49 protein-coding genes, 2 pseudogenes and 2 riboswitches are annotated in these 56,517 nt (G+C 74.4%); of the genes and pseudogenes, 28 read left to right on the top strand and 23 right to left on the bottom strand.

The window, feature by feature from the left end; all coding sequences use genetic code 11:
• Positions 1-344: 344 nt before the first annotated feature.
• The 11 genes and pseudogenes from allB to IEV65_RS15980 form a co-directional block, all read left to right on the top strand.
• Positions 345-1,745, top strand: a complete 1,401-nt coding sequence (gene allB / locus IEV65_RS10070) for an allantoinase AllB (RefSeq protein ID WP_188430411.1) — start codon at positions 345-347, stop codon at positions 1,743-1,745.
• Positions 1,742-2,562, top strand: a pseudogene (locus IEV65_RS10065) (bifunctional allantoicase/(S)-ureidoglycine aminohydrolase). The gene allB and the pseudogene IEV65_RS10065 overlap by 4 nt, the downstream one beginning before the upstream one ends.
• 31 nt (positions 2,563-2,593) lie before the next feature.
• Positions 2,594-2,815 carry a hypothetical protein gene (locus IEV65_RS10060; protein ID WP_188430409.1) on the top strand — a complete coding sequence of 74 codons (222 nt, stop codon included), beginning with the start codon at positions 2,594-2,596 and terminating at the stop codon, positions 2,813-2,815.
• A 177-nt stretch (positions 2,816-2,992) separates the two neighbouring features.
• Entirely contained in the window at positions 2,993-4,441 is a 1,449-nt protein-coding gene (locus IEV65_RS10055; protein WP_188430407.1) for a xanthine dehydrogenase small subunit, read from the top strand.
• Positions 4,438-6,759, top strand: a complete 2,322-nt coding sequence (gene xdhB, locus IEV65_RS10050; protein ID WP_188430405.1) for a xanthine dehydrogenase molybdopterin binding subunit — start codon at positions 4,438-4,440, stop codon at positions 6,757-6,759. Before IEV65_RS10055 ends, xdhB begins: the two co-directional genes overlap by 4 nt.
• A complete protein-coding gene (gene xdhC / locus IEV65_RS10045) occupies positions 6,759-7,589 on the top strand; it encodes a xanthine dehydrogenase accessory protein XdhC (RefSeq protein ID WP_188430403.1) in 831 nt (276 codons plus the stop codon). The genes xdhB and xdhC overlap by 1 nt, the downstream gene beginning before the upstream one ends.
• A complete protein-coding gene (locus tag IEV65_RS10040; RefSeq protein WP_188430401.1) occupies positions 7,586-8,893 on the top strand; it encodes a guanine deaminase in 1,308 nt (435 codons plus the stop codon). Before xdhC ends, IEV65_RS10040 begins: the two co-directional genes overlap by 4 nt.
• 38 nt (positions 8,894-8,931) lie before the next feature.
• The gene (locus IEV65_RS10035) at positions 8,932-9,753 is read left to right on the top strand and encodes an IclR family transcriptional regulator (RefSeq protein WP_308642570.1); all 822 of its coding nucleotides are present in this window, start codon (positions 8,932-8,934) and stop codon (positions 9,751-9,753) included.
• Between the two features lie 56 nt (positions 9,754-9,809).
• Complete coding sequence (locus IEV65_RS10030; protein WP_188430399.1) at positions 9,810-10,814, top strand: DNA topoisomerase IB; 1,005 nt, start codon at positions 9,810-9,812, stop codon at positions 10,812-10,814.
• Between the two features lie 57 nt (positions 10,815-10,871).
• Positions 10,872-11,369, top strand: coding sequence for a DUF6328 family protein (locus IEV65_RS10025; RefSeq protein ID WP_229735162.1), 498 nt, complete (start codon positions 10,872-10,874; stop codon positions 11,367-11,369).
• 28 nt (positions 11,370-11,397) lie between these two features.
• Positions 11,398-11,964, top strand: a pseudogene (locus IEV65_RS15980) (FMN-dependent NADH-azoreductase); the annotation flags it as partial.
• 168 nt (positions 11,965-12,132) lie between these two features.
• On the opposite strand, the gene rimK reads toward IEV65_RS15980, so the two are convergent.
• Positions 12,133-13,353: a 30S ribosomal protein S6--L-glutamate ligase gene (rimK, locus tag IEV65_RS10015; protein WP_188430397.1), complete on the bottom strand. Its 1,221-nt coding sequence runs from the start codon at positions 13,351-13,353 to the stop codon at positions 12,133-12,135.
• Between the two features lie 25 nt (positions 13,354-13,378).
• Here rimK and IEV65_RS10010 point away from each other — a divergent pair, with 25 nt between their 5' ends.
• Positions 13,379-13,867, top strand: a complete 489-nt coding sequence (locus tag IEV65_RS10010; RefSeq protein ID WP_188430395.1) for an ATP-dependent zinc protease family protein — start codon at positions 13,379-13,381, stop codon at positions 13,865-13,867.
• Positions 13,864-15,270, top strand: coding sequence for an NUDIX domain-containing protein (locus tag IEV65_RS15680; RefSeq protein ID WP_188430393.1), 1,407 nt, complete (start codon positions 13,864-13,866; stop codon positions 15,268-15,270). Before IEV65_RS10010 ends, IEV65_RS15680 begins: the two co-directional genes overlap by 4 nt.
• On the opposite strand, the gene IEV65_RS10000 is transcribed toward IEV65_RS15680, so the two are convergent.
• A complete protein-coding gene (locus IEV65_RS10000) occupies positions 15,236-15,880 on the bottom strand; it encodes a rhomboid family intramembrane serine protease (RefSeq protein ID WP_188430391.1) in 645 nt (214 codons plus the stop codon). The two genes, IEV65_RS15680 and IEV65_RS10000, sit on opposite strands and share 35 nt — an antisense overlap.
• Positions 15,881-15,918: 38 nt before the next feature.
• Complete coding sequence (locus tag IEV65_RS09995; protein WP_229735160.1) at positions 15,919-17,052, bottom strand: cation diffusion facilitator family transporter; 1,134 nt, start codon at positions 17,050-17,052, stop codon at positions 15,919-15,921.
• A gap of 68 nt (positions 17,053-17,120) precedes the next feature.
• Here IEV65_RS09995 and IEV65_RS09990 point away from each other — a divergent pair, with 68 nt between their 5' ends.
• A complete protein-coding gene (locus tag IEV65_RS09990) occupies positions 17,121-17,489 on the top strand; it encodes an ArsR/SmtB family transcription factor (RefSeq protein ID WP_229735159.1) in 369 nt (122 codons plus the stop codon).
• 134 nt (positions 17,490-17,623) lie between these two features.
• Here the strand turns inward: IEV65_RS09990 and IEV65_RS09985 are convergent, their stop codons facing one another.
• The 3 genes from IEV65_RS09985 to cobU are packed head-to-tail and all read right to left on the bottom strand — an operon-like array spanning position 17,624 to position 20,040.
• Positions 17,624-18,415, bottom strand: coding sequence for an adenosylcobinamide-GDP ribazoletransferase (locus IEV65_RS09985; RefSeq protein ID WP_188430385.1), 792 nt, complete (start codon positions 18,413-18,415; stop codon positions 17,624-17,626).
• Between the two features lies 1 nt (position 18,416).
• Entirely contained in the window at positions 18,417-19,511 is a 1,095-nt protein-coding gene (gene cobT, locus IEV65_RS09980) for a nicotinate-nucleotide--dimethylbenzimidazole phosphoribosyltransferase (protein WP_188430383.1), read from the bottom strand.
• A 4-nt stretch (positions 19,512-19,515) separates the two neighbouring features.
• Positions 19,516-20,040: a bifunctional adenosylcobinamide kinase/adenosylcobinamide-phosphate guanylyltransferase gene (cobU, locus tag IEV65_RS09975; RefSeq protein WP_188430381.1), complete on the bottom strand. Its 525-nt coding sequence runs from the start codon at positions 20,038-20,040 to the stop codon at positions 19,516-19,518.
• A 118-nt stretch (positions 20,041-20,158) separates the two neighbouring features.
• On the opposite strand from cobU, the gene IEV65_RS09970 reads away from it, so the two are divergent.
• Complete coding sequence (locus IEV65_RS09970; RefSeq protein WP_188430380.1) at positions 20,159-20,695, top strand: hypothetical protein; 537 nt, start codon at positions 20,159-20,161, stop codon at positions 20,693-20,695.
• 40 nt (positions 20,696-20,735) lie between these two features.
• Complete coding sequence (locus tag IEV65_RS09965) at positions 20,736-25,730, top strand: nSTAND1 domain-containing NTPase (protein ID WP_188430378.1); 4,995 nt, start codon at positions 20,736-20,738, stop codon at positions 25,728-25,730.
• Positions 25,731-25,760: 30 nt separating this feature from the next.
• On the opposite strand, the gene IEV65_RS09960 is transcribed toward IEV65_RS09965, so the two are convergent.
• The 8 genes from IEV65_RS09960 to IEV65_RS09925 all read right to left on the bottom strand — a co-directional run bounded on the left by IEV65_RS09960 (position 25,761) and on the right by IEV65_RS09925 (position 34,271).
• On the bottom strand, positions 25,761-26,780 hold the full coding sequence (locus tag IEV65_RS09960; protein ID WP_188430376.1) for an LLM class flavin-dependent oxidoreductase: 1,020 nt from the start codon (positions 26,778-26,780) through the stop codon (positions 25,761-25,763).
• A 7-nt stretch (positions 26,781-26,787) separates the two neighbouring features.
• Entirely contained in the window at positions 26,788-27,834 is a 1,047-nt protein-coding gene (locus IEV65_RS09955) for a CobD/CbiB family cobalamin biosynthesis protein (RefSeq protein WP_188430374.1), read from the bottom strand.
• Positions 27,831-28,490 carry an adenosylcobinamide amidohydrolase gene (locus tag IEV65_RS09950; protein ID WP_188430372.1) on the bottom strand — a complete coding sequence of 220 codons (660 nt, stop codon included), beginning with the start codon at positions 28,488-28,490 and terminating at the stop codon, positions 27,831-27,833. The genes IEV65_RS09955 and IEV65_RS09950 overlap by 4 nt, the downstream gene beginning before the upstream one ends.
• A gap of 38 nt (positions 28,491-28,528) precedes the next feature.
• Positions 28,529-30,061: a cobyric acid synthase gene (locus IEV65_RS09945; RefSeq protein WP_229735158.1), complete on the bottom strand. Its 1,533-nt coding sequence runs from the start codon at positions 30,059-30,061 to the stop codon at positions 28,529-28,531.
• Positions 30,058-30,930, bottom strand: a complete 873-nt coding sequence (locus IEV65_RS09940; RefSeq protein ID WP_229735157.1) for an ABC transporter ATP-binding protein — start codon at positions 30,928-30,930, stop codon at positions 30,058-30,060. The genes IEV65_RS09945 and IEV65_RS09940 overlap by 4 nt, the downstream gene beginning before the upstream one ends.
• Positions 30,927-32,024 carry a FecCD family ABC transporter permease gene (locus IEV65_RS09935; RefSeq protein WP_229735156.1) on the bottom strand — a complete coding sequence of 366 codons (1,098 nt, stop codon included), beginning with the start codon at positions 32,022-32,024 and terminating at the stop codon, positions 30,927-30,929. Before IEV65_RS09935 ends, IEV65_RS09940 begins: the two co-directional genes overlap by 4 nt.
• A gap of 8 nt (positions 32,025-32,032) precedes the next feature.
• Positions 32,033-33,028, bottom strand: coding sequence for an ABC transporter substrate-binding protein (locus IEV65_RS09930; RefSeq protein ID WP_188430371.1), 996 nt, complete (start codon positions 33,026-33,028; stop codon positions 32,033-32,035).
• 241 nt (positions 33,029-33,269) lie between these two features.
• On the bottom strand, positions 33,270-34,271 hold the full coding sequence (locus tag IEV65_RS09925; protein ID WP_229735155.1) for a GTP pyrophosphokinase: 1,002 nt from the start codon (positions 34,269-34,271) through the stop codon (positions 33,270-33,272).
• Positions 34,272-34,425: 154 nt separating this feature from the next.
• Between IEV65_RS09925 and IEV65_RS09920 the strand changes: the two genes are divergently transcribed.
• From IEV65_RS09920 to IEV65_RS15665, 3 genes are all read left to right on the top strand, one after another.
• Entirely contained in the window at positions 34,426-34,701 is a 276-nt protein-coding gene (locus IEV65_RS09920; RefSeq protein ID WP_188430368.1) for an HU family DNA-binding protein, read from the top strand.
• 228 nt (positions 34,702-34,929) lie between these two features.
• Positions 34,930-35,298, top strand: a complete 369-nt coding sequence (locus IEV65_RS15670; protein WP_229735154.1) for a GDSL-type esterase/lipase family protein — start codon at positions 34,930-34,932, stop codon at positions 35,296-35,298.
• 51 nt (positions 35,299-35,349) lie between these two features.
• A complete protein-coding gene (locus IEV65_RS15665; RefSeq protein ID WP_229735153.1) occupies positions 35,350-35,640 on the top strand; it encodes a hypothetical protein in 291 nt (96 codons plus the stop codon).
• Here IEV65_RS15665 and IEV65_RS09910 read toward each other — a convergent pair.
• Positions 35,630-36,160, bottom strand: a complete 531-nt coding sequence (locus IEV65_RS09910) for a DinB family protein (protein WP_188430367.1) — start codon at positions 36,158-36,160, stop codon at positions 35,630-35,632. The two genes, IEV65_RS15665 and IEV65_RS09910, sit on opposite strands and share 11 nt — an antisense overlap.
• A 38-nt stretch (positions 36,161-36,198) precedes the next feature.
• On the opposite strand from IEV65_RS09910, the gene IEV65_RS09905 reads away from it, so the two are divergent.
• Both IEV65_RS09905 and IEV65_RS09900 read left to right on the top strand, forming a co-directional pair.
• Positions 36,199-37,035 carry an SGNH/GDSL hydrolase family protein gene (locus IEV65_RS09905; protein ID WP_188430366.1) on the top strand — a complete coding sequence of 279 codons (837 nt, stop codon included), beginning with the start codon at positions 36,199-36,201 and terminating at the stop codon, positions 37,033-37,035.
• A 285-nt stretch (positions 37,036-37,320) separates the two neighbouring features.
• Entirely contained in the window at positions 37,321-39,033 is a 1,713-nt protein-coding gene (locus IEV65_RS09900) for a bifunctional 3'-5' exonuclease/DNA polymerase (RefSeq protein ID WP_188430365.1), read from the top strand.
• Between the two features lie 179 nt (positions 39,034-39,212).
• Here the strand turns inward: IEV65_RS09900 and IEV65_RS09895 are convergent, their stop codons facing one another.
• Complete coding sequence (locus tag IEV65_RS09895) at positions 39,213-40,436, bottom strand: AAA family ATPase (RefSeq protein ID WP_188430364.1); 1,224 nt, start codon at positions 40,434-40,436, stop codon at positions 39,213-39,215.
• 310 nt (positions 40,437-40,746) lie between these two features.
• On the opposite strand from IEV65_RS09895, the gene IEV65_RS09890 reads away from it, so the two are divergent.
• A complete protein-coding gene (locus IEV65_RS09890) occupies positions 40,747-41,508 on the top strand; it encodes a cobalt-precorrin-6A reductase (protein ID WP_188430363.1) in 762 nt (253 codons plus the stop codon).
• Positions 41,509-41,659: 151 nt separating this feature from the next.
• On the opposite strand, the gene cobA is transcribed toward IEV65_RS09890, so the two are convergent.
• The 4 genes from cobA to IEV65_RS09870 are packed head-to-tail and all read right to left on the bottom strand — an operon-like array spanning position 41,660 to position 48,078.
• Complete coding sequence (gene cobA, locus IEV65_RS09885) at positions 41,660-42,733, bottom strand: uroporphyrinogen-III C-methyltransferase (protein ID WP_188430362.1); 1,074 nt, start codon at positions 42,731-42,733, stop codon at positions 41,660-41,662.
• Positions 42,730-45,303, bottom strand: coding sequence for a bifunctional hydrogenobyrinic acid a,c-diamide synthase/histidinol phosphate aminotransferase CobBC (cobBC, locus tag IEV65_RS09880; RefSeq protein ID WP_229735151.1), 2,574 nt, complete (start codon positions 45,301-45,303; stop codon positions 42,730-42,732). The genes cobA and cobBC overlap by 4 nt, the downstream gene beginning before the upstream one ends.
• Complete coding sequence (gene cobO, locus IEV65_RS09875; RefSeq protein WP_188430360.1) at positions 45,297-45,911, bottom strand: cob(I)yrinic acid a,c-diamide adenosyltransferase; 615 nt, start codon at positions 45,909-45,911, stop codon at positions 45,297-45,299. The genes cobBC and cobO overlap by 7 nt, the downstream gene beginning before the upstream one ends.
• A gap of 1 nt (position 45,912) precedes the next feature.
• The gene (locus IEV65_RS09870) at positions 45,913-48,078 is read right to left on the bottom strand and encodes a magnesium chelatase subunit D family protein (protein WP_188430358.1); all 2,166 of its coding nucleotides are present in this window, start codon (positions 48,076-48,078) and stop codon (positions 45,913-45,915) included.
• Between the two features lie 63 nt (positions 48,079-48,141).
• Positions 48,142-48,238, bottom strand: a riboswitch (adenosylcobalamin (AdoCbl) riboswitch).
• Positions 48,239-48,561: 323 nt separating this feature from the next.
• Between IEV65_RS09870 and IEV65_RS09865 the strand changes: the two genes are divergently transcribed.
• Positions 48,562-49,605 (top strand): type IV toxin-antitoxin system AbiEi family antitoxin domain-containing protein, encoded by a 1,044-nt coding sequence (locus IEV65_RS09865; RefSeq protein ID WP_188430356.1) that lies wholly within the window; start codon positions 48,562-48,564, stop codon positions 49,603-49,605.
• A gap of 120 nt (positions 49,606-49,725) precedes the next feature.
• Here the strand turns inward: IEV65_RS09865 and IEV65_RS09860 are convergent, their stop codons facing one another.
• From IEV65_RS09860 to IEV65_RS09850, 3 genes are read right to left on the bottom strand one after another with little or no spacing between them, the layout of a single operon-like run.
• Positions 49,726-50,784 (bottom strand): ABC transporter ATP-binding protein, encoded by a 1,059-nt coding sequence (locus IEV65_RS09860; RefSeq protein ID WP_188430354.1) that lies wholly within the window; start codon positions 50,782-50,784, stop codon positions 49,726-49,728.
• Positions 50,781-51,866 carry a FecCD family ABC transporter permease gene (locus IEV65_RS09855; protein ID WP_229735149.1) on the bottom strand — a complete coding sequence of 362 codons (1,086 nt, stop codon included), beginning with the start codon at positions 51,864-51,866 and terminating at the stop codon, positions 50,781-50,783. Before IEV65_RS09855 ends, IEV65_RS09860 begins: the two co-directional genes overlap by 4 nt.
• On the bottom strand, positions 51,866-52,927 hold the full coding sequence (locus IEV65_RS09850; protein WP_188430352.1) for an ABC transporter substrate-binding protein: 1,062 nt from the start codon (positions 52,925-52,927) through the stop codon (positions 51,866-51,868). The genes IEV65_RS09855 and IEV65_RS09850 overlap by 1 nt, the downstream gene beginning before the upstream one ends.
• Before the next feature lie 35 nt (positions 52,928-52,962).
• Positions 52,963-53,142: riboswitch (cobalamin riboswitch) on the bottom strand.
• Between the two features lie 82 nt (positions 53,143-53,224).
• Between IEV65_RS09850 and cbiE the strand changes: the two genes are divergently transcribed.
• The 5 genes from cbiE to IEV65_RS09825 all read left to right on the top strand — a co-directional run bounded on the left by cbiE (position 53,225) and on the right by IEV65_RS09825 (position 56,475).
• Positions 53,225-54,457, top strand: a complete 1,233-nt coding sequence (gene cbiE, locus IEV65_RS09845) for a precorrin-6y C5,15-methyltransferase (decarboxylating) subunit CbiE (RefSeq protein ID WP_188430350.1) — start codon at positions 53,225-53,227, stop codon at positions 54,455-54,457.
• Positions 54,454-55,197: a precorrin-4 C(11)-methyltransferase gene (cobM, locus tag IEV65_RS09840; protein ID WP_188430348.1), complete on the top strand. Its 744-nt coding sequence runs from the start codon at positions 54,454-54,456 to the stop codon at positions 55,195-55,197. The genes cbiE and cobM overlap by 4 nt, the downstream gene beginning before the upstream one ends.
• Before the next feature lie 220 nt (positions 55,198-55,417).
• The gene (locus IEV65_RS09835) at positions 55,418-55,648 is read left to right on the top strand and encodes a ribbon-helix-helix domain-containing protein (protein ID WP_188430346.1); all 231 of its coding nucleotides are present in this window, start codon (positions 55,418-55,420) and stop codon (positions 55,646-55,648) included.
• Positions 55,635-55,982, top strand: a complete 348-nt coding sequence (locus IEV65_RS09830; protein ID WP_114928882.1) for a type II toxin-antitoxin system PemK/MazF family toxin — start codon at positions 55,635-55,637, stop codon at positions 55,980-55,982. The genes IEV65_RS09835 and IEV65_RS09830 overlap by 14 nt, the downstream gene beginning before the upstream one ends.
• A gap of 286 nt (positions 55,983-56,268) precedes the next feature.
• Positions 56,269-56,475 carry a CopG family transcriptional regulator gene (locus IEV65_RS09825; protein ID WP_188430344.1) on the top strand — a complete coding sequence of 69 codons (207 nt, stop codon included), beginning with the start codon at positions 56,269-56,271 and terminating at the stop codon, positions 56,473-56,475.
• The last annotated feature ends 42 nt before the right edge of the window (positions 56,476-56,517 follow it).

The following is a 56,517-nucleotide window of genomic DNA, read 5'->3' as shown; positions in this document are numbered from 1 at the left end:
ACCGGACAGGCGTTAGTGCCACACCTGGCCCAACCGGACAGCCGTTCGTGCCAGACCTGACTCGGGCACGCGGCTGTGCAGGACGAGGCGCTTGACGTCAACGTCAGCGGGGGGATCATTGCCGCTCATGGCAGCAGCAGCTTCCCTCTCACGCGCGTGAAGCATTCGGTCCCCCAACCCATCTTCCGGGTGAGCCAAGGCCAGGTGCTGCGGACCGTCTGTCACTACTGCCTGTCCGGTGTTGCACTAGCGCCTGTCTGGTGTGGCAGGAACGCCTGTCCGGTCTGGCACTAACGCCTGTCCGGTCGGGGTGGGTGGGTGGGTGGGTGGGTGAAGATGGCTCCATGAGCATCGCTGGTGAGCCCGCCCCCCTGGACCCCGCCCCCCTGGACCTCGTGGTCCGGGCCCGCCGTGCGGTCGTCGAGGGCACCGAGCGGCCGGCGGTGCTCGGCGTGCACGAGGGCCGCATCGTCTGGGTCGAGGAGTGGGACCCGCAGGGCCCCGCCAGCGGCAGGGGCTCCGACGCGCTTGCCGCCGACGTCGTCGAGCTCGCCGACGACGAGGTGCTCCTGCCCGGCCTCGTCGACACCCACGTCCACGTCAACGAGCCCGGCCGCACCGAGTGGGAGGGCTTCGCCAGCGCGACCCGCGCCGCGGCGGCAGGCGGCGTCACGACCATCGTCGACATGCCGCTCAACAGCATCCCGTCCACGGTCACCGTCGAGGCCCTCCGTCTCAAGCAGGACGTCGCCCGCGACCAGGTCGTCGTCGACGTGGGCTTCTGGGGCGGCGCGGTGCCCGACCACCTCGGCGACCTCGAGGCGCTGCACGAGGCCGGCGTCTTCGGCTTCAAGTGCTTCCTCGCCGACTCCGGCGTGGAGGAGTTCCCGCACCTGGAGCCGGGGGTCTTCGCCGCGGCGATGGACGAGACGGCCCGCATCGGCGCCCTCATGATCGTCCACGCCGAGGACGCCGCCGACCTCGCGCGGCACGCCCCCGCCTCCCCCCTCTCGTATGACGCTTTCCTCGCCTCCCGCCCGACCTCGGCCGAGACCACGGCCGTCGAGCGCGTCATCTCCGAGGCCCGCCGCACCGGCGGTCGCGCGCACGTCCTCCACCTCTCGGCCGCCGACGCCGTCCCGGCCCTGCACGACGCCCGCGCCGACGGCGTCCCCGTCACCGTCGAGACCTGCCCGCACTACCTGACGATCGCCGCCGAGGACGTCCCGACCGGCGGCACGCAGTACAAGTGCTGCCCGCCCATCCGCGACCACGCCAACCAGGACCGCCTCTGGGAGGCCCTGACCGCCGGCGACGTCGACCTCGTCGTCTCCGACCACTCGCCGTCGACCGCCGACCTCAAGCACCTCGACACCGGCGACTTCGGCACCGCCTGGGGTGGCATCGCCTCCCTGCAGCTCGGCCTGCCGCTGGTCTGGACCGAGGCGCGCCGACGCGGCATACCCCTCGCCGACGTCGTCCGCTGGATGGCGACCGCCCCCGCCGACCTCGTCGGCCTGACCACCAAGGGACGGATCGAGGTCGGCGCCGACGCGGACCTCGTCGCGTTCGCCCCCGAGGCGGAGTGGGACGTCGACGTGGCGCGGCTGAGGCACAAGAACCCTGTCTCCGCCTACGCCGACCGCCACCTGACCGGTGCGGTCCGGCGGACCTGGCTGCGCGGCATACCCGTCACCGACGACGCCCCGCCCCGCGGGCGCCTGCTCGAGAGAGGACTCGCATGAGCTACGCCACCCCGCCCGGGGGACTGCCCCCGCAGACCCGGCTCACGACCAACCATGGTTCTGCACGCTTCACCACGGCCTACGCGGTCCTCCCGCACGGCACGATGACCGACATCGTCACCAGCGCGCTCCCGCACTGGGACGGCACGAGGCTGTGGGTGATCGCGCGGCCCCTGTCCGGTTTCGCGGAGACGTTCTCGCAGTATGTCGTGGAGGTCGCCCCGGGCGGTGGCTCGGACCGGCCGGAGACCGACGAGCGTGCCGAGGCGGTGATCTTCGTCGTGGACGGCGTGGTGACGCTCACCCTCGACGGGCAGGCGCACGAGCTCGACGCCGGCGGTTACGCCTACCTGCCCCCGGGTGCGGACTGGGTCCTGCGCAACCACGGCACCGAGGTCGCGACCTTCCACTGGATCCGCAAGGCCTACCAGCGCGTCGACGGGATCGAGGTGCCCGAGGCGTTCGTGACCCACGAGCGCGCCGTCGAGGCCGTGGCGATGCCGGACACCGACGGCGCGTGGCGCACCCAGCGGTTCGCGGACCCCGCCGACGTGCGCCACGACATGCACGTCACATCGTCACCTTCGAGCCGGGCGGGGCGATCCCCTTCCCCGAGACCCACGTCATGGAGCACGGGCTCTACGTGCTCGAGGGCAAGGCGGTCTACCTGCTCAACGAGGACTGGGTCGAGGTGGGGGCCGGCGACTTCATGTGGCTGCGGGCGTTCTGCCCCCAGGCCTGCTACGCCGGCGGACCCGGGCGGTTCCGCTACCTGCTCTACAAGGACGTCAACCGGCACGCCACGCTGGCGTTCTGACGACGGCCGCGGTGGGCGCATACTGAAGGTGATGACTACCCGCCCAGGACCCCAGCGGCGACACTTCGCCTCCAGCCCCTTCGCCCCGCGGGTCGAGCCGACGATCGAGACCTTCGAGGTCGACGACCGCGTCTCGCACCAGTCCTACGGCCTGGGCCGCGTCGTGAACAAGGAGCCCGCGGCCGTGACCGTCAACTTCGGCACCCGCACGCTGCGCATCCCCAGCCCGTTCCCCAAGCTCGAGCGTCTCTGACCGGTCGCGCCCCGGCCTCTTCCCGCCCGCACCCGCCAGAGGTACTGTGACCTGAGGCACAGAGGGCAAGGGCGTCGTTCGGCATGGACAACCGGCGTCCCTGCGGCACCCCAACCATGCGCCCGTCCGGCCCGCCGGACGGGGTGGTCCCGCCGGGGACCCGGCAGGAGGCCAGGCATGACGACGACGTCCCACGACGCGCGGCAGGGGCAGACGGAGGCCGCGCCCGGCCTGACCGTCAACGGCAGCCCCGTCGACCTGGAGGCCGACGGCCTCACCCCGCACACCACGCTCCTCGACCTGCTGCGCTCGCGCGGCCTGACCGGCGCGAAGGAGGGCTGCGCCGAGGGCGAGTGCGGCGCGTGCGCGGTGCTCGTCGCCCGACCCTCCGATCCCGGCCACAGCGAGTGGGTCGCGCTCAACGCCTGCCTCGTCCCCGCCGCGGCGCTCGACGGCCAGGAGGTCGTCACCGCCGAGGGCCTCGGCACCCCGGACCAGCTCCACCCCGTCCAGCAGGCGCTGGCCGACCGGGGCGGCTCGCAGTGCGGCTACTGCACGCCCGGCTTCGTGTGCGCGATGGCCGCCGAGTACTACCGCCCCCGCCCGGACCCCGCCGACGGCTTCGACCTGCACGCCCTCTCCGGCAACCTGTGCCGCTGCACCGGCTACCGCCCGATCCGCGACGCCGCCGAGGCGCTGGGCCGCCCCGCACCCGCCGACCCGCTCGCCGAGCGGCGCGCCACCCCGGCACCCGGCCCGCGGCATACCGACCTCCGCGCGGCCGGTGCGCGCCTGGTGCGGCCCACGGACCTGGCCGAGGCGACCGGCCTGCTCGGCGAGCACCCGGACGCGGTCGTCCTCGCGGGCTCGACCGACCTCGGCGTCGAGGTCACCCTGCGCGGCGCCCGCCCACCTCTCGTCGTGGCGGTCGACCGGCTGCCCGAGCTGCGCGCGCTGGAGATCGGCGACGACCAGATCACCGTCGGCGCCGCGCTCACGCTCACCGAGGTCGAGCGGGGGCTGGCCGGTCGGGTGCCGCTGCTGGCCGAGCTGTTCCCGCAGTTCGCGTCCCGGCTCATCCGCAACGCCGCCACCCTGGGCGGCAACCTCGGCACCGCCTCGCCGATCGGGGACGCCGCTCCCGTCCTGCTGGCCCTCGACGCCTCGCTCGTGCTGGCCGGCCCGGCGGGGGAGCGGGTGGTGCCGCTGGCCGACTACTTCACCGGCTACCGCACGACCGTCCGCGCCGCCGGGGAGCTCATCCGCGAGGTCCGCGTCCCCCGACCGCTGGCCACCACGACCGCCTTCCACAAGATCGCCAAGCGGCGCTTCGACGACATCTCCAGCGTGGCCGTCGCCTTCGCGCTCGACGTGGTCGACGGGTCGGTCGCGCGCGCCCGCATCGGCCTGGGCGGCGTCGCCGCCACCCCGGTCCGCGCGCTCGCCACCGAGCGGGCCCTGGAGGGTATGCCGTGGACGCGCGAGTCGGTCTCGGCCGCCGCCCGCGTCCTCGCCGGCGAGGGGACGCCGATGTCCGACCACCGCGCCAGCGAGCGCTACCGACGGGCGATGCTGGAGCAGTCGCTGCTCAAGCTGCACGCCACCACCAGCGGGGAGGCGCGATGAGCCAGCTGTCCCGGCGCCCCGAGCACGCGGTGGTCGGCCAGGCCCTGCGTCACGAGTCGGCCGCGCTCCACGTCACCGGCCGGGCGCTCTACACCGACGACCTGACGCCCCGCACCAAGGACGTGCTCCACGCCTGGCCCGTCCAGGCCCCGCACGCGCACGCCAGCGTCCTCGCGCTGCGCACCGGCCCGGCGCACGACGTGCCCGGGGTCGTCCGGGTGCTCACCGCGGACGACGTCCCGGGCGTCAACGATGCGGGCACCAAGGGCGACGAGCCGCTCTTCCCCTCGGAGGTCTGCTTCTACGGCCACGCGGTGGCCTGGGTCCTGGGCGAGACCCTCGAGGCCACCCGCCTCGGCGCCGCGGCGGTCGAGGTCGACTACGAGCCGCTCCCCGCCCTCGTCTCCGTCGCCGACGCGATCGCCGCGGACAGCTTCCAGGGGGCGCGGCCGACCGTCGCGCGCGGCGACGTCGAGGCGGGCCTGGCGCGCGCGGCGCACACCTTCTCGGGGACCACCGAGATGGCCGGCCAGGAGCACTTCTACCTCGAGACCCACGCCTCGCTCGCCACCGTCGAGGACGACGGCCGGATCTTCGTGCAGTGCAGCACCCAGCACCCCTCCGAGACCCAGGAGATCGTTGCCCACGTGCTCGGCCTGCACAGCCACGAGGTCACCGTCCAGTGCCTGCGCATGGGTGGCGGGTTCGGCGGCAAGGAGATGCAGCCCCACGGGTATGCCGCGATCGCCGCCCTGGGCGCGCGCCTCACCGGCCGGCCGGTGAGGCTCCGGCTCAACCGCACGCAGGACCTGACGATGTCCGGCAAGCGGCACGGCTTCCACGCCACCTGGCGGGTCGGCTTCGCCGAGGACGGCCGGCTCGAGGCCCTGGAGGCGACGCTGACCTCGGACGGCGGCTGGGGCCTCGACCTGTCCGAGCCGGTGCTGGCTCGGGCCCTGTGCCACGTGGACAACGCCTACTGGATCCCTGACGTGCGCCTCACGGGTCGGGTCTCGCGCACCCACAAGACCTCGCAGACGGCGTTCCGCGGCTTCGGCGGGCCGCAGGGGATGCTCGTCCTCGAGGACATCCTCGGCCGGTGCGCCCCGCTGCTCGGGATCGAGCCGCACGAGCTGCGCCGACGCAACCTCTACGAGAACGGCCAGCACACGCCATACGGCCAGGTCATCACCCAGGCCGACCGGCTCGTCCGCGCCTGGGACCAGGTGACGGAGAGTGCCGAGCTGGAGCGGCGGCGCGCGGAGGTGGCGCGGTTCAACTCCACCCACGAGCACGTGCGGCGCGGGCTGGCGATCACGCCGGTGAAGTTCGGGATCTCGTTCAACTTCACGGCGTTCAACCAGGCCGGTGCGCTCGTGCACGTCTACAAGGACGGCTCGGTCCTGGTCAACCACGGCGGGACCGAGATGGGTCAGGGCCTGCACACCAAGATGCTGCAGGTCGCGGCCACCAGCCTCGGCGTCCCGCTCGAGAGGGTCCGGCTGGCGCCGACCCGCACCGACAAGGTGCCCAACACCTCCGCCACCGCGGCGTCCTCCGGGGCGGACCTCAACGGCGGTGCCGTCAAGCACGCCTGCGAGCAGATCAGGCAACGGCTCGACGCCGTCGACGCCGGCCGCGGTCTGCCGTGGGAGGAGCTGGTGCGCACCGCCTACCTCGAGCGGGTCCAGCTGTTCGCGGCCGGCTACTACCGGACCGAGGGCCTGGACTGGGACCCGTCGGTCATGCGGGGCAGCCCGTTCAAGTACTTCGCCCACGGCGTCGCCGCCACCGAGGTCGAGGTCGACGGCTTCACCGGCGCCTACCGGACACGCCGCGTCGACATCGTCCACGACGTGGGGGACAGCCTCTCGCCGCTCGTCGACCTCGGCCAGATCGAGGGCGGCTTCGTCCAGGGGTGCGGCTGGCTCACGCTGGAGGACCTGCGCTGGGACGAGTCGGACGGCGAGCACCGAGGTCGCCTGCTCACCCGGAGCGCCAGCACCTACAAGCTGCCGAGCCTCTCGGAGCTGCCCGAGGAGCTGCACGTCGCGCTGCTGGAGCGGGCGCACGAGGAGGGTGCGGTCTACGGCTCCAAGGCCGTGGGCGAGCCGCCGCTGATGCTGGCCTTCTCGATGCGCGAGGCGCTGCGCCAGGCGTGCGCGGCCTTCGGTCCCGCGGGCACGAGCGTCGACCTGGCCAGCCCGGCCACCCCGGAGGCGGTCTACTGGGCCCTCGACGCGGCGCGGAGCGCGGCGCCGGAGAGGTCGGGCAGCCCGGAGCCCGGGGCCGCCCTCGTCGAGCTCTCGGAGGCGTGATGCGCTGGCTCGCCGCCGTGGAGCACCTCCGCGACCGCCGTGAGTATGGCGTGCTCGTCACCGTCGTCTCCGTCCGCGGACACGCCCCCCGCGACGCCGGCGCCAAGATGGTCGTCTCCCGGGACGAGGTCTGGGACACCATCGGCGGCGGCAACCTCGAGGCGACCGCCGTGGAGCGCGCCCGCGCGATGCTGGCCGACCCCACGGTCCCGCCGCCCGAGACGCTGACCTCCTCGCTGTCCGAGCACGCGCCGGCCGCCCACGGGGTGCAGTGCTGCGGCGGCGAGGTCACCCTGCTGCTGGAGCCGCTGCCGGTCGTGCCGGCGGTCGCGATCTTCGGGATGGGCCACGTCGGCCACGAGCTCGCGCGGATCCTGGCCCGCCACGACCTCGACCTGCACCTCGTCGACACCCGCGAAGGCACTCTCACCGAGGAGGCGCTCGCCCCGCTGGCCGACGCGGGCGCCCGGGTGCACGCCCACGCCATACCGGTCCTGCCGGAGCTCGTCCTCGCGACCCTGCCACGCGGCACCCACGTGCTCGTCATGACCCACGACCACGCCGAGGACGCGGCGATCGTGGACGCAGCCCTGCGCACGCCCGGGCTGGCGACCGTCGGCCTCATCGGCTCCAGCGCCAAGTGGGCCCGCCTGCGCCGCCGCCTGCTCGCCGCCGGCCTGGCCGAGGACGACCTGGCGCGCGTGGTCACGCCGATCGGCCTGCCCGGCCTCACGGGCGAGGGCACCAAGGACCCCGCCACCATCGCGGTGAGCGTGGCGGCCGACCTGCTCCTGCGGTTCGCCGCCTCGACCGCCCGGGTGGCGCGGTGAGCCGGCTCTTCCGCGGCACGTTCCTCGACACCCCGACCGACCCGTTCACCGGTGGCGGTCTGCGCGTGGAGAGCGACGGCGCGCTGCTGGCCGCCGACGACGGCACGGTCGCGGACCGGGGCGACTGGGCGAGGCTGCGCGCGGCCCACCCGGACGCCGAGGTGGTGGACCTGCGCGGCGGGGTCGTGCTGCCCGGCCTGGTCGACACCCACGTCCACTTCCCGCAGGTCCGGGTGATCGGCGCCCTCGGGATGCCGCTGCTCGACTGGCTCGAGCACTGCGCGCTGCCCGAGGAGGCGCGGCTCGTCGACACGACCTACGCCGAGGGCGTCGCGCGGGACGTCGTGTCGGGGCTGGTGGCCGCCGGCACGACGACCGCGCTGGTCTTCGGCTCGCACTTCGCCGGCGCCGTCGACGCGTTCTTCGCCGAGGCCGACCGGGTGGGCCTGCGCGTCACGAGCGGGCTCGTCGTCAGCGACCGGACCGTGCGTGAGGACCTGCGCACCACCCCGGGTCGGGCGCTGGAGGAGGGGCTCGCGCTCGCGGGCCGCTGGCACGGGCTGCGCCGCTCCCGGTATGCCGTGATCCCGCGCTTCTCCCTCTCCTGCTCCGACGCCCTCCTCGCCGCGTGCGCCGACCTGATGGCGCAGGTGCCGGGGGCGTGGTTCACCTCGCACCTCAACGAGAACGTCGTCGAGATCGACACCGTCCGGACCCTGTTCGTGGACGCGGAGCACTACCTCGACACCTACGCCGCCCACGGGCTGGTCGGGCCGCGCAGCGTCTTCGCCCACAACGTGCACGCCACCGGTCCCGAGCTGTGGGCGCTCGCCGCCGCCGGCGCGAGCGTGGCGCACTGCCCGACGAGCAACGCCGCCCTGGGCAGCGGGCTCTTCCCGCTGCGCGCGCACCTCGACCACGGGGTGCGGGTGGCCCTGGGGTCGGACGTCGGGGCCGGGACCGGCTTCTCGCTGCTCAAGGAGGGGCTGCAGGCCTACTTCGTGCAGCAGCTCCTCGGCACCGGTCCCGGCGGTGCGGGTATGCCGCTCGCCGCGCCCCACCTGCTCCACCTCGCCACGACGGCCGGGGCGGCCGCGCTCGGTCTGGAGGACGAGGTCGGTCAGCTCTCCGTCGGTCACCAGCTGGACGCCGTGTGGGTGCGACCCCCCGACGGCTCGACGCTGGACGTGGCGCTGCGGCACGCCGCCTCGCCGGAGGACGCGCTGGCGAAGGTGTTCGCGCTCGCCGGCCCGGCGGACGTGGCGGGGGTGTGGGTCGGGGGCGACCGGCTGACGCCGGCGTGAGGCGCCTCCCGGGCGACACCGGGCCTACACTCGTTTCCGTGCAGCGGAAAGACTCTCCCGACGACGTGGCGCGCCCAGAGACGCCGGCCCGCGGAAGCGGCGGCGTGCAGTCGCTGGGACGCGCCTTCTCGATCCTGGAGGCGATCGCCGACGCCGGGGGCATCATGGGACTGAGCCGGCTGGCCGAGGAGGTGGGGCTGCCGCTCGCGACGATCCACCGGCTGCTGCGCAGCCTCGTCGATCTCGGCTACGTGCGCCAGGAGCCCAACCGCCAGTACTCCCTGGGACCGCGCCTCATGCGGCTCGCCGGCGAGGCGACCAGCCGGCTCGGCGTGTGGGCGCGGCCGCTGCTGTCGGAGGCCGTCCAGGAGCTGGGCGAGTCGGTCAACCTGGCGATCCTCGACGGCGACGAGGTCGTCTACGTCGCGCAGGTGCAGCCCTCGACGACGCTGATGCGGATGTTCACCGAGGTGGGCCGGCGCACCCTCCCGCACACGACCGCCGTCGGCAAGGCGATCCTCGCGGCCGCGACCGACGAAGAGGTGCGGGCCCTGCTGCGCCGGACCGGTATGCCGCGGCGCACCCCGAGCACGATCACCGAGCCCGAGGAGTTCCTCCGGCGGCTGGCCCAGGCGCGCGAGCGCGGCTACGCCACCGACGACGGCGAGCAGGAGATCGGCGTGCGGTGCGTGGCGGTCGCCGTGCCGGACGCCCCGCGCCCCATGGCGATGTCGCTGTCGGGACCCACGGGCCGGATGGACGACGCCACCGTCGAGCGCGCGGCGGCGGTCCTGGGCGAGGTGGCCGGACGCCTGGGGGCCGCGCTCTCCGGCGCGCCGGCCGAGGTCGGCCTGCGCTGAGCCCCGCCCCGGCGGTTGGGGTGGACGGGCGGACGGCGGGGGTCTGTGATGTCCCCATGACCCGCCTGCGCACGTCCCGGCCCGGCTCCGCGGGCTGGACCCGTCGCCGCCAGGGGCGCGGCTTCACCTACCTGGACCAGCAGGGCAGACGGCTGGGCGGCGAGGACGTGGAGCGCATCCGGAGCCTCGCGATCCCGCCCGCCTGGGAGGAGGTGTGGATCTGCCCCTGGCCCAACGGCCACATCCAGGCGGTCGGGACCGACGACGCCGGTCGCCGTCAGTACCTCTACCACCCGGCGTGGCGGGAGAAGCAGGACGAGCTGAAGTTCGAGCGGATCGTGGAGGCCGCCGCCCAGCTCCCCGCCGCCCGTCGACGGGTGTCCCGCGACCTGCGCCTGGAGGGTATGCCGCTCGAGCGGGCGTGCGCCGCGGCCGTGCGCATGCTCGACCTGGGCTACTTCCGCATCGGCCACGACGTCTACACCGACGCCAACGGCAGCTTCGGGCTGACCACGCTGGAGCGGCGCCACGTGCGCGCGGTGAGCGGTGGGCTGCGCTTCTCCTTCACCGGCAAGAGCGGGATCGAGCAGCAGGTGACGATCGAGGACGAGGACGTCGTGGCCGCGCTGCGGGTCATGCGACGCCGCCGCGGCGGCTCGGACCGGCTCCTGGTCTACAAGGACGGCGGACGCTGGCGGGACCTGGACGCCCAGGTGGTCAACGCCTACCTCGCCGACCTCGTCGACGCCGACCTGACGGCCAAGGACTTCCGCACCTGGCACGCGACCGTGCACGCCGCCGTGTCGCTCGCGAGCTCGCCGGAGCCGGGTGACACCCGGGCGTCGCGACGGCGGGCGGTCAAGGAGGCGGTCGAGGAGGTCTCGGACTACCTCGGCAACACCCCGACGATCGCCAAGGGGTCCTACATCGACCCCCGCGTCATCGAGCGCTACGAGGACGGCGAGACCATCGCGCTCCCCGCCGGCACCGGGCGCAGCCCCGCCGCGCGGCAGGCCGCGATCGAGAAGGAGGTCCGCGGGCTCCTCGACGACGGGCGCTGACGGGCGAGGCGGCGGACTGCGGTGGACGGTGCGCCGTCGGTCGGGGACAGTAGGCCCGTGGACGACAAGCGGCGGGACGACGGGCACCGCGACCGCGGGGACGATCGCGACGAGTCCTACGACGAGCGGATGGACCGCAACTTCGTCGAGCTGCTCCAGGAGCTGCGCGTCCTCCAGACCGGCACCCAGATCCTCGCGGGCTTCCTGATGACGCTGCCGTTCCAGTCACGGTTCACCGAGCTGAGCCAGGAGCAGCGGACCGTGTTCCTCCTCGCCATCTGCCTGGCCTTCGTCACCACGGTGCTGCTCGTCGGCCCGGTGAGCGTCCACCGGGCGTTGTTCCGCCAGCACCGCAAGGACGACCTCGTGCGTGTCTCGCACCTCATGGCGCGCCTCGGGCTGCTCACCCTGGGGCTGACGATGGCGACGGTGATCACCCTGATCTTCGGCGTCGTCCTCGACCACCGCGCCGGCTACCTCGCGGGGGCCGCCACCGTCGTGCTGTTCGGTGCGGTCTGGTGGGCGTTGCCCCGCTGGATGCGCCACCACTCCTAGAGGCCAGCACGCACCTCTCGTTCGCGCCATGGGCAGTTCTGCCCATACCGGCAGCTCTGGGACGCGCCTACCGTTGAGCGATCATCTACCGCTGCGTCTGGAGGGTCCCGTGTCCCGTCTGCTGCACGTCTCCGCGAGCCCGCTCAGCTCCGGCTCCTACTCCGGCCGCGTCGCTGCCTCCTTCGTGGACGCCTGGCGCCTGGCCCACCCCGACTCGCTCGTCGACACGCTCAACGTCTGGGCCGAGGAGCTGCCGCTGTTCGACGCCCTCGGCGCGGCCTGGAAGACCAAGGTCATGACCGGGCAGACGCCCAGTCCTGAGGAGGTGGCGGCGGTGGGAGAGGTGACGGCGCTGTGCCAGCGCTTCCTCGCCGCCGACCACTACCTCTTCTCGGTGCCGATGTGGAACTTCTCCATCCCCTACCGGCTCAAGCACTACATCGACGCGCTGGTGCAGCCCGGGCTGACGTTCGGCTTCGACCCGGCCTCGGGGGGCTACGTCGGGCTGTGCCCGCCGGACCGTCCTGTGCTCCTGGTCCTCGCGCGCGGGAGCACCGCCTACGGGCCCGATGAGGCCTTCGGCGCGCTGGAGCACCAGGAGTCCTACCCCTGCGGGGCATCCTCGGCTTCATCGGGCTCACCGACGTCCGCTCGATCACGGTGGAGTGCACGTCATACCCGGCGGAGGTCAGCGCGCCGCTCCTGGAGTCGGCCAGCCGGCGCGCCGCACAGGCCGCCCCGGACTTCTGAGGGGGCGAGGACCTCAGCCGGCGTTCGCCGGCTCCACGGCGTCCGGCAGCCCGTGGATGGGGTCCTTCGGCAGCTTGCGGACCCGCTTGGGCCGCTTGCTGCGCGCCGGGATCATCGACCTCATGTGCTCGAGCTTGCCGAAGCACAGCAGCCGGTCGCCCTCCTCCAGCACCTTGCGGGCGCCGGGGTTGGGGACCACGCGGGTGCCGCGGTGCAGGGTGAGGACCTGGATGTCCTTCTCGAGCAGGCCGGCCCCGTCGATGCTCTGGCCGATCATGTCCGAGCCGGACAGGACCGCGATCTCGGCCACGCCATACCCGGTGGAGACGGCGAGGCGCTGCCGGACGTCGATGTCCGGGAAGCCGGCCTGGTCGGCGATGTAGTCGACGATGGCGCCGGCGACGTCCAGGTTGGTGGCGGCCTCGATGCCCTGCAGGCCGGGGGAGGAGTTGACCTCCATCACCAGCGGCCCGTCGTCGCCCTCGAGCATGTCGACGCCGGCGACCCGCAGGCCCATGATGTGCGCCGAGCGCACCGCGACCTCGGCGAACTCCGGGTCGAGGTCGACCCTCTCGACGGTGCCGCCGCGGTGCACGTTGGAGCGGAACTCATCGCCCTGCGCCCGTCGCCGCATGGCCGCGACCACCCGGTCGCCGACGACGAGGGCGCGCACGTCGCGCCCCTTGCTCTCCTTGACGAAGCGCTGGATGAGGACCTGCTGGTTGGTGCCGTGCAGGGTCTCGATGATGGCCTCGGCGACCTTGGTGGTCGGGGCGAGGATGACGCCGATGCCCTGGGTCCCCTCGAGCAGCTTGATGACGACCGGCGCGCCGCCGACGAGCTGGATCGCGCCGCGCACCTCGTCGCGGTTGCGGACGAACGCCGTCGCCGGCATCGCGACCCCGTGCCGGGACAGGATCTGGCTCGCGCGCAGCTTGTCGCGGCTGTTCATGATGCCGTTGGCGGTGTTCGGGGTGTAGACGTCCATCTGCTCGAACTGCCGCACGACGGCGGTGCCGAAGTAGGTCACCGACGCCCCGATCCGGGGCAGCACCGCGTCGTAGGCCGACAGCGGCCGGCCGCGGAACTGCAGGTCGGGCTCGTCGCCGGTGAGGTCGATCCCGAAGCGCAGCGTGTCCAGCACCTTGACCTCGTGACCCCGGTCGAGCGCGGCCGTGCGCAGGCGCTGCGTGGAGTAGGCACGCAGAGACCTGGAGAGGATGGCGAGTTTCATGAGGCGGTCCTGACAAGATAAGGGCGTGCCTGAGCAGACCTATGAAACCACCTCCCCGGCCGTGGTCGGGTGGCGGGAGTGGGTCCGCATCGACGCCGTGGGCGTCCCGTGGATCAAGGCCAAGATCGACACCGGCGCCAAGACCTCCTCGCTGCACGCGTTCGGGCTGACGGCCTTCGAGCGCGACGGCGCACCGTGGGTCCGCTTCACCATCCAGCCCTGGCAGGCGACCGCCGCCGACGCCACTCAGGTCGAGCTCCCGGTCCACGACGAGCGCGCCGTGCGCAGCAGCTCGGGCCACGCCGAGACGAGGTATGTCGTGCTCCTTCCCCTCTCCCTCGCCGGACGCGAGGTCACCTGCGAGGTGACGCTCACCGACCGCGACGAGATGGGCTTCCGGATGCTGGTCGGGCGCGAGGCGCTGGTCCAGGGCTTCGTCGTCGACCCCGCCCGGTCGTATGTCGGCGGCCGTCCCCCGCGCGCGGTCCGCCGCCGCAACTGGGGCCGCGGGTGAGCCGCTCGCGCGCGGTGCGCGCGTCCTTCCCGATCGGCGGGGTCAAGGTCCGCGTAGGACAGCGGCGCGAGGTCAAGCTCGACGTCTCCCGCCTGGTCACCGGGGCAGAGGTGACGCTGCCGGTCCATGTCGTCCACGGGCGCGAGGACGGCCCGGTCGTCTGGCTCGACGCGGCCATCCACGGCGACGAGGTCGTCGGCATCGAGGTGATCCGGCGGGCGCTGGCCAGGCTGTCGCCCCGCACGCTGCGCGGGACGGTGCTCGCGGTGCCGATCGTCAACGTCCTCGGCGTGATGACCGGTGACCGCTACCTCCCGGACCGGCGCGACCTCAACCGCAGCTTTCCCGGCTCGCCGCGCGGCTCGCTGGCCAGCCGGATCGCCCACCTGCTCATGACCGAGGTGGTCGCCAAGTGCGAGGTCGGCATCGACCTGCACACCGGGTCCGACCGCCGCTCCAACCTTCCGCAGGTGCGCTGCGACCTCGACGACGAGCGCACCAGGACGCTGGCCGAGGCCTTCGGCGCTCCGGTGATCTACCACGCCAAGCTCCGCGACGGCTCGCTGCGCTCGGCCGCCCGGGAGGCCGGGGCGCGGGTGCTGCTCTACGAGGCCGGGGAGGCCTGGCGGCTCGACGAGTATGCCGTCGGCCCCGGCGTCGACGGTGTGCTGCGCGTCCTCGGTGCCCTGGGGATGATCACCCAGGAGGAGCTCGACGCCTCCCTGACCTCCCGCCCGGTCGGCCCGAGCGTGGTCTGCCGGCGCAGCGCGTGGGTCCGGGCGCGACGGACCGGGATGCTCCACATGGAGGCCGTGCTGGGCCAGCAGGTCACGCTCGGCCAGCGGCTCGGCACCCTCTACGACTCCTACGGCCGACGCCTGGCCATCGTCAAGGCCGACCGTGACGGCGTGGTCATCGGACGGACCGAGGCCCCGCTGGTCAACAGCGGGGACGCGGTCGTCCACATCGCCGAGATCGAGCCGGTGCCCGAGCCCGACCCGATCGTGGTCGCGGGCGTGGTCCTGCGAGACGAGGCGGGTCGGCTGCTCACCGTCCGCAAGCACGGGACCTCGCGCTTCATGCTGCCCGGCGGCAAGCTCGAGCCGGGCGAGAACGCCGTCGAGGCAGGGGTGCGCGAGGTCTGGGAGGAGGTCGGCCTCCGGCTGGACGCCTCGGACGTTTACGTGCTGGGGGAGTACGACGGCCGGGCCGCCAACGAGCCGGGGGCCCGCCTGCTGAGCACCGTCCTGGTGGCACCCCTGACCGGCGAGCCGCAGCCCACCGGCGAGATCGCCGAGCTGCGCTGGCTGACGCCGGAGGAGATGGCCCGGGTCTCGGCGGTGGACGCCGACGACCTGGCCCCGCTGCTCACCGATCACGTGCTCCCGGCGCTCGGGCACTGACCCGGGCCGGGCGGCCGGCCTGCAGCCCCGCCGCCCGCTCACGGCGCCCGAGCCACAGGGCGAGCACGGCCCCCACCAGCGCACCGAACAGGTGGCCCTGCCACGACACCCCCGGGCGCAGCGGCAGCACGCCCCACACCAGCCCGCCGTAGAGCGCGATCACCCCCAGGCTCACCACGACGGGGAGCACCCGCCGGGCGGCGAACCCGTAGATCGCGAGGAACGCGGCATACCCGTAGACGATGCCGCTCGCGCCGATGACGACGGTCCGCGCGTCGCCGAGCAGCCAGACCGCCGCCCCGCCGAGCAGCACCACGCCGATGGTCACCAGCCACAGGTGGCGCGTCGTCCAGGCAAGAAGGGCGCCGAGCACGAGCAGGCCGGAGGTGTTGGCGAGCAGGTGCCCCAGGCCCAGGTGCAGGAACGGGCTCAGCACGATGCCGACCAGGCCGTCGGGGTCGCGGGGCCGGATCCCCAGCCCGTCGAGGCGCAGGGGGGTGAGCAGGTCGAGCAGCTCGCTCGCCCACATCAGCGCGAGCAGGACGAGGACGGGTATGACGCGATGCAGCCAGGCGGGCCGGCTCGGCGGGCGCGTGGTCGGGGTGGCCATGACGTCAGCCTGCCACCGCGGTCTGACAGCCCGCTGCCTCAGGCCTCCGCGACGACCGGGGCGGGGCAGGCGTGCACGGTGACGTGGTCGAGGTTGGGGATGCCGGTGGTCAGGGCGTCGCTCACCCGGTGCCCGATCGCGTCGGCCTCGACCACGCTCAGCGCGCGGTCGACGTGGATCAGGACGTCGGCGTCCATCCGGTGCCCGACCCAGCGGGCGCGCGCCCGGGGCACGGCCACGACGCCCGGGACGGCCACGGCCAGCTGCTCGACCCGGTCGACGGTGCCGGCGTCCACGCCGTCCATGAGGCGGGTGACCGTGGTGCGCATCGACTGCACGAGGACCATCAGGATGACCCCGGCGATGAGCAGGCCGACGATCGCGTCGGCCTGCGGGAAGCCGAGCCAGGCGCCACCCGCGCCGAGCAGCACGGCGATCGAGGTGAGCGCGTCGGTGCGGGCGTGCTGGCCTTCGGCGACGAGCGCGGCGGAGCCGATGCGGCGGCCGACCCGGATGCGGTAGCGGGCGACCAGCTCGTTGCCCGCGGCCCCCACGACGGCGGCGGCGAGGACCCAGCCCAGGTGGGAGAGGTCGCGCGGGTGGGTCAGCGCCCGCACCGACTCCCAGATGATGAGCGCGGCGGACAGGGCGATGACCAGGCCGATGAAGAGCCCGACAAGGTCCTCGGCGCGGCGGAACCCGTAGGCGAACCGCTTCGTCGCGGGTCGCAGCCCGAGCCGGAAGGCGATGATCAGCGGGATCGTGGTGACGAGGTGGCCGAGGTTGTGCAGCGTGTCGGCGAGCAGGCCGATCGAGCCGGAGAGCCAGACGATGACGATCTGCATCAGCGCGGTCGCGCCCATGCCCGCGAGGCTGATCCACGCGGCACGGATCCCCTCGGCGCTGGACTCCTCGGCGCTCTGGATGGCTTCGGCGTGGTCGTGGCTGTGCGGCGTCAGCGCGTGGCGCACCCGGGCGAGCAGGGAGGTGCCGTGGTCGTGGTCGTGCCCGTGGTCGTGGTCGTGCCCGTGGTCGTGGTCGTGCGCGTGGTCATGGTCGTGCCCGTGGTCGTGGTCGTGGTCATGGTCATGGTCATGCCCGTGGTCGTGCCCGTGGTCGTGCGCGCCGGCCCCGTGGTCGTGGTGGTGCTCGTGCTCCCTGGTCTCCGTCACGCACGCCAGCATACCTTCGCATCTATGAAGGTATGAAGCCTGGGGTCGGAGCGACGTACAGTGGCTCCGTGCACGAGACCCCCGTCCAGGTCGTTCCGGACGACGTCCACGCCCGCGAGGTGGCCGACACCTTCCGGCTGCTCGCCGACCCCACCCGGGTCAAGATCCTGTGGTCACTGCTCCATCACGAGCTCACCGTGGGCACGCTCGCCGAGCTCGTGGACGCCAACCCCACGACGGTCAGCCAGCACCTGTCCAAGCTGCGTCTGGCCGGGCTGGTCCAGACCCGCCGCGAGGGGACCTTCGTGCACTACTCCGCCCACGACGCCCACGTCCGCCGGCTGCTCACGGAGGCGCTCTCGCACGCCGAGCACGCGACCGGCACCGCGGACGAGCGCGCGGAGGGTGCCGCGCACACGCACCGCTACCTCGACTGACCACGCGCCACCGTCACCACCACCGGCGCCGGCGCGGGGTGCGGTCAGGTTGTGGGGACCTGCATCACCTCAGAGCGCGATGAAGGTCCGACCATGGTGACCGCACCTTCGGCGGCGGGTCGCCCATCGGCGCCTCACAGCGCGACGGCGGCCCCGAGCAGCGCCCCCAGCAGCGCGACCTGCGCCGTGGCGCCGAGCACGTCTCCCGTCGCTCCTCCGAGCAGCCGGTGCGCCAGCCCGCCGACCAGCAGCGCACCGAGCGCGGCCCCGACGAGCATCCCCAGCCCCACGCCCCCCAGCAGCATGCACAGCAGCACCGGCAGCGCCCACGCCAGGACGGTATGCCGCGCGGCCAGCCCCTCGACGACGCTCCGCCCGGTGCCTCCACCCGTTCGCGCGTAGGGAAGGAGCAGCGCCACCGGCAGCATCGCCGCCCGGGAGAGCGACCAGGCGGCCGCCCCCGTCAGCGCGACCGTGAGCCAGCCCGGGCTCGAGGGGAGCAGCCAGGTCGGGCCGGCCCACGGCATACCGGGAAGGACGGGACCGACCAGCCCGACGAGGAGGGCCACCTCGAGGAGGAGCGCGAGGACGACGGCGGCCGTGCCGTAGACGCCGACCGCGTGGTCCTTCATGATGCGCAGCCGCGACTCGCGGTCGTGCCCGCCCGTGCCGTCGGCCAGGTCGGCGAGGCCGTCCAGGTGGAGCGCGCCGGTGAGCAGCACCTCGAGCACCACCACCAGCACCACGGCGACGAGCGTGGGGGTGAGCTCGGCCAGCAGCGACCCGACGAGGAGCAGGCCCGCCCCGAGGACCGCACCCACCGTCGGGAACCACACCGCCGCGCGCGCCAGGTCGGGCGCCCGCCGGTGGTCCACGGGCAGCGGGACCCGGGTCAGGAAGGTGACGGCGTCGAGCAGGTGGCGCATGTCAGGCGTGCGGGGACGCCTCCGCCAGACCGAGGTCGGCGAAGCTGCCCATCTCGGCCAGGACGGCGACGGCCGAGCGCACGACCGGGATGGCCAGCGAGGCGCCGCTGCCCTCGCCCAGGCGCATCGACAGCCGCAGCACCGGCTCCAGCCCGAGCGCCTCCAGCTGCACGGCGTGGCCGGGCTCGGGGGACAGGGTGGCGGCGATCATCGCGTCCACGGACACCGGGGCCAGGCGCCAGGCGACCAGCGCCGCGGCCGTCGTGATGAAGCCGTCGAGCAGCACCGGCACCCGGCGCTCCGCGCAGCCGAGGATGACGCCGGCGAGGGCCGCGACCTCCAGTCCGCCCATCCGCGCCAGCACGTCCCAGGTCCCGCGGGCGTCCTCGTGGCGCCGCAGGATCGCGTCGACGGCGGCCACCTTGGCGGCCAGCGCGTCACCCGAGACCCCGGTGCCGGGACCGGTGACCCGCGCCGGGTCGCGCTCCAGCAGGGCCGCGGTCAGCGCGCTCGCGGTGGTCGTGTTGCCGATCCCCATCTCGCCCAGCCCGACGAGGTCGGCGCCGTCGTCGACCAGGAGGTGGGCCAGCCCGATGCCGTGCGCGACGGCCTGCTCGGCCTCGGCGCGCGTCATGGCCTCGCCGGTCAGGCTGCTCGCGGTGCCGGGGCGCACGCGGCGGTCGAGCACCTCGTTCTGGCCGGGGGCGATCTGCGGCGGCTCGACGACGCCGAGGTCCGCCACGACCAGGCGTGCCCCCGCCTGCGCCGTGAGCACCCCCACGGCGGCCGTGCCGGCGGCGAAGCCCTGCAGCATCAGCCCGGTGACCTCCTGCGGGTAGGCGCTCACCCCGTCCCGCGCGATCCCGTGGTCCGCGGCGCACACGACGACGGCCGGGCTGGCGACAGTCGGGCTGGCGGTCCCCTGGATCCCGGCGACGCGGACCGCCAGGCTCTCCAGGTCGCCCAGGCTGCGCAGCGGCTTGACCTTGCCGTCCATCGCCGCGGCTGCGGCTGCGGCGGCCTCGGCGTCCAGGGGGCGCAGTGCGGCGATCGTCCGCTCGATCAGCGCGACGGCGTCAGTGTGGTGCTCGGTCATGCGGTCAGTCCTCCAGGGGGTCGAGAGTCAGGGTGCGGCCCGCGACGACGAGCTGCGCGAGATCGGCATACCGGGCGACGGTGGCGTTGACGCGCCCGAGGCGGTCGCGGTAGTCGCGGGAGACGGGGTGCATCGGGACGATGCCGGAGCCGACCTCGTTGGTGACGACGAGGACCTGCCCGGGGTATGCCGCCGCCCACCTCCCCAGCGCGTGCGCCTGGTCGAGGGTGCTGGCCTGGTCGTCCCCGCGGCCCATGAGGTTGGAGACCCACAGGGACAGGCAGTCGACGATGACGGCGTGCCCGGGCCCGATGCCGGCGACCGCGTCGGCCAGGTCGAGGGGCGCCTCCACGGTGCTCCAGTGCGGGGGGCGCTCGGCCTGGTGCAGGGCGATCCGCTCGGCCATCTCGGCGTCGCCGGCCTGCCCGGTCGCCACAAAGACGACCGGTGCGCCGGCCCGCTCGGCGCGGCGCACCGCCACCGACGACTTGCCGCTGCGCGCGCCGCCGGTGAGGAAGGTCAGGGGCATGACCGCGACGCTATCCGACGGGCCGCAACCGGACCGCAACCAGGGGGCAGCCGGCCGGTGCCACGGTGCTGACCAGCCGGTTCCCGACCGGGGACCGCAGACCGCAAGGAGAAGGCTCATGCTCAGGAAGACCGCCATGACGGCCGCCGCGACCCTCGCGACCGCGGCCAGCCTCGTCGCCGCCCCGGCGCTCGCGGCACCGGGCGACCACGGCCAGGGTCGCCGGGTGGCGATCACCGGCCACGATGGCTTCATCGTGGCCACCTGTGCCGACGGCGGCGTGGTGACCGGCCCGATGGAGGGCTACGTGACGATGATCGAGACCCTCGACGACGCGGGCAACCTCCTCATGCTCCGGCTGACCATGGAGTACAAGATGACGTGGACGCTGTCGACGACGGGGGAGTCGCTCTACCCGCACGGCACCCGCCACCTGGTCTTCGACTACGTCGACGGCACCTTCACCGAGTCCGGGACGATCCGCGCGCTCACCGTGGCGGGCGAGGGCGCCGTCCTGAAGTACGCCGGGCACGAGGTGCGCGACCTCGGGACGTTCGAGCTGATCAGCAAGGCCGGCCCCGACCTCGCGGACATCGGGGACCCCGACTACGACAACGACCTCGTCTGCGGCCTGTTCGGGCAGGAGGGTGCCTGATCCGCCCACGCCGGCACCGCGCAACCCCTACGCTGACGGCGTGGACTTCGGGGTCCTCGGACCGCTGCGGGTGGAGAGCATCGCCGGCCGCGTCGAGATCAGGGGCGCCAAGGAGCGGCTGCTCCTGGCCAGGCTCGTCGCGGCCGGGGGGCGCGTGGTGCCGACCGGTGTCCTCGTGGAGACGCTGTGGGGCGAGGAGCCCCCGCGCAGCGCGACCAAGTCGCTCCAGGTCTTCGTGGCCCGGCTGCGCAACGCGCTGGCACCCCACCAGGAGGGCGACCCGGCGCTCATCGTCACCGAGGGGCCGGGCTACCGCCTGGCGGTGGACCAGGGGCAGGTGGACGCCGGCCGGTTCGTCCGGCTGACCGAGCTCGGCAGGGGAGCGCTCGACCAGGGCGAGCCGGCCGGTGCCGCCCGCAGCCTCGACGAGGCCCTCGCGCTGTGGCGCGGACCGGCCTACGCCGGCTTCGAGGAGGCCGACTTCGCCGCAGCCGAGGCGCTGCGCCTCGAGGAGCTGCGGCTGGTCGCCACCGAGGACCTGCAGGCCGCGCTCCTCCACCTGGGTCGGCACGCCGAGGCGGTCCCGCAACTGGAGGCGCTGGTGCGGGAGCACCCGCTGCGCGAGCGGGCGTGGGAGCTGCTCGTGACCGCGCTCTACCGGGCGGGGCGACCGGGTGAGGCGCTCGCCGCCTTCGACCGCGCGCGGGTCCACCTCGCGGAGGAGCTGGGCGTCGACCCCGGGCCCGCCCTGCGGGCTGTCCACGCTCGGGTGCTGGCGCACGACCCGGCGCTGCGCCGTGAGCCCGGCCCGCCGCGGCTGCCGACGGGGCTGCGCCCGGCGCCCGAGCCCCCCGGCCTGCTGGGCCGCGACGTCGAGCTGGGCCGGCTGCTCGAGATCTGGCACGGCGCCGTGCGCGGACGCCGGGGGGCCGTCGTCGTGCGCGGCCCGCGGGGCGGTGGTGGCACCGCGCTCGCCGCGGCCCTCGCGCAGGTGGTCCTCCGTGCCGGTGGTCAGGTGCTGCTCGTCACCGCAGAAGGCACGACCCGCGCCGGCGCCGCAGGCACCCACCCGTCCACGGGCGACGCCCCGACACTGCTGGTGGCCGACCATGTGGAGCCGGAGGTGGCCTCAGTCCCAGGGGTGACCCTGACCGTGCGCCTCGCCTCCCACCTGGCGCCCGTGCCGGCCGGCGTCCCTGCCCTCGACCTCACCCCGCTCGGGCGCGCGGACGCGCTGCGGCTCGTCACGGCATACCTCCACGACGAGGGTGCGGAGGAGGTGAGGGACCGCGTGCTGGGGACGAGCGGCGGATGGCCCGGGGCGCTGCACGAGCTGGCCCGTGACGTTGCGCACGACCGGGCGGCCCGTCGTGTGCGGGTCGCCGCAGCCGCGGCCCTCGCCACCAGCACCGACCTCGCGGCCACCCGCGGGGAGCTGGAGGACGGCATCGAGGCGCTGCGCGGCGACCACCTCGCGGACGAGCCCGCGCCGCCCACCGAGTGCCCGTGGCGCGGACTGGAGGCGTATGACGTCGAGGACGCCCGCTGGTACGCCGGCCGCGACCGCCTCGTCGCCGAGATCCTGGCCCGGCTGGCCGGCAACCGCCTCGTGGCGCTCGTCGGGGCCTCCGGCTCGGGCAAGTCCTCGGCCCTGCGCGCCGGCGTGATCGCCGCGCTGGGCGACGACGTGCTGCCGGGCAGCGGGGGCTGGCGCACGGTGGTGCTTCGGCCGGGTCTCCACCCGCTGGCCGAGCTGGCACGGCACGCGCTGGGCCGCGAGCGCGAGCACGGGCTGCGCGTCGGCGACGAGCCGGAGCGTGTGGTCGTCGCCGTCGACCAGTTCGAGGAGGTGTGGACCGTCTGCGCGGACGCGGAGGAGCGGACCCGCTTCCTCGACCTGCTCGGGGACCTCGCGACCGACCCGCTCTCGGCCGTCACGGTGATCCTCGCGGTCCGGGCCGACTACGCCCCGTCGCTGGCCGAGCACCCCCGGCTGCGCGCCCTCGTCGGTGACGGCGCCGTGCTCGTCGGCCCCCTGACGCCGGCCGAGGTGCGTCGCGCGGTGGAGCGCCCTGCCGCAGCGGCTGGCCTGGTCCTCGACGACGGGCTCGCCGAGACGGTCGTGAGCGACGCGGGGCAGGAACCGGGGCTGCTCCCGCTGCTGTCCACCGCCATGGCCGAGCTGTGGTCGCGCCGGGACGGCAACCGCCTGGGGTATGCCGAGTACGTCGCCCTGGGCGGGCTCGACGGTGCCATCGCGACCCGGGCGGAGGAGGTCTTCGCAGAGCTGTCCGCCGCGCAGCGGCACGCGGCCAGGTCGGTGCTGCTGCGCCTCGCGGGACCGGGCGAGGGAGGCGGGGTCACCCGGCGACGGGTCCCGATCGCCGAGCTGGAGGCGCTGCCGGACGCCGAGGTGCCCGCTGTGGTGGAGGAGCTGGTGGCGGCGCGGCTGCTGACGCGCGGTGGCGACGCGGTGGAGGTCGCGCACGAGGCACTCTTCCGGGAGTGGCCGAGGCTGAGGGGCTGGCTGGCGGAGGACGCGGCGGGACGGGCAGTGCAGCGGCGGCTCGCCGTGGCCGCCGCGGAGTGGGAGGCCGAGGGTCGTGAGCCGTCGCAGCTGTGGACGGGAGCCAGGCTGGCGTCCGCGCTCGAGATCGCCTCCACGCGGCCCGAGGAGCTGACGGGGGTCGAGCGCGACTTCCTGGACGCGGGACGCGCCGCGGTGGACTCGGAACGCCGGGCCGCCGAGGAGCGGGCGGCGGCGACGGTGCGCCAGAACCGCCGGCTGCGCAGATGGATCCTCGGTACCTCGCTCCTGCTCGTGCTGGCCCTCGTGGCGGGCGCCCTGGCCTGGGGCGCGCAGCGGCAGGCGGCTGCCGCTGGCCAGACGGCCCGGGCCAGGTCCCTCGCGGCGGCTGCCCTCAACGTCGAGCAGTCCGACCTCGCGCTGCTCTCCGCGGTGCAGGCCACGCGCCTGGACCCGGACACCGACACCTACGGCGCGCTGCTGACCCTGCTGTCTCGGCAGCCAGCGGTCGTGCACCGGGTCCGGGCCCATGAGCGGTTCCTGAGGATGGGGGTCAGCGCCGACGGGCGCACCGTCTTCGTCAGCGAGAACACCGACCGCGTCCGCGCGCTCGACGCCGAGTCCGGGCGCACGGTCTGGGAGGGCCGGGCCGCTCGAGGGACCATGGCCTCCAGCCTGACGGCGACGCCGGACGGGGAGCTGCTGCTCGTCACGCTGCGGCCCTACGACGAGGACGTCGGAGGTCTCGCCGCCCTGTCGGCGCGGGACGGGTCGGTGGTGTGGTCCTCGACCGGCTCCGACCTCTCCGGCGCGGCGCGGGGGCTGCGGCCCGAGGCCCTGGCCGGAGCCTTCGTCGACGGCGCGTGGGTGGTGCTGACGGCGTCGCACGTGCTCCGCGTGGATCCTGCGGACGGGACGGTCCTCGAGGCGGTGAGGTGGCCTGCCGAGGTCGCCGGACCGGCCGACCTGGAGCGGGTGTGGCCGGACGGGCGCGTGTCGTGGTGGGACGGCTCGGCGGAGAGCGTCGTCTTCGACCCCGCCTCGCGATCGGTCCGCACGCTCGAGGGGACGCCCCTGGACGTCTCGCCCGACGGGACTCTCGTGCTTGTCTCCGATCAGGACGAGGTGCTGCGGCTCGTGGACGCGACGACGCTCCAGGACGCGTCTCCCGGCGTGCAGGGCGGCCCGGGCTACTCGGCGACCTGGCACCCCGACGGCACGCGGCTCTTCGTCGGGGGGATCGACGAGATCCTCGTGCTGGAGACCCCGCGACTGAGGATCATCGACCGGCTCACCGGTCACAGCGGTGCCGTCCTCGGGGTGGGGGTCGCGGGGGAGGGCGAGGACCTGTTGTGGACCGCCGGCCGGGACGGCACGGCCCTGGGTCTCGACCTCTCGTCGACCCGGACGCCCGTGAGCACCAGGATGGCGCAGATCGGACCTCTGCTCGGCCGTGCGGCCCCGGCCGCCGGTCTCGGAGTGTGGCTCCGGATGGGGACGAACGCGCCGGACACCGCCCATGTCGCCGAGCTGCCCTCCGGGCGCGACCTCGGCGAGCTGACGCCGGACGTGTCCGGGGTGGAGCCGCCCCTGGACCGGGCCGAGGCGCGACACGTCACCGCGATCGGTATCGACCCGGTCGGACGGTACGCGCTCGCCGCGGTCGGCTGGTTCCGCGAGGATGTCGGGATCCTCACGGACACCGGGCTGCTCGCCGTCTTCGACGCCCGGACGCGCGAGCAGGCCGCGCTGGTGCCGCTGCCCTGGCCCGCCGACGCTGTCGCAGCCTGGGGGGACCGGGCCGTCGTGAGCGGGTCCGGTGGTTACGCCGTCGTGGACCTGACCACCGGCGCGGCGCTGGGCGGCCCGCGCGAGCTGCCGCTCGCGTCGTGGCAGCCGATGCCCGCTGCCGACGCGGTCTTCTCCCGCGACGGCAGCCGCGGGGCGTTCGGCCGGGGAGCCCAGGTGGTCGTCGTCGACCTGTCCACGGGAGACGTGACGCTGACGATCGCGGTCGAGCCGCCCGCCGAGGAGCGTGCCGACCAGGGCTCGGTCCAGGGTCTGGGCTTCTCCGCCGACGGCTCGGTGCTCGTCGTCGGCACCAGCAAGGGACGCGTGGGCTTCTGGTCCACGACCACCGGGGAGCAGGTCGCGCCTCAGCGGGAGGTGGTCGGCGGCTTCGTCGTCGACGTGGAGGTCAGCCCCGACGGGCGCACGGTCGCCACCCTCGGCTCTGACGGTGACACCATCCTGTGGGACCCCGCGACCTGGCGGCCGTTCGGCCTGCCGGTCACGGACACCGGCCTGTGGGGCTGGCTCACCTTTTCGGCCGACTCCCGACGGCTCAGCGTGTTCTTCGAGGACGGGCAGGTCGTCGACCTGTCGGTCGACCGCCAGGAGTGGGTCGACGCAGCGTGCTCAGCCGCCGGGCGCGACCTCACGCCCGACGAGGCCCGTCAGCTCCAGCTGCCCGAGGACGACCGGGAGCCGGTCTGTCCCGGGGCCTGACGAGCCGCGGGTGCCGACGAGCGGTCGCGCTCAGCGCCAGCCGAGCGCGGGCGCGACGTCCTCCACGATCGACCGGAGCACGTGCGCGTTGTAGTCGACGCCGAGCTGGTTGGGCACCGTGATGAGCAGGGTGTCCGCCTCCGCGATCGCCTCGTCCTGCGCGAGCTGGCGGACCAGCTCGTCCGGCTCCGCGGCATACGCCTTGCCGAACGTCGCCCGACCGCCGTCGATGATGCCGACCTGGTCGGTGCTCCGCCGCTCCAGCCCGAAGTAGGCGTGGTCCTGCGCCGTCACGAGCGGGAAGATGCTGCGGGACACCGAGACCCTCGGCTCCCAGCCGTGCCCCGCCTCGGCCCATGCCTCGCGGAAGCGGCGGATCTGCTCCGCCTGCAGCGCGTGGAACGGGATACCAGCGTCCTCGGTCAGCAGCGTGGAGCTCATGAGGTTCATGCCCTGGCGGGCGGCCCACTCGGCGGTGTCGCGCGACCCGGCGCCCCACCAGATGCGGCGGCGCAGGCCCTCGCTGTGCGGCTCGATGCGCAGCAGGCCCGGCGGGTTGGGGAACATCGGGCGTGGGTTGGGCTCGGCGAAGCCCTCACCCTCGAGCACCTCCAGGAACCGCGCGGTATGCCGTCGCGCCATGTCCGCGTGCGTCTCACCCTCGCGGGGGTCGTGGCCGAAGTAGCGGTAGCCGTCGACGACCTGCTCGGGGCTGCCGCGGCTCACGCCGAGCTGCAGCCGGCCGCCGGAGATGAGGTCGGCCGCGCCGGCGTCCTCGGCCATGTAGAGGGGGTTCTCGTACCTCATGTCGATCACGCCGGTGCCCAGCTCGATGCGGCTCGTCCGCGCGCCGGCGGCAGCCAGCAGCGGGAACGGCGAGGCCAGTTGGCGGGCGAAGTGGTGGACGCGGAAGTACGCCCCGTCGGCCCCGACCTCCTCCGCGGCCACGGCGAGCTCGATGGACTGCAGCAGCACGTCGGCGGCCGACTGCGTCGCCGACTGCGGGTGCGGGGTCCAGTGGCCGAAGGAGAGGAAGCCGATCTTCTTCATGGGAAGGTCAACGCCCCACCCTCGAGCGTATTCCGTGACTCGTCAACCATCCCCCCACCCCACCGAGCGCGTCAGGTTGGTTGCTCCCTGCCCAGGCGATCGCCAGCGCCCCGACGACGAGAATCTTCTCGACCCGGTCCACCAGCCCGCGCGCCTCGGCGATGGTGGCCGCGGTCGGCCGAGGACCGTCGCCCAGCCGCGGGCGCTCCTCGAGCCGTGACCCGTAGCGCAGCGGCCCGCCGAGCTCCACGCCGAGCGCCGCGGCCGCCGCGCTCTCGGCGACACCTGCGTTGGGCGAGGGGTGCGCCGGGGCGTCGCGCCTCACGACCCGCAGCACCGCGAGCCCGCGCCCGACGGACCGATGCTCCGCGGAGCACGCTGCCGCCACGACCAGCGCGAAGACCCGCGCCGGCACCCACGCCATCGCGTCGTCCAGCCGCGCCGCGGCCGTCCCGAACCGCGCATAGCGCTCGGAACGGTGCCCCACCATCGCGTCCATGGTGTTGACAGCCCGGTGCACCAGCACGCCCGGAGCGCCCGCCACGAGCCCCCAGAACACCGGGGCGACCACGGCGTCGACGGTGTTCTCGGCGAGCGACTCCACGACCGCCGCGGCGACCCCGCTCTCGTCCAGCCCGCTCGGGTCCCGGCCGACGAGCCAGGGCAGCAGCTCCCGCGCCCCCTCGAGGTCGCCGGCGTGCAGCCGGTCCTCGATCCTGCGCGAGGTATGCCGCAGCAGCCGCCCCGCGCACGCCACCGCCACGGCCGTCGCGACCGCCGCCGTGGCCCCGGCACCGCCGCCCCCCGCCCGCCGTCCTCCGTCCAGCAGCCGACCCGCTCCCTGCAGCACCAGCCCCGATCCCACGCCCAGCCCGGCCCCCACCAGGGCGTAGCCGGCGCCAGGCAGGCGCGCATCGGCATACAGGGCGCGCTCCACGCGACCCATCGCGGTGCCGAACCACGCCACGGGGTGCCACGCGTCCGGCGGTTCGCCGAGCGCGCGGTCGAGCAGCAGCCCCGCCGCGACACCCAGCGCCCGCCCCGCGAGGCTCACCACACCCTCCCGTCGTCGACCCAGGGGTGGGCCTCCAGCCCGGCCGCCACCGCCCGGTGCACCGCGCGCGCGACCGCCTGCCCCCACGGAGAGCGCACCCCCGCGAACGGCACCTCCTCGCCCTCAGGGCACAGCACCACGACCGCGTCGCTGGCGGTCCCCGTCCCGGGGACGCCCGCCGCGACCAGCGCCTGCGCCTTGGCCTCGGTGACGGTGCCGACCGCCTGGACGAGCGCGGAGCCGGTGAGCGCCGCCGGCAGCGCGACCACGATGTTGACGGTCCCGGGAGCGGGTATGCCGTCGCGCACCTCCGCCTGCTCCCTCGCCGCCCAGGTCGGCTTGGTGACGCCCACGGTCGCCCAGGCGGTGACGTCACCGGTCGGCCCGGGCTCGCCGGCGCGCTCGACGCGGGTCACGTCGGCCGCCGTCAGCAGCGCGGTGCCCGCCAGGGCGGCGTCGACGGGCGTGCTCGCGAGCCGCTCGGCGACGTAGGCGTCGAGGTCCGTCCGCGCGAACCCGTCCTCGACCGTCAGGTTGGCGACCCAGCGAGGCCGCACCAGCCCGCCACCGACGCTCGCGGAGCTCAGTGCCACCCATCCCTCCTGCACCGACCAGGTCAGGGCGCCCGGGGAGACGGCGAGCTCGGGAGAGGGCATGCCGCGATCGTAGGAGTCAGCCCTCAGGCGGTTCGCCCTCACCAGCCCGGCGTCGCGTCGACAGGCGCCGCGGTGCGCGCGAGCGCGAGCAGGGAGGGTATGTCGAGGCTCGCCTCGACCCAGTCCGCCAGGTGCTCCAGGTGAGCGTCCAGCGCGTCGGCGTAGGGGACGGGCGACGGCGTGAACTCGCGTCCGCGGGCGGCTGCGACGCCGGCGATCACGCTGTGCCGCAGCCCGTCCGCGTCGAGGACGCCGTGGAGCGAGGTTCCGCGGACCCGCGCCCCCGGCGGCCACCACAGCGCCGGGTCGGGCCGGCCCCACCGGATCTCGTAGCCGGCCGCGGCCTGGCCGTCGAGCGTGAGGCTGGTGCGGCGGACCGTCTTCGGGGCCCGGAACACCGTCGTCACCGGCAGCAGACCGAGCCCCTCGACACGTCCCTCGCCCGACTCGAGCTCGTCCACGATCACCTCTCCGAGCATCTGGTAGCCCGCGCAGAGGCCCAGCACGAACGGCCCGTCGGGGTCCGCGACCAGCGTCTCCAGCGTGCGGTCGAGCCCGCGTCCGCGCAGCCAGGCCAGGTCGGCGACCGTCGCTCGGCTCCCCGGGAGAATCACGAGATCGGCGTCCGCCAGGTCGCCGGGCGCCGTCGCCCAGCGCAGCTCGACGTCCGGCTCGAGCACCAGGGGGTCGAGGTCGGAGGGGTTGGCGAGGTGGGGCAGCCGCACCACGGCGACCCGCACGGGACGTCCGGACTCCGCCCGGGCATCCGCCCGGCGCGGCGCCACCGTGGCACCGAGGTCCAGCGAGTCCTCGACGCCGAGCATGAGGTGGTCTCCCAGGTGGGGGAGCACGCCGAGCACGGGCACCCCGGTCCGCTCCTCGAGGTCGCGCAGCCCCGGCTCCAGCAGCGTCACGTCGCCCCGGAACGAATTGACGACGAAGCCCCGCAGGCACGCCCGGAGCCGCTCCGGCAGCAGCGCCCACGTGCCGTACGCCGCGGCGAAGGCCCCGCCGCGCTCGATGTCCACGACCAGCACCGCCGGCACCCCGGCCGCCGCCGCCAGCGGCAGGTTGACCAGGTCGCGGTCGAGAAGGTTGATCTCCGCGGCACCGCCGGCACCCTCGAGCACCACCACCTCGTGCTCGGAGCGCAGCGACTGCAGGGCCTCGAGGACGACCGGGCGCAGGACCCGGGCGCGCTCGCCATACCCGACCGCGTCGGCGACGCCCACCTCGTCGCCCAGGACCACCAGGTGCGAGGTCCGTGTGCCGGACGGCTTGAGCAGCACCGGCCCCATCCGACGGTCGGTCTCGACGCGCGCCGCCAGCGCCTGCATCGCCTGCGCCCGCCCGATCTCGCCGCCGTCGGGGGTGACGGCGGAGTGGTTGGACATGTTCTGCGCCTTGAACGGCGCCACGTCGACGCCCCGCCGCGCCAGGGCCCGGCACAGGGCGCTGGTCAGCGTCGACTTGCCCGCCCCGCTGGTCGTGCCGACCACCATCAGGGCGCCGCCAGGCCCTCGTCCGCGCCCCTCCTGCGGACGAAGGTCTGGCGGCGCGGTCTCGGTCACGCGCCGCCCCCGGCGCGTCGGGACTGCAGGTCGACCGGGGTGTGCCGTGCCCCTCGCCCGGTCCCCCGGCGGTCAGCCCGGGGCGCCGGCACCACGACGAGGTGGCCGTCGAGCTCGTGGACGTGCACGGGGTGCCCGTAGACGCGGGAGAGGAGCGCGGGGTCCAGGACCTCGGCCGGACCACCGACCGAGGCGAGCGACCCGCGGTCGAGGAGGGCGAGGCGATCGGCATACCGGGCCGCGACGCCGAGGTCGTGCATGGCGGCGACCACGGTGAGGCCGTCCTCGTGGCGCAGCTCGTCGACGAGCTCGAGGACCTCGACCTGGTGGCCGAGATCGAGCGCGGACGTCGGCTCGTCGAGGAGCAGCACGGGAGACTGCTGCGCGAGCGCCCGCGCGATGACGACCCGCTGCGCCTCGCCGCCGGAGAGCTGGCGCACGGGACGCTCGGCGAACGAGGCGAGGTGCAGGCGGCGCAGCACGTCGGTCGCCACCTGCCGGTCCGCGCGCGACTCGCGGGAGAGCCAGCCCAGGTGGGACGTGCGGCCGAGGAGGACGTACTCGACCACGGTCATCCCCGTCGGCAGCTCGGGCGACTGCGGCATGAGCGACAGGTCGGTCGGCCCCGGGGTGCGTCCGTCGCCGAGCTCGACCCGCCCCGCGCTGGGGACGAGCCCGACGAGGGCGCGCAGGAGCGTCGACTTGCCCGAGCCGTTGGGCCCGATGAGGCCGAGCCACTCGCCGGCGCGCAGCTCGAGGTCGACGCCGTGCAGCACCTCCTTGCCGTCGTAGGTGACGTGGAGGTCGTGCACGCGGACCACGTGCTGCGGCTGGAGCGGGATGGGAGCCACGGGGGTCTGGTCGGTCACGAGTCGGCCCTCCCGCGCCAAAGGACGAAGCAGAAGAAGGGGGCGCCGACGAAGGCGGTGATGACGCCGACCGGCAGCTCGGCCGGGGCGACGACGGTGCGGGCCCCGATGTCGACGAGGGCCAGGAAGGCCGCGCCGACGAGGAAGGACATCGGCACGAGGATCCGGTAGGAGTGCCCGACGAGCAGCCGGACGAGGTGCGGCGTCACCAGCCCGACGAAGGCGATGAGGCCGCTGACGGAGACGGCGGCGGCCGTGATGAGGGTGGCTGCGGCGACCACGACGAGCCGGGAGCGTGCCGGGCGCAGGCCGAGCGCCCGGGCCTCCTCGTCGCCGAGGCGCAGCACGTCGAGGTGCCGCGCGTGCAGGAGCAGGACCAGGCCGGCGAGCACGACATACGGAAGGAGGAGGGTGATCGGCGCCCAGCCGTGCGTGGCGAGACGGCCGAAGAGCCAGGAGAGGACCTCGCGGGCGCGCGTCTCGTCGAGGCGGGTGATCGCGTAGGTCTGCACCGCGGAGAAGAAGGCGGCCATCGCGACCCCGGCCAGCAGCAGCGTCGCGGGGTCGCGGAACGAGCCGCGCGCGACGAGCACCGAGCCGGTGACGGCCACGATCGCGCCGAGGAAGGCGGCCATCGGCAGCGCGCCGACGACGCCCCACGACAGGTCGAGCCCGAAGCCGAGCGCGAGCACGGCCCCCAGGCCGGCGCCGGCGGAGACCCCGAGGAGGTAGGGGTCGGCCAGCGGGTTGCGGAAGACGCCCTGGTAGCCCGCCCCGGCCATCGCCAGCGAGCCGCCCACCAGCGCGGCCAGCACCGTGCGGGGCAGCCGGATCTGCCACAGCACCGCCTGCTGCTGGTCGGTGAGGGTCTGCTCCAGGCGCAGACCGGGGAGGGCGTCGACGAGCGAGCGCACGACACCCTCGACCGGCAGGCCCGCCGCGCCCTGCGTCACCGAGAGCAGCACGGCGACGACGATCAGCGCGAGGGCGCCGAGCAGGGCGGGCAGGGGCAGCCGGAAGGCGCGCTCCGCGGACGCGTCGAGGGCGTCCGCGGGGCGGCCTGCGGCCACGCTGCCGGTCGAGGTATGCCGCACGTGCCGCCTCAGCGACCGGCCGGGACGGCCGCGGCCTTGGTGAGAGCGTCCGCGATGCTCGCGACGAGCTGGGGCAGGCGCGGCCCCCAGCGGGAGGCGATGTCGGCGTCGACGGTGACGATGTTGCCGTTCTTCACCGCGTCGATCTCGTCCCAGCCGGGACGGGCGGCCACGTCCTCGGCCGTGTAGGCGACCTGGTCGGTGATGACGATGAGCTGCGGGTTGGCCTCGACGACGGCCTCCTCGGTCAGCTGCGGGTAGCCGGTGCCCTCGGTGTCCGCCTCGTCGGCGATGTTGACCGCACCCATCTCCTTGTAGATCGAGCCGATGAAGCTGCTGCTCGCGGCGGAGAAGAAGGTGTCGTCCAGCTCGTGGTAGACGCGGATGCCCTCGGCGTCGGGGGCGGCGGCGAAGGCCTCCTCCATCTCGGCGCGCATCGTCGCGACGACCTCGGCGGTCTCGTCGACGTGGCCGGTCGCCTGGCCCAGGCCCGCGACCAGGTCGTAGCCGGACTCGACGTCCATCGGCGCACCCTGGACCAGGACCGGGATGTCGAGCTCGCCGAGCGAGGCGACGAGGTCGTTGGCGTCGTTGGAGACGACCACGAGGTCGGGCTCGTAGCCGACGACGGCCTCGACATTGGGGTCGAAGCCGGACAGGTCGGTGGCCGGAGCCTCCTCGGGGTAGGTGGAGAACTGGTCGGCCGCGATCACCTGGTCGCCGGCGCCGATCGCGAAGAGGATCTCGGTGGCCGAGGGGGAGAGGGAGACGATGCGCTCGGGGCGCTGCTCGATCGTGACCTCGCCGTTCTCGGCGTCCACCGTGACGGGGAAGGTGGCCTCGCCGGCGGCGGGAGCAGGGCTGGAGCTGGTGGTGGCGTCGTCGTTCGCGGTCGTGGCGTCGGCGCCGGAGGTCGAGCCGGAGCCGTCACCACCGCAGGCGCTCAGCGCCACGGTCAGGACGGCGGTCACGGCGACGGCCAGGGTGCGGGCGGGGCGGTGCATGGCGGTTCTCCTGTCGTTCGAGGGGGGTGCTCGAGCGACAGACGCTGCGTTCGGTGGTCCGCCGTCCGAACCTGCCCTGGTCCTCGAGGGCGAGTGGTTACGGATCGTCGGGCAGTTCGACCGGACTGACGGCTCGGGCGCACAGGGGGTGCCCGAGCCGATCCACCGTTGCGGGACAGTGCCGGATTCGCACCGGACTTCGTCTGCTCGACGCGCTCAGTCTACGCGCGTCGCGCGACCCTCAGCCGCGCACCTTCTCCAGGCGGGCCAGGAGCGCGTCGCGACGGCGCTCGTTGGTGGGCAGCGCGGCATACCTCTCCCCGGCCGCGACGAGGAGGTCGTCGTCGAGGCGCCGGACCGCGCCGGGCGGGTACTTGTAGCCCATCGCGGCGGTGACCGAGGCGCTGTCGACGTCGACGAGCAGGGCGCTCAGCTCGTCCAGGGAGCCCACGCCGAGCTCGAGCAGCAGCTGGGCGATCCACTCGTAGTGCTCGGTGCGCGACCAGCCCGCCGAGGCGTAGCGCCCGGCGAGGAAGGTCGCCAGCTCCTGCGCGCTGATCCGCGGGTCGGCGTCGTCCGAGGCGACGGCGCCGCCCGAGAGGCCCGCCTGCAGCCGGTCGCGGATCGCGGTGAACTCGGAGTCCGCGAGTTCCAGCAGCCCGGCCGCCAGGGTGAAGCGGCGGTCCAGGTCGGGCACCTGCTCGGGCGGGACCGTGCCCTTGTAGCGGATGTCGTGCTCGAACTCCGCCCAGGCGTGCTGCAGGACGGTCCGCAGCTGGACGGAGACGCACCGGGTCGGGTCATAGGCGGGCAGGTCGCCCGTCGGGCCCACCGGGTCCCGGCTGAGCAGCAGGTGGCGGCTGGCGTAGCCCCACTGCCCGGCGCGGGCCGTCTCCGCCCCCATGTCGCGGTCCTCGAGGACGGTGAAGTCCTCGTGCAGCAGGTCGGCGACGGCGAGGACGTCGCCCCGCACGTAGGTCACGACCCGCGCGCCGACCTGGTCGGTGATCCCGCGCAGCAGGTCGGCGGCGAGCGCCTGCCCCTTGAGGGCACGCATGCGCTGCTGGGCCTTGGCGGCGAAGGAGGGCACGCTCTTGGTCCGCCCCGTCACGGTCAGGTAGTTGATGCCGGCGTCGTCGATGAGCGCAGTGAGGGCGGCGATCGCCTCCTCCGTCACCGTCTCCAGGGCAGGTCGCTGCTCGGTGTATGCCGCGACAGCTCGGTCGACCTCCGGATGACCCATGGGGGCGACGATAGCCACCGAGGGCCCGCCGAGGGGGCCCGAACGGCCCGAGATCCGCATGAGGACGCGGCTTTGCGGGCGCGTCGGTTGGCGAAACCGCGGCAGACATGCTTACCGTGGGGCGACCAATCAGGCCGATGAAAGGGCTGTACACATGAGCAAGAAGGTTATTGTCGAGGCCGTGGCCCGCGAGGCGGGCATGACCCAGGCTGCTGCCGACAAGGTCGTCAGCTCCGTTCTCGACGCGATCGGCGCCGAGCTCGCCAAGGGCGAGAAGGTCTCCTTCCCGGGCTTCGGCACCTTCGAGGTGCGCGAGCGCGCCGCCCGCACGGGCCGCAACCCGCAGACCGGCGCGACCATCGAGATCGCGGCCAGCAAGGCCCCGGCGTTCAAGGCCGGCTCCAAGCTGAAGGAGCGCGTCTCCGGCTGACGCCGACGCCTCGTCAGGACGCCCCGCCCGTCGTCGACGGGCGGGGCGTCCTGCTGTCCGGCGCTCTGTCGGGGCTCAGCCCTATGGTCGACACAGAGCCACCGGAAGGGGAGTGACGGTGCCAGGAGCAGACCGGGGTCGGACGTGGGAGCGTTTCGTCGCGCTGGGCGACTCGTTCACCGAGGGGCTGGAGGACCCGCACCCGCAGCGTCCCGACGAGTTCGTCGGGTGGGCCGACCGGGCCGCGGCGGGGCTGGCCCCCACAACGAGGCCAGGGGCCGTCCGTTCGCCTACGCCAACCTGGCGGTCCGGGGCCGGCTCATCGACGACGTGGTGGTGGAGCAGCTGGGGCCGGGGCTGGCCCTCCGGCCGGACCTGGTGTCCATCTGCGCCGGCGGCAACGACCTGATGCAGTCCCGCACGTCCGTCGACCATGTCCTCGAGCGGGTCGAGGACATGGTGGCGCACATCCGGGCCGCCGGGGCCGACGTGCTGCTCGTCACCGCGCCGGACCTCGCGTGGGTGCCGATCGTCAACCGGATGCACCACCGCTTCGTGGAGTTCACGGCCCGCTGCTGGGCCGTCGCGCAGCGCTAGGGATGCCTCGTCGCCGACATCTACACCCTGCCCTCGCTGCGGGACCCGCGGATGTACGCCCCCGACCGGATCCACCTCAGCACCCTCGGGCACGAGCGGGTGGCCTCGCAGGCGCTGTGGACCCTGGGTCTGCCCCCGGCGATGGCCGGCTGGCGCGAGCCCCTCGAGCCCCTCCCCGCACCGAGCCGGCTGGAGGCGATCGAGCCTGACCGCCACTGGGTGACCGAGCACCTGCGGCCCTACCTGCGGCGCCGCCGCCGCGGCGAGACCAGCCGCGACGACCTGCTGCCCAAGCGTCCGGAGCTCAGCCCCTGGGACGGCGTCCTCGACCTCAGCCGGTGACGCCCACGTCGACGAGGTGGTGCTCCAGGTCGTGCAGCAGGTAGACCGCCAGGGTGGCCACCGTGAAGGCGGTGCCGGCGCGCGACCCGCGCCGGTCCCACTGCTCACCCCCGACCGCGTCGAAGGCCTCGGCCGTGAGGGCCGCCTCCTCGGCATACTCGTCCGCCACCTGCTCGGGGTCCTGCTGCCAGTAGGCCTCGTCGACCGCCGCGGCGTCCTGGTCCCAGCTGGCGAAGCGTGCTCCGTCCTCGGCCAGCATGAGCTCAAGGCGCCCGCGCATCACGGTCAGCACGTCCCGGCAGTGCGCGCCATACTCCAGGGGCGACCACGTCGACGGCTCCGGACGCTCGCGCACGTCCTCGCCGGACAGCCGCTCGCGCCAGAGCGGGACGGTGGCCCGGAGGCGCTCCCCGGTGGTCCGCACGTCGTAGCCGGCGACGAAGCCGCACTCGTCGCAGCCCTCGGTGATGACGACCGTCCAGTCCTTGGTGTCGGGTTCGATCGGCTCGGGCTCGTCCATGGACCGATCGTGGCACAGGAGCGGCATACCCTGGCGGGGTGCCTGTGCGTCCCGAACCTGCCCGTCCCCGCGTCTGGGAGCGCTTCGTCGCCATCGGCGATTCGTTCACCGAGGGGATGGTGGACGCGGACCCGCGGCAGGACGACGAGTACCTCGGCTGGGCCGACCGGGTCGCGGCCGCGCTCGCGGCGCGCAACGAGCGGGAGGGCGCCGAGTTCGGCTACGCCAACCTGGCGATCCGCGGTCGGCTCATCGACGCGATCCTGCAGGAGCAGCTCGACGCGGCGCTCGCGCTGCGGCCCGACCTGGTGAGCTTCTCCGCCGGGGGCAACGACGTGCTGCGCCCGCGGGTCTCGATGGACGCGGTCATGGACAAGCTCGAGGCGGGGGTCGAGCGGATCCGGGCCACGGGTGCCGACGTGCTGCTCTTCACCGCCCCCAACGTGGCCTGGGCGCCGCTGGTCAACCGCGTGCACCCGCGGATGGTCGAGTACACCGCGGAGCTGTGGGCCATCGGGCAGCGCACGGGCGCGTTCGTCGTCGACATCTACACGATGCGCTCGCTCCGTGACCCGCGGATGTGGGGCGAGGACCGGATCCACTTCTCCTCCGAGGGCCATGCCCGGATCGCCGCTCAGGCGCTGTGGACGCTCGGGCTCCCCTTCGAGGTGCGCGACTGGGTGGAGCCGCTGGAGGAGGCGGAACCGCTGGGGCGCTTCGAGTCGCTGCAGGCCGACCGCGAGTGGGTGGCCTCGCACCTGCGGCCGTGGATCCGTCGGCGGCTGCGCGGCGAGAGCTCCGGCGACGAGCGGCACGCCAAGCGGCCAGAGGTGCGGCCGGTGCTGCTGGCGTCCGAGGTCGACGACGAGGCCTGAGGGCCGACGGTGCACGGGCCCGCAACCGGCCTCGCCACCGGGCGTGCCGCCGCGCCCCCACCTGCCCGCCACCGGCCCACAGCCACCTGGTTGTCACCATCTGCCCGCCGCCACCCGGTTGTCACCACCTGGTTGACAACGCCGGCCCACAGCCACCTGGTTGTCACGTCACACAGAGTTATTCGGTCAGATGCCACCTGGTGAGGACGCCCTTGACCGAATGACTCTGTATGACGTGTCACCTCTCCGGTCCCACTGCAGGCTGGGCGACCTACGCTCTCCTGCATGGATCTCGTGATGGCGGCCGCGGGTGAGGCCGTCGAGATCGTCGAGCTCGGGACGCGCACCCGCAGCACCGTGCCCCTCACCGAGCTGCCCGCGTGGGTCACCGGGCGCGAGGGGCCGGGCGTGCGGTGGGTCTGGGCCGACAGCGCCGAGCTTTACACGCGGCTGCTGGCGCGCGGGGTGACGGTCCGGCAGGCCGTCGACCTGCGACTGGTGCGGCGGATCCTGCGGCAGGCGGCGGCGGCGAGCGGCACGGCATACGCGAGGGGGTTGGCGGACGCGAGCGGTCCGAGCGGCTCCTGGGACGAGGGCGCGGGTCAGCTCGACGGTCTGGGTGGGCCGGGCCGCGCGGGTGCGGAGGCGGGGGCGGGGGCGGGCGAGATGGACGTCCTGTTCGAGGTCCAGCGCGCCGGCGTGGGCGTGGACGAGTGCGTGGAGGAGCACCTGGCCCAGCGCGCCTGCCTGGGTGAGGTCGACGACGGCGGGCGGCTGGCGATGCTCTGCCACGCCGAGTCGATCGGAGGGCTGATCGCGCAGGAGCTCAACCACGTCGGGGTGCCGTTCAGCGCGGCGGAGCACGAGCGGCTGCTCGTCGAGCTGCTGGGGGAACGGGACCGCTACGGCGGGCGGCCCGCGCGGCTGGCGGAGCTGTGCGAGCAGGTGCGCGCCGCCCTCGGCGCGCCGACGCTCAACCCGGACTCGCCGCCCGACCTGGTCGCTGGGCTGCGCCGCGCCGGGCTCGACGTCTCCAGCACGCGACAGTGGGAGCTCAAGGGGCTCGACCACCCCGTGATCGAGCCGCTGCTGGCCTACAAGAAGCTCAGCAGGTTGCACACCGCGAACGGCTGGGCGTGGCTGCACGCGTGGGTCCGCGACGGGAGGTTCCGGCCCGACTGGGTCGCCGGCGGCGTCGTCACGGGGCGCTGGGCGAGCCGGGGCGGTGGCGCCCTGCAGCTGCCCAAGCAGATCCGCGGGTCGGTGCGGGCCGACCCGGGCTGGCGGCTCGTGGTCGCCGATGCCGCCCAGCTGGAGCCGCGGGTGCTGGCGGCGATGTCGGGCGACGAGCAGATGGCGCAGGCGGCAGGTCGCGGCGACCTCTATCAGGCGCTCGTCGACCAGGGGGTCGTCGAGACGCGCCAGCACGCCAAGATCGCCATGCTCGGGGCGATGTACGGCGCCACCACCGGCGAGGCGGGCGCGCTCATGCCGCGGCTGCAGCGCGCCTACCCGCGGGCGATCGGCCTGGTCGAGTCGGCCGCCCGAGCGGGGGAGCGGGGCGAGAGGGTCACGACCTGGCTGGGCCGCACCTCGCCGTCGCCCTCGGCCTGGTGGCGGGAGGCCCAGGCGGCCGCGCAGCAGCCCGGCGCCGGGGCGGCGGCCGAGCGCCGCGCGCGGCAGGTCGCCCGGGACTGGGGACGTTTCACGCGGAACTTCGTCGTCCAGGGCACCGCAGCCGAGTGGGCGCTGTGCTGGATGGGGTTCCTGCGCCGCCTGCTCGACGAGACCTTCGAGCCGGACGACGGCCCGCGACCCGAGCTCGTCTACTTCCTGCACGACGAGGTCATGGTGCACGCACCCGAGCCGTATGCCGACGACGTCGCCGACGCGGTCCGCGAGGCGGGACGGCTGGCCGGGGAGCTCCTCTTCGGCAGCTTCCCGGTCGCGTTCCCGCTCGACGTCGCCGTGGTCGAGTCCTACGACCAGGCGGACTGAGCCCCAGCCGGACGAGCCCCAGCCCAGCGCCAGCGTGCCGACGACGCGCCAGCCGTACGACGCGCCAGCCCGCGACCCTGGACGCCAGCGTGCCGACGACGCGCCGGTCGCGACCGGCTCCAGCGCTCACGTGCACGCTGGAGCCGACGTTCACGCGCGTGTCATCGGGACGGAGCCGGCTACCGCGAGCCCCACTCCCAGCTGGGCGTCGACAGCAGCCCCTGGCCGACGACCTGGGTCTCCCCGAGATCTTTCGCCAGCTCGACCAGGCGCAGGTCCGCCACCTGACCGGCGGGCGGTCCGCCGTCCTCCTCCTGGTCGCGGACGGCGTCGAGGTCGGTGCCGAGCGCCCCGGCGATCGCGTCCAGCAGCGGCTTGGAGTGGGTGACGAGGACGATCTGGGTGCGCCGCGAGGCCGCCACGACCAGCCGTGCCAGCGGTCCGACCAGCGACGGGTGCAGGCTGGTCTCGGGCTCGTTGAGCGCCATCAGCCTCGGCGGCACCGGCGTCAGCAGCGCCGCCAGCCACAGCAGGTAGCGCAGCGTGCCGTCCGACAGCTCCGCCGCGCGCAGCGGGCGCAGCATGCCCGGCTGGTGCAGCCGCACGTCGAACAGCCCGTCGGTGGCGACGACCTCCAGCCGCGCCCCGTCGAAGGCGTCCGCCACAGCGTCGTCCAGCGCGCTGCGGGAGTCCTCCCGGATCGTCTGCAGCGCGGCGGCCAGGTCGGACCCGTCGTCGGAGAGCACCCACGTGCGCGTCCCGACCTGCGGCCGGCGCGCCGGGCTGCCCGCGTCCACCCGGAAGCCGTCGTAGAACCGCCACGAGCGCAGCGCCTCCCGCACCGCCCACAGCTCCGGGGCGGCGACCGGGTCGACGACCTCGGTCAGCATGCTCGCCCACGTCGGGACGCTGACCGGCGCCTTGGCCCACGCGCCCCCGTCGTCGCGCAGCTCGACGCTGTGGTGCTTGCGCCGCGCCACGAGCGTCGCCGGCCTCATCACCGGGCCGGACCAGACGGCCTCCCGCTTGACCTCCGGGTCGCGGTTGAAGACCGTCATCTCGGACTGCACCGGTATGCCGAGGTCGACGAGGTAGGACAGCTCGTCGCCCCCGACACCCAGCAGCAGACTGACCCGACCCTTGCGCACGGTGCCCTCCACGGCATACCCGCGCCGGGCCCCGCCCAGGGTCTCGGGACCGGCCCAGAGCGCGGACTCGAGCCCTCCCTCGCGGGCGAGCGAGCCGACGACGCGGCCCGCGCCGCAGTCGGCGAGCAGGCGCAGCGCGCGGTAGACGCTCGACTTGCCGGTGCCGTTGGCCCCGGTGACGAGGGTCAGGCGGCCCAGGGGGAGGCGGAGGTCGCGCAGGGAGCGGTAGCCGCTGATCGCCACGGTCGAGTACATGGGAGCCACGCTAGGCGGACGCGCTGACACGAACGCCTGTCCGGTGCGGCAGGAGCGCCTGTCCGGTGCGGCAGGAACGCCTGTCCGGTGCGGCAGGTACGCCTGTCCGGTGCGGCAGGAACGCCTGTCCGGTCGGGGTGGGGACGACGACCGGCCGGTACCTCCCCTGCAAGGTACCGGCCGTCCGCCGCGACCGTAGGTCGGCTCTTCTGCGACCAGGTGTCGCGGAGGTGAACACTCGGCGTGCGCCGGATGGCCAGCACGCACCGACGGCGTGGGTCTCTTGACGGGCCTCTGCGAGGATCGTCGGGTGACCAGCCCCTTCCTCCCGAACGTCCTCGTCCTCGGCGGCACCGCGGAGGCCCGGGACCTGGCCGCGCGCTTGCACGCCCAGGGGTATGCCGTGACCTCCTCCCTCGCCGGCCGCGTCTCGCAGCCCCGGCTGCCGGTCGGGGCGGTCCGCGTCGGTGGGTTCGGCGGGGAGGCCGGCCTGGCGGCATACCTGAGCGAGACCGCGACGACGCACCTGGTCGACGCGACGCACCCGTTCGCGGCCACCATGAGTCAGCACGCCGCGCGGGCGGCGGAGCGCACCGGGGTGCCGCTGGTCCGGTTCGCGCGGCCCGGCTGGGCCGAGCACCCCGACGCGGGGCGATGGACGTGGGTCGAGAGCCACGAGGAGGCGGCGGCGCTCGCGGCCGGGGGGAGCCGACCGTTCCTGACCACCGGTCGGCAGACCCTCTCCGGGTATGCCGCGCGCGCCGGCCTGGCCGGTCTACCGGTGCTGGTCAGGGTGGTCGAGGAGGTCGACGAGGAGCTGCCGGAGGGCTGGACGGTCGTCCGGGACCGCGGTCCGTACACCGTGGAGGGCGAGATGCGGCTGATGCGGGAGCACGGCACGGACCTCGTGGTCACGAAGGACTCCGGGGGCGACTACACGAGCGCCAAGCTCGACGCGGCCCGCGAGGTCGGGGCACGGGTCGTGGTGGTGCGGCGGCCGGCGACGGTCCCCGGTGTCACCGCTGTCGAGGACCTCGACGACGTCGTCGGCTGGGTGACCGGTCGGGCGTAGCACTCAGCCGTCCGCGGCACCTCACTTCGAGAGGGAAGCGGCTCTGAGAGACGGTTGTGACCCGCGCGAGGAACGGTTTCCCTCATGAGGTCCTCGGTCAGGAGGGTGCCTGCAGTCGTGGGTGCCCGCATCGTGGTGCCGCACCCCACGGTCATGCCGGGCCGGTCTCCACCTGGTCCAGCACGCCCACGGTCCTGCCGATGACCGCCACGGCGGGGGCGCAGATCCCGGCCTCGTCCGCGGCCGCCGCGATCGTCAGCAGGTCTCCGCGGACGCTGCGCTGCGAGGGCATCGCTCCGTCGGCGACGACGGCGGCCGGGGTGGTGCCGGGCAGGCCGTGCTCGACCAGGCGGCGGGCGATGGAGCCCAGCGTGGAGACGCCCATGAGCACGACGATGGTGAGACCGCTGGCCGCGAGGGCCGCCCAGTCCACGGTGTTCCGCGGGTCGTCGGGCCCGACGTGGCCCGAGACCACCACGAAGCCCGGGGTGACGTCGCGGTGGGTGACGGGGATGCCGGCGAGGCCGGGAACGGCGACGGCAGAGGTCACGCCGGGCACGACGCGCACGGGCACGCCGGCCGCCGCGCACGCCAGCCACTCCTCGCCGCCGCGGCCGAAGACGAAGCTGTCCCCGCCCTTGAGCCGGACGACCCGGCGGCCCTGGAGCGAGCGGCTCACGAGGACCTCGTTGATCACCTCCTGGGGCGTGAACTCGCCCCGGGGGATCTTGCCGACAGGGACCCGCTCCGCCGACGCCGGCGCGAGGTCGAGCGCGCCCAGTGGCGCCAGCCGGTCGTAGACGACGACGTCGGCGGTCCGCAGCGCCTCCGCCCCGTCGAGGGTGAGCAGCCCGGTGCTGCCCGGGCCGCCGCCGACGAGCACGACCTCGCCCGGCGGGGTCGAGGCCGTGGTCAGGGACGCCGCAGTCTCCTCGGGGGCAAGCCCGGCGCGGTCGCGCACCACCAGGTCGACCTGGTCGAGTTCGGCCCCGGTCGTCGGCACCACCGTCACGAGCCCGCGGCCCGCCAGATCGCGCACCTCTGCGTCCGGCGTGTCGGTCGCGACCGAGACCTCCAGACCCCGCTCCAGCAGCGCGTGGACGGTCTCGCTGACGAGCGGACCAGGGTGCGTCACCAGGGCCCGCAGGCCATCGGCCCCGCGCCATCCGGGCAGCGGCAGCCATCGTCCGTCCGGGCCGCTGGTCAGCGCGCCGTCGTGTGTCATGTGTCCCTCTCCTCGTCCTTCAGCAGGGTCTCACCCAGCGCCCGCAGCAGCCCGTCCGTCGTCAGGGGGTCCCGCACGGCCACCCGGCACCACTGCGGCCCGAGGCCGGGGAAGGTGTCGCCGCGACGCACGGCATACCCCTTGCCGCGCAACAGCTCCCGGACCCCGCGGCCCAGCTCGACCAGCACGAACGGCGCCTGCGACGGCACGACCCGCACCCCGAGCGCGCGCAGGCCCTCGACGAGATGATCGCGCCATGGCGCCAGCTCGGCGGCCAGGCCAGCCTCCTCTGCGGCGGCCGCAGGCGTCGAGGTCGCCTCCATCACCGCCAGGGCCGGCGTGCTCACCGACCACGGCGGCTGCTGCTCGGCGAGGCGTGCGACGAGGGTGGGGTCGCCCACGACATACCCGGCCCGCAGCCCCGCCAGCCCCCAGGTCTTGGTCAGGCTGCGCACGACGAGCCGACCCGGCATCCGGGCAGCGATCAGGCTCTGCGCCTCGCCGCCGACCACCTCGTCGAGGAAGGCCTCGTCCACGACCAGCACGCCACGGGTGCGTCGGTGCAGCTCGCGGAGCTGGTCGGCCGGGTGCAGGACGCCCGTCGGGTTGGTCGGGTTGCCGACGACCACGAGCGGCCCGTCGCTGCCGGAGGGCAGGTCGTCGACCACCAGCGTGAAGTCGTCGTCGGCGCGCAGCAGGTGGCGCTGCACGGGCACCCCGGCGCGGTGCAGCGCGGCCTCCGGCTCGGTGAACTGCGGGTGCACCACCAGCGCCCGCCCGGCCAGCCCGGCGCGCGCGACGAGCGTGAACGCCTCCGCCGCCCCCGAGGCCGGCAGCACCATGTCCTCGCTGACGCCGTGCCGCCGCGCCAGCGCGGCGCGCGCGTCCCTGGCGTCGGGGTAGGCCGCCAGCCCGCGGACCGTGTCGCGGACCGTGGCGGCCAGCCAGTCGGGCGGCGCGGCCTGCCGGACGTTGACCGCGAGGTCCACCAGGTCCGGCGAGGTCTCCCGGTCGCCATGGTGCAGCAGGTCCGGCTCCGGCCTCGCCTGCGGCGCCTCGGGGTATGCCGTGTCGCCCGCGGGTGCGCTCGCGCCGGCGGGTGCGCTCGGGGTGGCGGGGGTGGTGCGGGTGGCCGGTGCGGTCAGGCTCGACGCCCTGTCCCACGCCGCCACCGCGTCGGTGAAGCTCTGCGCCAGCTGCGGATGACCGGCCCAGTGCGCGTGCAGGTAGGAGGCGTGCACCGTCGCACGGCCGGTCCCGGCCGGGTCGAGCGCGAAGCCGGTCGGCCCGTGCGGTCCGTCCCAGGCAGCGACCTTCCCGGCGACCGGGTCCGTGGCCGTCCGGTGGAACTCGTGGCCGGTGACCGTGGTCCCCGCAGGCCCGAGCACCGAGTCCACGGTCGACGTCGCCTCGCGGTAGCCCAGCGTCAGCCGCGGCCCCATCGCCGCCTGCGCCGGGACCGCGCCGACGAACGAGCGGCCCTCCACGGTCTCGCACAGGTAGAGCAGGCCGGCGCACTCGGCGACCGTCGGCAGGCCAGCCGCGATCGCGTCCCGCACCTGCGCCAGCAAGGCGGTGTTGGTCGACAGCGTGGCGGCATGCATCTCGGGGAAGCCGCCGCCCAGGTAGAGCCCGGCGGTGCCGGGCGGCAGCTCGCGGTCGAGCGCGGGGTCGAACGTGACCACCTCGCAACCGGCGGAGCGCAGGAAGTCCTCGGTCTCGGCATACCGGAACGTGAAGGCGCGGCCCCCGGCGACGGCGACGACCGGACGGCGCCCCTCCCGTCCGGAGACGGGGGACAGGCCCGGCTTCCACGGCGTCACGGTGAGCGAGGGAGCCGTGCGGGCGAGCGCGACCACGGCGTCGAGGTCGACATGCTCGGCCGTCTGCTCGGCGAGCCGCGCGAGGGTCGCCGCCGCCTCGGCGCGCTCGGCGGCCGGGACGAGCCCGAGGTGGCGCGAGGGCACCGAGATCCCCGCGTCGCGGGGGAGCGCGCCGAGCACGGGCAGGCCCAGCCGCTCCACCCAGCGGGTCACCTCCTCGGCGTGGCGGGGCGAGCCGGTGCGGTTGAGGACGACCCCGGCGACGTGCACGCGCGGGTCGAAGGTGCGCAGCCCGTGCACGGCGGCGGCGATCGTGCCGGAGGCGCTCGCGACGTCCAGCACGAGCAGCACCGGCGCCCCCAGCAGCCGCGCGACGTGCGCGGTCGAGGAGTCGCCGTCGGTCCCGAGCCGCCCGTCGAAGAGCCCCATCACACCCTCGACCACCGACAGGTCAGACCCGCCGTCGGAGAGGGCAGCGTGGGCGAGCATCGGCGCGACGCGCTCCTCGCCGACCAGCCAGGGGTCGAGGTTGCGACCCGGGCGACCGGTCGCCAGCGCGTGGTAGCCCGGGTCGATGTAGTCCGGCCCCACCTTGCCGGGGGACACCGTGAGCCCGCGCGCGGTGAGCGCCGCCATGATGCCGACCGAGACGGTCGTCTTGCCCTGCCCGGAGGCCGGTGCGCCGATGACGAGGCGGGGCAGGTCGAGCGGCCCGGGAGGAGCCTGCGACCGGAGGGGACCTACCACTCGATGCCCTTCTGGCCCTTCTGCCCCTTGTCGAAGGGGTGCGCGAGCTTGGTCATCTCGGTCGACACGTCGGCGATCTCGAGCAGCGCGGGGTGCGGGTCGCGGCCGGTGATGACGACGTGCTGGTAGCCGGGGCGCTCGCGCAGCGTCGTCACGACGTCCTCGGGGTCGATCCAGCCCCATTTGATCGGGTAGGTGAACTCGTCGAGCACGTAGAGCTGGTGGGTCTCCTCGGCGAGGCGGCGTTTGATCTCGGCCCAGCCCTCCTGCGCGTCGGCGGCGTGGTCCTCCTCGGTGCCGGCCTTGCGCGACCAGGACCAGCCCGAGCCCATCTTGTGCCACTCGACCGGCCCGCCCTTGCCCGTGGTGCGGTGCACCTCGTCGAGCGCCAGCAGCGCCTCCTCCTCGCCGATCCGCCACTTCGCGGACTTGACGAACTGGAAGACCCCGATCGACCAGCCCTGGTTCCAGCCGCGCAGCGCGAGGCCGAAGGCGGCGGTGGACTTCCCCTTGCCGGCGCCGCTGTGGACCACGACCAGCGGGGTATGCCGTCGCTGTCGCGTCGTGCGTCCGTCGTCGGGGGTGACGGTGACCTGTCCTTGGGCCATCTCAGGCTGCCTTCCTGCTGCGGGTGGTGACGATGTCGACGAGGGAGCCCGCCGCGACGTGCTCCAGGGGGAGGTGCTCGGCGCCCATACGGCTGGCGAGGTCGGCGGCCAGGCCCATCCGGAAGCGCCCGGACTCGCAGTCGACGACCACGGTGTCGCAGCCGTGCTCGCGACCCGCCCAGCGGTCGGCGACGTGCTGCGCGCGGGCGAGGGCCGACGCGCCGGCGGTCGCGCGGCCGTCGGTGACCAGGACGAGGAGCGCACGCTGGTCGCGGTCGCGCACGCGCTCGCGGGCCAGCACCCGGTGCGCCTCGACGAGGCCCTCGGCGAGCGGGGTGCGCCCGCCGTGCCCCAGCTCCTGGAGCCGGGCCGCCGCGGCCTCGACGGACGACGTCGGCGGCAGGACGAGCTCGGCGTCGGTGCCGCGGAAGCTGATCAGCCCGACGCGGTCCCGGCGCTGGTAGGCGTCCATCAGCAGCGAGAGCACCGCCGTCTTGACCTCCTCCATCCGGCGTCGTGCGGCCATCGAGCCGGAGGCGTCGACGACGAGGAGGACGAGGTTGGCCTCCTTGCCCCGGGTGACGGCGAAGCGCAGGTCCTCGGCGCTCCAGCCACGCCTGCCCTGTCCGGCAGCGCCGGTGGCGCCGGTGGTCGCGCTCGTCGCGATGGTCACCGGGGTGGTGGCGCGGTCACTGCGCTCCGTCGCTCGCCGCGTCGCGCCGGCACGCACTGTGGCCGGCAGGTGGACCGCGGCGCCGTGCGGCTCCCGGCCCGCGGGGTGCACACCGACGGTCCGCCCACGGGTGGTCAGCGCCGGGCTGCGGCGCCCGACGGGTCCGCTGCCGAGGCCCCGGGCGGCCAGTCGACGGGTCCGGTAGGGCGCCCGCGGAGCGGCGACACCGACGGGCGTCGGCACCGCGCCGCTCCCGTCCTGGGGCCGCTCGGGCGGGGTCTGCGAGGAGGTCTCGGGCGTCGGCCGGTCGTGGTGCGGGGCGTCGTCGGGGCCGCTCTGGCTCGGCCCACCGTGGTGCTGACCGTCGTCGGGGCCCTCACCGTCGGTGTCACCGTCGTGACCGTCCGGCCCGTCGGGGCCATCATCGGGACCGTCGGGCTCGTCCGGACCCTGCGGCCCCTCGGGCTCGTCGTCCGGGCCCTCGGGCAGCTCCTCGTCGAGCAGCGCGTCGAGGAGCGCCTCGTCCAGACCCGGCTCGTCGAACGGCGAGCGCCTCCGCCGGTGCGGCAGCGCCAGCAGCGCCGCCGCGCGGATGTCCGCCCGGGTCACCCGGTCGCGGCCCTCCCACGCCGCGTGCGCCACGGCCGTGCGGGCCGTGACGATGTCCGCCCGCATCCCGTCGACGTCGAAGCCCGCGCACACCCGCGCGATCGCCCGGAGCGCCGTGTCGCCCAGCTCGACCTCCGCCAGACGAACCCGCGCCTGCGCCAGGCGCGCGGTGAGGGCGGCCTCGGCCTCGGCATACCCGGACCGGAAGGCGACCGGGTCGGCGTCGAAGGCGAGCCGACGACGGACCACCTCGGTGCGCTCCTGCGGGTCGCGGCTCGCGCGCACCTCGACGGTCAGCCCGAACCGGTCGAGCAGCTGCGGTCGCAGCTCGCCCTCCTCGGGGTTCATCGTGCCGACGAGGGTGATCCGCGCCGGGTGGCTCAGCGAGATGCCGTCGCGCTCGACCGTGTTGGTGCCCATCGCGGCTGCGTCGAGGAGCACGTCGACCAGATGGTCGTGCAGGAGGTTGACCTCGTCGACGTAGAGGATCCCGCGGTGCGCCTCGGCGAGCAGCCCCGGCTGGTATGCCGCGTCGCCCTCGCCCAGCGCGCGCCGCAGGTCGAGGGCGCCGACGACGCGGTCCTCGGTGGCTCCGACCGGCAGCTCGACGAGGCGGGCCGGGCGGGTCGTCGTGCGGGCGCCGTCGTGCGGAGAGTCGGGGCAGCCGTCGTCACGGGCGGGGTCGCAGCCGAACCGGCAGCCGCCGACGACCTGCTGCTCGGGGAGCACGCCGGCCAGCGCCCGCACCATCGTGGACTTGGCGGTGCCCTTCTCGCCGCGGACCAGCACGCCGCCGATCTCGGGGGAGAGCGCGGTCAGGAGGAGCGCGGTCGAGAGGTCGTGGGCGCCGACGATCGCGGTGAAGGGATAGGTGGGCGCTGCCATCTGGCCTCCTGCGAGTGTCCACGCTCGCGGTCAAGGGGCTCTCCGCCACGGGTCGTGGGGGAGGACGCAGGAGCGAAGTCCTGGCTCGCGGCCCCGATGGGGGCTGGCTCACAGTGGCGGGACCGCTCCGGAGTCGCACCGGAATTCCACGCCCTGCGTCGGGCGCCAGCATGCCACAGCGGCCGGCGTCCCCGGCCCCCGGCTCTCGCCCCGGCCCCCGTCTCGCCCCGGCCCCCGTCGCTTGCCCCGGCCCCCGGCTCTCGCCCCGGCTCTCACCCCGGCCATCTCTCGCCTGGCCCTCCCCATCTCGCCCCGACTTCATGAGGCAAGCGGTTCTTCGCGTCGGTCACAACCGTCTTGAAGAACGGCTTCCCTCATGAGGTCGCGACTTCCACGCTCGGCCCGCGCCCGGCATATCGACTTATCCACAGGATCGCGCTGGCCCGCAACGCGGACGCCCCGGACCGGCCCACACTGCCAGGCATGACCGAAGCGCCCGGCCTCAAGGACCGTGTGACCGCCTTCCTTCACGGCCCTGGCCAGGGCATCCTGACCGTGGCCGACCTGAGGGCGCTGCACGTCGGCCCGGCGGTCCTGCGCACCCTCGTGCGGGAGGGCGTGATCGTCCGGATCGTGCGGGGGCTCTACGTGCTGGCAGCCCTCCTCGACCCTCCTCCCGAGGAGGTGAAGGCGCTCGGCCGCGCGGCGGTCGTGGAGCGAGGACATCTCCTCCTGCTCGACGCCCTCCTGCGCGCGTACGGCCCCGGGATGGCCGCCAGCCACCAGACGGCCGCGCTCGCGTGGGGCATGCCGGTGCTCCTCCCGACGCTCGACCGCGTCCGGCTGGTGCACACCCGCATCGGCGCGACGGGCCGGCGCCACGAGCGCTTCACCACCCACCGTTGCGAGCACGAGGACGCGTTCACTCGGCACCAGGGTCGCCGGCTCGTCCTCCCGCACGTCGCGGTCCTCGGGACAGCGGTCCGGTATGGCGTCGACGCCGGTCTCGTGGCGGCCGACGGCGCACTGCGTGCCCGGCTGACGACCAGGTCTGACCTCGAGGAATGGCTCACCCGCTGGCGGCATCATCCGGGTCTGTCGACGGCGCGAGCCGTGGTCGAGCTCGCGGACGGCAGCGCGGACTCCCCAGGGGAGAGCCTGCTCCGACGCATCCTGGTCGGGCTGGGGATCCGCTTCCAGGCCCAGCACTGGATCCGCGCGGAGAACGGCCGCTTCTACCGCGTCGACTTCTACCTGCCCGACCTCGGCGTGGTGCTCGAGTTCGACGGGAAGGTCAAGTACGGCGACCGGAACCGCCCGGAGGAGGGCGGTCATGACGGCGAGATGACCGTGGTCGAGGAGAAGGTGCGGGAGGACGCCATCCGCGCTCTCGGGTATGGCGTGGGCCGGGTGATCTGGTCCGGGTTGGCCGAGGAGAAGGTCCAGGCGGTCATCCGGACCGCCGCGGGGCAGGCCCAGCCGCAGGCTCTCCACCGGCCGTCCTGCCCGCCGCACTGGGCACGGTGATCTGGGCGTCATCTCCTGGGCGTCATCTCCTGCGCGTCATCTCCGGGGCGTCGGCTGGGCAGCGAGCTCCTGGACCGTCATCCCACGCGAGCCCACGCACTTCATGAGGCAAGGGGTTCTTCATGACGGTGACGACCGACGCGAAGAACCGCTTTCCTCATGAAGATGGGCACACAGGCCGGCAGGCGCGTCGCTCTCGACGGAACACGTGCGACCGGCACTACGTTTTGCCGCGAGGCCGTGCCACAGCACGCGCAACCGGTCCTCGTGGCGGACCGACGTGCGGACCGCGAAGACGTCCTCCAGCAGCCCGGGTTGCAGGACGTCGGCGGTCGGTCCGGACCTGACGACCCGGCCATCGTCCATGACGACCAGGTCGTCGCAGGTCGCGGCGGCCAGGTCGAGGTCGTGGAGCACGACGACCGTCGTCCGGCCGAGCTCACGGACGCGCTGCAGCAGGTCGATCTGGTGGGACAGGTCGAGGTGGTTGGTCGGCTCGTCGAGGAGCAGCACGTCCGGCTCCTGGGCGAGGGCCCTCGCCAGGTGGAGGCGTTGCTGCTCGCCGCCGGAGAGGGTGCTCCAGCGGCGGTCGGCGAGGTGGGTGACGTCGGCCAGCGCCAGGGCGCGGGCGACGGCGTCGTCCTCGGTCGAGGGCCACGGGGACGGACGCCCGGTTCTCGAGGGCCAGGTGGTCGAGGGCCAGGTGGTCGGACGCCCGGTTCTCGAGGGCCACGGGGACGGACGCCCGGTTCCCGAGGGCCAGGTGGTCGGACGCCCGGTGGTCGGGGGCCAGGTGGCCGGGCTCCCGGTGGCCGAGCGCCGGACGGCTGGACGCCAACGGTGCCCGTGGGCGTGGGCGTAGCGGCCGAGGGCCACCACCTCGCGTCCGCGTAGCTCGAGGTCGGTGGTGGCTTTCTGCTCCACCAGGGCGATGCGGCGGCCGCGCTCGCGGGGGCGCAGGTGACGGACCTGCCGCCCGTCGAGCAGCACCTCCCCTCGGGTCGGCACGAGTAGACCGGCGAGCAGGTGCAGCAGGCTCGTCTTGCCCGAGCCGTTGGGCCCGACGATCCCGGTGACGGCGCCGGCGGTCAGGTCGAGGCGGACGTCGTCGACGATCAGGCGGCCGGCGACCTGCCAGGACAGGGCGCGGACCTGCAGCGACCCAGGTGGCGCGCTCATGCCCGCCTCGCCTGCCGGCGCAGCAGCGCGACCAGCACGGGTGCACCGACCGCGGCCGTGAGGATGCCGACCGGGATCTCCTGACCCGGTGCCAGCGAGCGGGCGGCGGTGTCGGCCCACAGCATGAGCAGCGCGCCGGCCAGCGCCGTCAGCGGCAGCAGCCCGCGGTGTCCCGGTCCCACCACCAGGCGCACCAGGTGGGGCACGACGAGCCCGACGAAGCCGATCGGCCCGACGACCCCCACGGTCGCGGCGGTCGCCAGGGCGGTGCCGACGAGCAGCAGCCAGGTGACGCGGCGCACGTCGACCCCCATCGAGCGGGCGGCCGTCTCGCCGAAGGCGAAGGCGTCGAGGGTCTTGGCTGTCGCCGTGAGGCCCGCGACGACGCCCAGCCCGAGGACCACCAGCAGCACGGCGCTCCCGGCCCGGACGCCAGCGAAGGAGCCGAGCGTCCAGGCCAGCACCTGCCGGGCGGTGTCCCGACTGCCCAGCAGGATGATGAGCATCGACGTCGCGGCGGAGGCCAGCTGAGCGATGGCCACCCCGGCGAGGATCGTCCGCGATGCAGGCAGGGTGCCGCTGCGGTCGGTGGCCAGGGCGAGGACGAGCACCAGCGTGAGCACCGCACCGGCCATCGCGGCACCGCCCACACCGACGGCGGCCGCGACACCCGACGCGACCTCCGACGCGGCCGTGCCGAGGAGGGAGAGGCCGAGGAGCGGCATACCGACGGTGAGGGCGACCACCGCGCCGAGCGCCGCGCCGCCGGAGATGCCGAGCAGAAACGGGTCGGCCAGCTCGTTGCCCAGCAGCGACTGCATCACCGCGCCGCACTGCGCGAGCACCGCCCCGACGGCCATCGCCGCCAGCACCCGAGGCAGCCGCAGCTGCCAGACGATCTGGTCCTCCAGGACCGTCACGCCGGCACCGTCGACGAGCCGCAGGCGCCGGGCGACCACCTCCACCACGTCGACGGGCGCGACCTGCACGGAGCCGAGGCCGAGCACCACCACGGCGCTCACCCCGAGCACGACGCAGCCGACGACCCCGAGCGGCCAGGCCGGGGCCCTCAGCATCGTCATCACCGCGACCCGACCCCCCGGCCCACGTCGGCGAGGTCCAGGTCGGCCAGCTGCTCGGCCACGTGCACCGCCCCGTCGACCAGCCGCACCCCGGGCGTGGTCTCGCTGAACGGCACCACGACGTAGCGCTCCTCCCGGACGGCGGTCAGCTCGCGCAGCACCGGGTCCTGCTCCAGGTAGTCGATCTTGTCCTCGGCCGTGGACCACAGCGCGTCGGGGAGGACGATGACGTCGGGGTCGGCCTCCAGGACCGTCTCCCACGACCCGTCCGCCCAGCCCCCGTCGAGGTGGCCGAAGACGTTGTCGGCGCCGAGCGCGTCCAGGATGATCGCCGGTCCGCTGTCGGCCACGCCGACGAACGGGGTGTCCTCGCCGGAGTCGTACCAGAGCACGGTCGTCCCCGGGGCCGCAGCCACGTCGACGGCGCCGAGCTGCGCCTCCTGCGCGGCCACGAGCTCCTCGGCCGCCGCGGACGCCCCGGTGAGCCGCCCGATCTCGCGCAGCGCTGACCAGACGTCCTCGAAGCCGGGCTCCGCGGCGCCGGGCGTGCGGGGGCAGTCGAGCGGGTCGACATACGTCGCGATGCCGCGAGAGGCGAGCTCCTCGCGCGTGCCGACGACCTCGTCGGTGAACGAGCTCTCGTAGGAGGTCAGCGCCAGGTCCGGCCCTGCGGCGAGGAACTGCTCGAGGCTCGGGTACTCCGGCGAGAGCACGGGCACCCGCGCGTAGTCGGCCGCGAAGCGCGCCGCCACCTCGTCGTCGAGGTATGCCGTGCCCGCCATCCGGTTCGCCAGCCCCAGGCCGAGGGCCTGCTCGGTGGCGCCCTGGTTGAGCGTGACGATGCTCGTCGGGGCCTGGGTGACGGTGACCTCGACGCCGCAGTTGTCGATCGTGACCGGGAAGGCGTCGCTGCCCGGGGCGCTCCCGGTCGCGGGGTCTTGGACGGACGCGCCGGGCGGGCCGGGCGGGCCGGCGCAGCCCGCGAGCAGCACGGCGAGCAGCACCAAGCACGCCGCAGGCGGCGCGAGCAGGTGTGAGGACAGGGGACGCCGAGGGGGCATGGTGAACCTTCGCTGTGCAAGGCCTGTTCGCGAGGCCGTGACCAACGACGTCGGCAGGTCTTCGGGCTCGGGATCATCCGGCCGGGACACCTTCCCGGGCTCACCGTCCCAGTGGTCGCTCGTCCCGACCGTCACCCCTACCGCTGCGCGCCAGCTCCGGACTTCGACCGGATTCCCACTGCACTCGGGGTGCAGCCGACGTCGACCGGGGTGGCCGGTCGGCGTGCACAGTAGCACCGGCGCCGCGGGCTGCTCGGTGACCGCCGAGCAATCCGGCCCTGGCTAGAGTCAGCCTCCGTGATCGACGTGGTGGGGCTGGGCGAGGCCGGCTGGGAGGTGCTCGACGGGCGTGCCCGCGGGCTCGTGACGGGTGCGCGCGTGCTCCTCGGCGGCCGCCGCCACCTGGGGCTGGTCCCTGCGGTGGCGGGGCAGGAACGGCATACCTGGCCCTCGCCGTTGCGTGCCGGCCTGTCCGGCCTGCTCGCCGAGATCGAGGTCGACCGTGGCGGCGTCGTGGCCCTGGCCAGCGGCGACCCGCTGCGCTCCGGGGTGGGCACCACGCTCGTCGACCTGCTCGGCGCGGCAGCCGTGCGCATCCACCCCGCGCTGTCGAGCGAGACCCTGGCGCGGGCGAGGATGGGCTGGTCCGCGGAGACCACCGACGTCGTCACCGCGGTCGGCCGCGACCTGCGCGCCGTCCTGCCCCTCCTGGCGCCGGGCGCCCGCGTCGTCGTGCTCTGCTCAGACGGTGCCGATCCCGCGCGCCTCGCGGCGCTGCTCACGGACCGCGGCTTCGGTATGGCGACACTCACCACCCTCTGGCGCCTCGGCGGGGTCGACGAGGGCTCGCGCACGGGGTCGGCGGCGTCCTGGCCGGCGGGGGAGCTGACGCCCGACCTGGTGCTGTGCTGCGTGGAGGTGCCGCTGGGTGCAGCAGCGGCGGGCCCGGCACCGGGGAGGCCGGAGGACGCGTTCGACCACGACGGGCAGATCACCAAGCGTGACGTGCGGGCGAGCGCCCTGGCGCACCTGCGGCCGACCGCCGGCGCGCACCTCTGGGACCTGGGCGCCGGGTCCGGGTCGGTCGGCCTCGAGTGGTGCCTGGCCGCGCCGCGGGCGACCTGCACTGCGGTGGAGCGCGACCCCGCACGTGTCGACCGGATCCGCTGCAACGCAGACGATCTGGGGGTGGGCGCGCGGCTGTCGGTGGTCGCGGCAGGACTGTCGGAGGCGCCCTTCGCCGATCTCCCCAGCCCCGACGCCGTCTTCGTCGGCGGTGGCCTGAGCGCTGCCGTGCTCGACGCGGTGCGGCCCCACGTGCCGGTCGGCGGTCGTCTCGTCGCGCACGCCGTCACCCTCGAGACCGAGGCGGTCCTGGTCGCGGCGCGGGCCGATCTCGTCCGCGCCGGCTGGGACGCCGAGCTGACCCGCCTCACCGTCGAGCACGCTCGCCCGCTCGGCCGCTACCTGTCCTGGACGCCCGCCCGACCCGTCGTCCAGCTCTCCGCCCTCCGGAAGGACCAGCCATGACCGTCCACTTCATCGGCGCCGGCCCGGGCGCCGCCGACCTGCTGACCCTGCGCGCAGTGCGCCTGCTGGAGTCCAGCCCGGTCTGCCTCTACGCCGGCACCTACCTCGACGCCGAGGTCCTCTCGCACTGCCCCGAGGGCGCCGGCCTGGTCGACACGCAGCGGATGACCCTCGACGAGATCACCGCGCGGCTCGTCGAGGCCCACCGCGCCGGCCAGGACGTCGCGCGCCTGTGCTCCGGCGACCCGAGCGTCTACTCCGCGATCGCCGAGCAGACCCGCCGTCTCGACGCTGCCGGCGTCCCCTGGGACGTGACCCCCGGCGTCCCCGCGTATGCCGCGACCGCCGCCCTCGTCGGTCGTGAGCTCACCGTGCCGGAGGTGGCGCAGTCCGTCGTGCTCACCCGCGCGCAGAAGGACTCCACGAAGATGCCCCCGGGCGAGCAGCTCGCCGCCTTCGCAGCGACCGGGGCGACGCTCGTGCTCCACCTGGCCATCCGGCATACCCGTAGGTTGGCGGAGGAGCTGACCGAGCACTACGGCGCCGACTGCCCCGTCGTCGTCGGCTCGCAGGTCAGCCAGCCCGACGAGCTCGTCCTGCGGGGCACGCTCGCCGACATCGCCGACCAGGTCGAGGCGCACGGCCTCACCCAGGCGGCCGTCATCCTCGTCGGTCGCGCGCTCGCCGCCGAGGACTTCGCGGAGTCGCACCTCTACTCCTGCGCCAGGGCCGGCCGGTGACCGATCGCGGCATGGTCGGATGCGGCATCGTGTGCGTGTGACTGAGCCGAGGCCCATGCCATCAGGAGCTGAGCGTCCGCGGCGCTCCCCGGAACGTCGTGCTGTGGCCGTCGGCCTGGGAGGGTTCGCCGCCTTCCAGGCTGCCTCGAGCGACCTGCGGCAAGACCCGGATGCTGCTACTCAGGTAGCAATTATCGTCCTACTCAGGTAGTATCGATGCATGAAGGTGAGCGTAAGTCTGAGCGAGCAAGACCTCGCGGCCCTCGACCGTTACGTCGAAGAAGCTGGCCTCGAGTCGAGGTCGGCTGCCGTCCAGCAGGCCATCCGCCGCCTGCAGGACCCGCAGCTGGAGGCGGCCTATGCCGCCGCCTGGGAGGAGTGGGCCGTTGCAGGGGACGAAGACGCGTGGGCGTCAACGTCCTCGGACGGGCTGACCGATGCTGCGCGGTGAGATCCTTCTCGTCGATCTGGATCCGGTGCGCGGCAGCGAGGCCAACAAGCGGCGGCCCGCGGTGCTCGTCAGCAATGATCGGGCGAACACCATGGCTGAACGACTCGGTCGTGGAGTAGTCACCGTCGTGCCCGTGACCAGCAACGTGGAGCGGATCTTCCCGTTCCAGGTGTTGCTGCCAGCCGACGAGACAGGACTGCGGGTGGACTCCAAGGCCCAGGCGGAGCAGGTGCGCTCCGTCGCAGTTGAGAGGGTCGGTTCTGCGGTAGGCCGGGTGTCGCACCGCCTCATGGCCGCGGTCGATGAAGCGTTGCGAATCCATCTGCAGCTGTGACCGCCCGACGCGCGGCAGTAGTGTGCGGCCACGAGTCAAGCTGTGCTCAGTCTTCGACCGCGACCAGGTCTACCCAGACCCTCTCCAACCCGGTGGGGTCGACTTCGTCGGTTGTCACGACCAGTCAGGTTCTCGTGCCTGAGGCAGGGGCAACACCAGCATCCCGTCCGCGTCTCCAAGCGCCACCGTCTCATCCGGGGTGGCAATCACGGTGCGAGCAGGTGCCGACCGATCGGTTGCTACGAGGCGTCTTCGGGCCTCGCCGCTACGTACCGGAGGGACCGTGATGAGCACTGACAACAGCCGGCCGATGACGCCGGAGGAGGAGTACGAGTTCTACGCCGACCCGCGCAACCAGGAGCCCCAGGGATCTGCGCGTCGTCGCAAGCGTCCGATGAGCGCACCCGTGCCGGTTCGTTTCCCCGCGGAACTGCTCGAGGAGGTCAAGCGCGCTGCAGAGGCGGACGACCGCTCAGAGTTGAGTCCCGCATAGTGGTGTAGCGCGGTAGCTGAGGTCGTCGTCTCCGGCGTGTTT

It is taken from the genome of Ornithinimicrobium tianjinense (assembly GCF_014636495.1).
GTDB classification, from domain to species: Bacteria; Actinomycetota; Actinomycetes; order Actinomycetales; family Dermatophilaceae; genus Ornithinicoccus; species Ornithinicoccus tianjinensis.
The sequence above is the reverse complement of the archived record's forward strand: the minus strand, read 5'-3'. Positions and strand labels throughout refer to the sequence as shown.

Bases quoted from the DNA above. Each gene is read 5' to 3' on its own strand.
- xdhB (WP_188430405.1), top strand. From the start codon at position 4,438: ATGAGCCAGCTGTCCCGGCGCCCCGAGCACGCGGTGGTCGGCCAGGCC.
- IEV65_RS09855 (WP_229735149.1), bottom strand. From the start codon at position 51,866: ATGACGATGCTGAGGGCCCCGGCCTGGCCGCTCGGGGTCGTCGGCTGC.
- IEV65_RS09860 (WP_188430354.1), bottom strand. From the start codon at position 50,784: ATGAGCGCGCCACCTGGGTCGCTGCAGGTCCGCGCCCTGTCCTGGCAG.
- cobT (WP_188430383.1), bottom strand. From the start codon at position 19,511: ATGACCGAGCACCACACTGACGCCGTCGCGCTGATCGAGCGGACGATC.
- IEV65_RS09835 (WP_188430346.1), top strand. From the start codon at position 55,418: ATGAAGGTGAGCGTAAGTCTGAGCGAGCAAGACCTCGCGGCCCTCGAC.
- IEV65_RS09865 (WP_188430356.1), top strand. From the start codon at position 48,562: ATGACCGAAGCGCCCGGCCTCAAGGACCGTGTGACCGCCTTCCTTCAC.
- IEV65_RS10030 (WP_188430399.1), top strand. From the start codon at position 9,810: ATGACCCGCCTGCGCACGTCCCGGCCCGGCTCCGCGGGCTGGACCCGT.
- IEV65_RS09900 (WP_188430365.1), top strand. From the start codon at position 37,321: ATGGATCTCGTGATGGCGGCCGCGGGTGAGGCCGTCGAGATCGTCGAG.
- IEV65_RS09870 (WP_188430358.1), bottom strand. From the start codon at position 48,078: ATGGCAGCGCCCACCTATCCCTTCACCGCGATCGTCGGCGCCCACGAC.
- IEV65_RS09830 (WP_114928882.1), top strand. From the start codon at position 55,635: ATGCTGCGCGGTGAGATCCTTCTCGTCGATCTGGATCCGGTGCGCGGC.
- IEV65_RS10060 (WP_188430409.1), top strand. From the start codon at position 2,594: ATGACTACCCGCCCAGGACCCCAGCGGCGACACTTCGCCTCCAGCCCC.
- rimK (WP_188430397.1), bottom strand. From the start codon at position 13,353: ATGAAACTCGCCATCCTCTCCAGGTCTCTGCGTGCCTACTCCACGCAG.
- IEV65_RS15665 (WP_229735153.1), top strand. From the start codon at position 35,350: ATGTACGCCCCCGACCGGATCCACCTCAGCACCCTCGGGCACGAGCGG.
- IEV65_RS10055 (WP_188430407.1), top strand. From the start codon at position 2,993: ATGACGACGACGTCCCACGACGCGCGGCAGGGGCAGACGGAGGCCGCG.
- xdhC (WP_188430403.1), top strand. From the start codon at position 6,759: ATGCGCTGGCTCGCCGCCGTGGAGCACCTCCGCGACCGCCGTGAGTAT.
- IEV65_RS09950 (WP_188430372.1), bottom strand. From the start codon at position 28,490: ATGCCCTCTCCCGAGCTCGCCGTCTCCCCGGGCGCCCTGACCTGGTCG.
- IEV65_RS09960 (WP_188430376.1), bottom strand. From the start codon at position 26,780: ATGAAGAAGATCGGCTTCCTCTCCTTCGGCCACTGGACCCCGCACCCG.
- IEV65_RS09925 (WP_229735155.1), bottom strand. From the start codon at position 34,271: ATGGGTCATCCGGAGGTCGACCGAGCTGTCGCGGCATACACCGAGCAG.
- cobM (WP_188430348.1), top strand. From the start codon at position 54,454: ATGACCGTCCACTTCATCGGCGCCGGCCCGGGCGCCGCCGACCTGCTG.
- IEV65_RS09985 (WP_188430385.1), bottom strand. From the start codon at position 18,415: ATGCGCCACCTGCTCGACGCCGTCACCTTCCTGACCCGGGTCCCGCTG.
- IEV65_RS09920 (WP_188430368.1), top strand. From the start codon at position 34,426: ATGAGCAAGAAGGTTATTGTCGAGGCCGTGGCCCGCGAGGCGGGCATG.
- cobU (WP_188430381.1), bottom strand. From the start codon at position 20,040: ATGCCCCTGACCTTCCTCACCGGCGGCGCGCGCAGCGGCAAGTCGTCG.
- IEV65_RS09825 (WP_188430344.1), top strand. From the start codon at position 56,269: ATGAGCACTGACAACAGCCGGCCGATGACGCCGGAGGAGGAGTACGAG.
- IEV65_RS09910 (WP_188430367.1), bottom strand. From the start codon at position 36,160: ATGGACGAGCCCGAGCCGATCGAACCCGACACCAAGGACTGGACGGTC.
- cobO (WP_188430360.1), bottom strand. From the start codon at position 45,911: ATGGCCCAAGGACAGGTCACCGTCACCCCCGACGACGGACGCACGACG.
- cobA (WP_188430362.1), bottom strand. From the start codon at position 42,733: ATGACACACGACGGCGCGCTGACCAGCGGCCCGGACGGACGATGGCTG.
- IEV65_RS10000 (WP_188430391.1), bottom strand. From the start codon at position 15,880: ATGGCCACCCCGACCACGCGCCCGCCGAGCCGGCCCGCCTGGCTGCAT.
- IEV65_RS09970 (WP_188430380.1), top strand. From the start codon at position 20,159: ATGCTCAGGAAGACCGCCATGACGGCCGCCGCGACCCTCGCGACCGCG.
- IEV65_RS09895 (WP_188430364.1), bottom strand. From the start codon at position 40,436: ATGTACTCGACCGTGGCGATCAGCGGCTACCGCTCCCTGCGCGACCTC.
- IEV65_RS09930 (WP_188430371.1), bottom strand. From the start codon at position 33,028: ATGCACCGCCCCGCCCGCACCCTGGCCGTCGCCGTGACCGCCGTCCTG.
- IEV65_RS09850 (WP_188430352.1), bottom strand. From the start codon at position 52,927: ATGCCCCCTCGGCGTCCCCTGTCCTCACACCTGCTCGCGCCGCCTGCG.
- allB (WP_188430411.1), top strand. From the start codon at position 345: ATGAGCATCGCTGGTGAGCCCGCCCCCCTGGACCCCGCCCCCCTGGAC.